The following is a 57,671-nucleotide window of genomic DNA, read 5'->3' as shown; positions in this document are numbered from 1 at the left end:
GCGGTGGCAGCAGCGATCTGGGGCAGGCGTTTTCGCGCAGCCAGGGGAACTGGCAGCAGCGGGCGCAGCAGCTGTGCAAACGCCTGAATAGCAGGGGAGGTGCGCCTGACAGCGATAAGATTGCCTTCCTGCTGGCACAGGCCTTCCCGGACAGGATTGCGCGTCGGCGCGGGCTGGACGGTCGCTACCAGCTGGCAAACGGCATGGGGGCGATGCTGGACAGCGATGATGCGCTGACGCGTCACGAATGGCTGATCGCCCCGCTGTTGCTGCAGGGCAGCCATTCTCCGGATGCGCGTATCCTGCAGGCGATTGCCGTAGAGATTGACGCCCTGACGCGTGCCTGTCCGCAGCTGCTTCAGCAATCTGATACCGTGGAATGGGATGACGCCCAGGGCACGCTGAAGGCCTTTCGTCGCAGCCAGATTGGCAAGTTGACGCTTGGGACGAAGCCGCTGGCGAAGCCGTCGGAAGACGAGCTTCACCAGGCGATGCTGAACGGAATTCGCGAAAAAGGGCTGAGCGCCCTGAACTGGACGCCGGAAGCGGAGCAGTACCGCATTCGTCTGCACTGCGCCGCGAAATGGCTACCGGAATATAGTTGGCCTGCGGTGGATGACGAGACGCTGCTCGCTACGCTTGAGCGCTGGCTACTGCCGCAAATGAGCGGCGTACACTCTCTGCGAGCCCTTAAGGCGCTTGATGTTAAGACCGCGTTACAGAATTTACTGGACTGGTCATTACGTCAACGTCTGGATAGTGAACTGCCAGGGCATTACACTGTGCCGACCGGAAGCCGGATTGTCATCCGTTATCATGAGGATAATCCGCCGGCGCTGGCGGTTCGGATGCAGGAGATGTTTGGTGAAGCCACCACTCCGTCCATTGCGGAAGGGCGTGTGCCGTTAGTGCTTGAGCTGCTGTCGCCTGCGCATCGTCCATTACAAATCACCCGAGATCTGGGGGCGTTCTGGGCGGGAAGCTACCGTGAAGTGCAGAAAGAGATGAAGGGGCGATATCCCAAACATGTCTGGCCGGACGATCCGGCGAATACGGCGCCGACGCGGCGAACGAAGAAATATTCGTAAAAGGGGAGTGCGGCCTGATGCCCTCACCCCGCCCCTCTCCCACGGGGAGAGGGAGAAAACAAATTTTGAGAGATTTCTTCTTTCACAGGCCTGTGAAAGAAAAGAAAATCTGGCCTTTGCGCCTGAAAGTTGCGGAGAAAAAGCATGGCGGGGAATGACCGCGAGCCAATAGGACGTAAGGGAAAACCAACGCGTCCGGCGAAAGAAAAGGTAAGCCGTCGTCGCCTCAGAGATGAGGACTATGACGATGACTATGAAGACGATTATGAGGATGAAGAACCGATGCCGCGTAATGGAAAAGGCAAAGGGCGTAAGCCTCGGGGCAAACGCGGCTGGTTCTGGCTGCTGCTGAAGCTGTTTATTGTTTTTGTCGTGCTGATGGCGATTTACGGCGTGTATCTGGATCAGAAGATCCGCAGCCGTATCGACGGTAAAGTGTGGCAGCTACCTGCGGCAGTGTATGGCCGTATGGTGAACCTTGAGCCAGATATGTCCATCACCAGGAACGAGATGGTCAAACTGCTGGAAGCCACCCAGTATCGTCAGGTGTCTAAAATGACCCGTCCTGGCGAATTTACCGTGCAGTCCAACAGCATTGAGATGATCCGTCGCCCGTTTGATTTCCCGGACAGCAAAGAAGGACAGGTGCGCGCGCGTCTGACCTTTGACGGCGATCGTCTGGACACCATCGAGAACATGGATAACAACCGTCAGTTCGGTTTCTTCCGCCTCGATCCGCGTCTGATCACCATGCTTTCGTCAGCAAACGGCGAGCAGCGCCTGTTCGTGGCGCGTAACGGCTTCCCGGATCTGCTGGTTGATACCCTGCTGGCAACCGAAGACCGTCACTTCTACGAGCACGATGGCATCAGCCTCTACTCGATTGGTCGTGCGGTACTGGCTAACCTGACTGCCGGTCGCACCGTGCAGGGGGCGAGTACGCTGACCCAGCAGCTGGTGAAGAACCTGTTCCTCTCCAGCGAACGCTCTTACTGGCGTAAAGCGAACGAAGCCTACATGGCCGTGCTGATGGATGCGCGCTACAGCAAGGATCGTATCCTTGAGCTGTACATGAACGAGGTGTACCTCGGTCAGAGCGGCGATAACGAAATCCGCGGCTTCCCTCTGGCGAGCCTGTACTACTTTGGCCGTCCGGTGGAAGAGCTGAGCCTGGACCAGCAGGCGCTGCTGGTGGGCATGGTGAAAGGGGCGTCCATCTATAACCCGTGGCGTAACCCGAAACTGGCGCTGGAGCGTCGTAACCTCGTTCTGCGTCTGCTGCAACAGCAGCAGGTGATTGACCAGGAGCTGTACGACATGCTGAGCGCGCGTCCCCTCGGCGTTCAGCCGCGCGGTGGCGTGATTTCGCCTCAGCCTGCATTTATGCAGCTGGTGCGTCAGGAGCTGCAAAGCAAGCTCGGTGATAAGGTCAAAGATCTCTCCGGCGTGAAGATCTTCACCACCTTTGACTCCGTGGCGCAGGATGCGGCCGAAAAAGCGGCCGTTGAGGGCATTCCGGCGCTGAAGAAACAGCGTAAGCTGAGCGATCTGGAAACCGCGATGGTGGTGGTTGACCGTAACTCCGGTGAAGTTCGCGCCATGGTGGGCGGTGCCGAGCCGCAGTTTGCAGGCTACAACCGCGCCATGCAGGCGCGTCGCTCAATCGGCTCTCTGGCAAAACCGGCAACCTACCTCACAGCCCTGAGCCAGCCAAATCAGTATCGCCTGAACACCTGGATTGCGGATGCGCCTATCTCCCTGCGCCAGCCTAACGGCCAGGTCTGGTCACCGCAGAACGATGATAAACAGTTCAGCGGCCAGGTCATGCTGGTGGATGCGTTGACCCGTTCCATGAACGTGCCGACGGTGAACCTGGGTATGTCGCTGGGCCTGCCAGCGATTGTCGATACCTGGCAAAAACTGGGCGTGGCGAAAGATCAGCTGCACCCGGTGCCGGCGATGATCCTCGGTGCGCTTAACCTGACGCCGATCGAAGTCGCCCAGGCGTTCCAGACCATTGCCAGCGGCGGTAACCGTGCGCCGCTTTCAGCCCTGCGTTCGGTGATTGCCGAAGATGGCTCCGTGCTGTATCAGAGCTTCCCGCAGGCGGAGCGTGCCGTTCCTGCTCAGGCCGCCTATATGACGCTGTGGACGATGCAGCAGGTCGTGCAGCGCGGCACCGGGCGCCAGCTGGGAGCGAAGTATCCGGGTCTCCATCTGGCGGGTAAAACCGGGACCACCAACAACAACGTTGATACCTGGTTTGCCGGTATTGATGGCCGTGAAGTGGTGATCACCTGGGTAGGCCGCGACAACAACCAGCCGACCAAGCTGTACGGCGCGAGCGGGGCGATGTCGATTTACCAGCGCTATCTGGCGAATCAGTCTCCTGTGCCGCTGAATCTGGTCGCGCCGGAAGATATCGTCGATATGGGCGTGGACAGCTCCGGTAACTTCGTCTGCGGCGGCGGGATGCGAACGCTGCCTGTCTGGACCGCTAACCCGGACTCGCTGTGCCAGCAAAGCCAGCCGGAACAGCCAACGGGTAACCCGTTCGACCAGTCTTCTCAGCCACAGCAGCCGCAGCAGCAACAGCCGCAGCAGCAGAATGAGAAGAAAGACAGCGACGGTGTCGCGGGCTGGATTAAAGACATGTTCGGCGGTAACTAACCTTTTAAAGCCCTCTTCCCGGGAAGGGGGCTTTTTTTTACCCGTAGACCTCATTTCGTTAACCCTCGCTTTAACTCTGATTAACCCTTCGTTTTCTCTTGATGATTTCTTAAACCCTTAATTCTCATAGGGCCGCTTACTGCTTGCTATGCAACCAGCGTTTCGCATATTATTCTGGCGCTCATAATAATAATTCTCGTTTACGTTATCATTCACTTTCACATCAGAGATTCAACATGGCGCTTTCCAATACTGCTCAGCCAATGAACACGTCGCTGCGTAAGCTCGCGGTCGTCGTCGCCACAGCGGTTGCCGGCATGTCTGCTTATGCTCACGCGGCCGAAACCCCGAAAAAAGAAGAAACCATTACGGTAACCGCAGCACCTGCGGCACAGGAAAGTGCCTGGGGGCCTGCTGCGACCATCGCCGCACGGCAATCCGCGACCGGAACCAAAACGGATACCCCTATTCAAAAGGTTCCGCAGTCTATTTCTGTGGTCACGGCCGAAGAGATGGCGCTGCATCAGCCGCGCTCGGTGAAAGAAGCCCTGAGCTATACGCCGGGCGTTGCGGTAGGCACGCGCGGCGCGTCTAACACCTATGACTATTTGATCATCCGCGGCTTCGCGGCCGATGGTCAGACGCAGAATAACTACCTCGACGGCATGAAAATGCAGGGGAACTTCTATAACGACGCGGTGATTGATCCTTATATGCTGGAGCGCGCCGAAATCATGCGCGGTCCGGTTTCCGTTCTGTACGGCAAAAGCAGCCCGGGCGGTTTGCTGAACATGGTCAGTAAGCGCCCAACAACCGAGCCGCTGAAAGAGATCCAGTTCAAAGTCGGCACGGATAGCCTGTTCCAGACCGGGTTTGACTTTAGCGATGCGATCGACGACGACGGCGTTTACTCTTATCGCTTAACGGGCGTTGCGCGTTCTAATAACGCTCAGCAGGAGCGGGCGGAAGAGCAGCGTTACGCGATCGCGCCATCGTTCTCCTGGCGTCCGGATGATAAAACCACCTTCACGTTCCTCTCCTACTTCCAGAACGAGCCTGAAACGGGTTACTACGGCTGGTTGCCAAAAGAGGGAACGGTTGAGCCGCTGCCGAACGGCGATCGTCTGCCGACGAACTTCAACGAAGGCGCGAAGAACAATACCTATTCCCGTAACCAGAAAATGGTGGGATACAGCTTCGACCACGAGTTCAACGATACCTTTACCGTGCGTCAGAACCTGCGGTTTGCCGAGAACAAAACCTCGCAAAACAGCGTATACGGTTATGGCGTCTGTACCGACCCGGCAAACAGCGGCAACAAACAGTGTGCCGCGCTAGCGCCATCGGACAAAGGCCATTATCTGGCGCGTAAATACGTTGTCGATAACGAAAAGCTGCAGAACTTTACCGTTGATACCCAGCTGCAGAGCAAATTCTCAACCGGCGAGGTGGACCACGTCCTGCTGACCGGCGTTGACTTTATGCGCATGCGAAATGACATCAACTCCTGGTTCGGTTACGACGACTCTGTTCCGCTGCTGGATCTCTACAATCCGGTAAACAGCGATTTTGATTTCGGTTCAAAAGATCCCGCGACCTCCGGTCCATATCAGATCCTCAACCGTCAGAAACAGACGGGGCTGTACGTTCAGGATCAGGCTCAGTGGGATAAAGTGCTGGTAACCCTGGGCGGCCGTTATGACTGGGCCGATCAGGAATCCTATAACCGCGTGACGAACACCACCTCCAAACGTGATGATACCCAGTTCACCTGGCGCGGTGGCGTTAACTATCTGTTTGATAACGGCGTAACTCCGTACTTTAGCTACAGCGAATCGTTTGAACCGGCTTCGCAGACCGATGCCCAGGGCAAACTGTTCTCGCCGTCTAAAGGCAAACAGTACGAAGCGGGCGTGAAATACGTGCCGAACGATCGTCCGATCGTCATCACCGGTGCGTTGTACCAGCTGACCAAAACCAACAACCTGATGGCGGACCCGGCGGGCTCCTTCTTCTCGGTTCAGGGCGGTGAAATCCGCGCGCGTGGCGTAGAACTGGAAGCGAAAGCGGCCCTCTCTGCGAGCGTCAACCTGGTGGGGTCTTATACCTACACCGATGCGGAATACACCACGGACACCACCTACAAAGGCAACACGCCTGCTCAGGTGCCAAAACACATGGCATCGTTGTGGGGCGATTACACCCTGTTTGACGGTGCGCTGTCTGGTCTGACGCTGGGTACCGGCGTGCGTTACACGGGCTCAAGCTATGGCGATCCGGCGAACTCCTTCAAGGTGGGCAGCTATACCGTTGTCGATGCGCTGGTCAGATACGATCTGGCACGCGTTGGCATGGCTGGCTCAAACGTGGCGCTGCACGTGAACAACCTGTTCGATCGTGAGTACGTTGCTAGCTGCTTCAATACCTACGGCTGCTTCTGGGGTGCTGAACGTCAGGTTGTTGCTACCGCGACCTTCCGCTTCTAATCTCTCTTCGGGCACGGTTCGCCGTGCCCTTTTTATTTAAGTTGGCTGATATGCAGGATATTCAAACGCAACCCGACACCACCTTTACGCTCAACCATCTCTCCTTCCGCGTACCCGGGCGCACGCTGCTGCATCCGCTCTCTCTGACGTTCCCTGCCGGTAAAGTGACGGGACTGATTGGTCACAACGGTTCCGGTAAATCCACGCTGCTCAAGATGCTGGGGCGCCATCAGCCGCCTTCAGAAGGCGATATTCTGCTGGATGACCAACCGCTGGAGAGCTGGAGCAGTAAAGCCTTTGCCCGTAAAGTGGCCTATCTGCCGCAGCAGCTGCCGCAGGCGGAAGGGATGACGGTGCGTGAGCTGGTGGCGATTGGGCGTTATCCGTGGCACGGTGCGCTTGGGCGCTTCGGCGTTGCCGACAGAGAGAAGGTGGAAGAGGCGATTGCGCTGGTCGGGCTAAAACCGCTGGCGCACCGTCTGGTGGATAGCCTGTCCGGCGGCGAACGTCAGCGCGCGTGGATTGCGATGCTGGTGGCGCAGGACAGCCGCTGTCTGCTGCTGGATGAACCGACCTCTGCGCTGGATATTGCACATCAGGTCGACGTCCTGGCGCTGGTGCATCGCCTGAGCCAGCAGCGTGACCTGACGGTCATTGCGGTCCTGCACGATATCAACATGGCCGCGCGCTATTGTGACTACCTCGTCGCGCTGCGCGGGGGCGAGATGATTGCCCAGGGGACACCGGCAGAGCTGATGCGCAGCGAAACGCTGGAACATATTTACGGTATTCCGATGGGTATTCTGCCTCACCCGGCCGGGGCTGCACCGGTGAGCTTTGTATACTGATGCTGAATAACACACGCATTAGCCGCCGTCGCCTGCTGACGGCGATGGCGCTCTCGCCGCTGCTGTTAAAAATGAATACGGCGCGTGCCGCCGCCGTCGATCCGCACCGTATTGTGGCCCTGGAGTGGCTGCCGGTCGAACTGATGATGGCACTCGGCGTCACGCCCTATGGCGTAGCGGACATTCCTAACTATAACCTCTGGGTGAACGAGCCGAAGCTGCCGGACTCGGTAATCGACGTCGGCCTGCGAACGGAGCCAAACCTTGAGCTGCTCACCCAGATGAAACCCTCGTTCCTGTTCTGGTCCGCGGGCTACGGCCCGTCAGAGGAGACCATGGCGCGCATTGCGCCAGGACGTGGATTTGCTTTCAGCGACGGTAAAAAACCGCTGGCCGTGGCGAAAAACTCGATTAACGAGATGGCGCATTTCCTCAACCGCGAAGCGGAGGCCAAAAAACATCTCGACGAATTTGATGCCCTGATAGACTCCCTGAAGCCGCGCTTTGCTCACCGGGGCGATCGTCCGCTGCTGATGGTGACGCTGCTGGATGCCCGCCATATGCTGGTCTTCGGTAAAAACTGTCTGTTCCAGGAGGTGCTGGACAGCTTCGGCATTCGCAATGCCTGGGAAGGGGAGATGACCTTCTGGGGCAGTACCGCCGTGGGTATCGATCGTCTGGCTGCGTTTCGCGATGTGGACGTGCTCTGTTTCGACCACGGCAACGAACGCGACATGCAAACCCTGATGGCGACCCCGCTCTGGCAGGCGATGCCGTTTGTACGCGAGAAACGCTTCCAGCGCGCCCCAGCGGTCTGGTTCTACGGTGCGACGCTGTCGGCCATGCATTTTGCCCGCGTGCTGGATAACGCCCTGGGAGGTAAAGCATGAGTACGCGTATCGCCCGCTTCCCGGCGCTGCTGTTATCCCTGCTTTTTCTGGTTGCGCTGGTATTAACCGGATTCAACCTCTCCGCGGCCTTACCACGCGCGCAGTGGGGGGCCGCTCTGGCCTCGCCGGATATCGACAATATTCAGCAGATGCTGTTCCACTACAGCCTGCTGCCGCGTCTGGCGATCTCCCTTTTGGTCGGGGCTGGCTTAGGGCTGGTGGGCGTGCTGTTCCAGCAGGTTTTACGTAACCCGCTGGCAGAGCCAACCACGCTCGGCGTCGCGACCGGCGCGCAGCTTGGGATCACCATCACTACGCTGTGGGCGCTGCCGGGAGCGTTAACCTCGCAGTTTGCGGCACTCGCGGGAGCGTGCGTGGTGGGCGCGCTGGTCTTTGGCGTGGCCTGGGGCAAGCGCCTTTCCCCGGTAACGCTTATTCTGGCCGGGCTGGTGGTGAGCCTGTACTGCGGGGCGATTAACCAGCTGCTGGTGCTGTTCCATCACGATCGGCTGCAAAGCATGTTCCTGTGGAGTACCGGCACGCTCACCCAGACCGACTGGAGCGTTGTAGAGCACCTGTGGCCGCAGCTGGCTGGCGGCGTCTTGCTGACGCTGCTGCTCCTGCGCCCCCTGACGCTCATGGGGCTGGATGATGGCGTGGCGCGTAACCTGGGGCTGGCGCTGTCGCTGGCTCGTCTGGCGGCGCTGACGCTGGCGATTGTATTGAGTGCCCTGCTGGTAAACGCGGTAGGCATCATCGGGTTTATCGGCCTGTTTGCGCCGCTGCTGGCGAAAATGCTCGGGGCGCGTCGCCTGCTGGCGCGTCTGATGCTGGCGCCGCTGATTGGGGCCCTGATCCTCTGGCTTTCCGATCAGCTTATTCTCTGGCTGGCGCAGGTCTGGAGGGAAGTGTCCACCGGCTCGGTGACCGCGCTTATCGGGGCGCCGCTGCTGCTGTGGCTGCTCCCGCGCCTGCGCAGCATGAGCGCACCGGCGATGGACGCCGGCGATAAAGTTTACGCTGAACGTCGGTCGGTGCTGTGGTTTAGCCTTGCCGGTCTGGCGGTGCTGATTATCGCTTCGTTTGCGGCGCTCTCATTCGGACGCGATGCGTCGGGCTGGCTCTGGGCGACGGGTGATTTACTCAATGAACTGGTGCAGTGGCGCTGGCCGCGTATTTTCGCTGCGCTGATCGCAGGGGTAATGCTGGCGGTGGCGGGGTGCATTATTCAGCGTCTGACCGGCAACCCGATGGCAAGCCCGGAAGTGCTCGGGATCAGCTCTGGCGCCACCTTTGGCGTGGTGCTGATGCTGTTCTTTGTGCCGGGGAATGCGTTTGGCTGGCTGATGCCTGCCGGCAGTATCGGCGCCGCAGTCACGCTGATGATTATCCTTATTGCCGCCGGTCGCGGCGGATTTTCGCCGCACCGCATGCTGCTGGCCGGGATGGCGCTCAGCACCGCATTTACCATGCTGCTGATGATGCTGCAGGCCAGCGGCGATCCGCGTATGGCGAAGATCCTGACCTGGATTTCCGGCTCAACCTACAACGCCACCGGCAGCCAGGTGGTCTGGTCCGGGATCGCGATGCTCGTGCTGCTGGCGATGGTGCCGCTGTGCCGCCGCTGGATGACCATTCTGCCGCTCGGCGGCGAAACCGCGCGCGCGGTGGGAATGGCGCTGACGCCAGCGCGCGTGGCCCTGCTGCTGCTGGCGGCGTGCCTGACGGCTGTGGCAACCCTGACGATTGGACCGCTGAGTTTTGTCGGATTAATGGCGCCGCACATTGCCAGAATGATGGGGTTCCGCCGGACGATGCCGCATATTGTGATGTCGGCACTGACGGGCGGGATGATGCTGGTGTTTGCGGACTGGTGCGGAAGAATGGTGCTGTTCCCGTATCAGATCCCGGCGGGTCTGCTGTCGACCTTTATCGGTGCGCCGTACTTTATTTATCTGTTGAGAAAGCAGAGCCGGTAATAAAAGTAAACGGCAATCCTTAGATTGCCGTTTTAGTGTTTGCGCCCTCTCCCCGTGGGAGAGGATTGGGGTGAGGGCATCAAGCCGTACATCTTACAGCTTCGCAAACACCTTGCGCGCCGCGTCGATGGTGTTGTTGATATCTTCTTCGCTGTGCGCCACGGACATAAAGCCCGCTTCGAACGCGGACGGCGCCAGGTACACGCCTTCTTCCAGCATCAGGTGGAAGAAGCGCTTGAAGCGTTCAACGTCGCACTTCACCACGTCCTGATAGCAGGTCACGGTTTTCGCATCGGTGAAGAAAATCCCGAACATGCCGCCCACGTGGTTGACCACCAGAGGGATACCGGCCTCTTCTGCGGCTTCCAGCAGACCGTTTGCCAGCTGCGTGGTACGGTCGGTCAGGGTTTCATGAATGCCCGGCTGAGCCACTTCGGTCAGGCACGCAAAGCCCGCCGCCATGGCGATGGGGTTACCGGAGAGCGTGCCCGCCTGGTAAACCGGACCGGTTGGCGCCAGGGCTTCCATCACGTCCTTACGACCACCGAATGCGCCGACCGGCATGCCGCCGCCGATGATTTTGCCGAGGCAGGTCAGGTCCGGCACGACGTCGTAGTAAGACTGGGCACCCGCCAGCGCCACGCGGAAGCCGGTCATGACTTCATCGATGATCAGCAGCGCGCCGAACTCGTCGCACAGGGTGCGCAGGCCCGGCAGGAACTCAGCCTGCGGTGGGATACAGTTCATGTTGCCGGCAACCGGCTCAACGATGATGCAGGCGATCTCCTGCGGATACTGCTCGAACGCCGCGCGAACGGTAGCAAGATCGTTGTAGGTGCAGGTCAGGGTGTGCTTCGCGAAATCTGCCGGTACGCCCGGGGAGTTCGGCTGGCCGAGCGTCAGCGCGCCGGAACCGGCTTTCACCAGCAGGCAGTCCGCATGACCGTGGTAACAGCCTTCAAACTTGATGATTTTATCGCGGCCGGTAAAACCGCGCGCCAGGCGGATGGCGCTCATGGTGGCTTCGGTACCGGAGTTCACCATACGCACCATGTCCATGGTCGGCACCAGCTCGGTCACCAGCTCCGCCATTTTCACTTCCATTTCGGTCGGCGCACCGAAGCTCAGGCCGCGCTGGGCGGCTTCAATTACCGCGTTACGAATGGCCGGGTGGTTGTGCCCCAGCACCATCGGCCCCCAGGAACCTACATAATCGATATAGGCTTTGCCATCGACATCATACAGATACGCGCCGTCAGCACGTTCGATAAACAGCGGCGTACCGCCCACGCCGGTGAAGGCGCGCACAGGTGAGTTCACGCCACCCGGAATAAGCTCGCGGGCTGCACTGTAGAGGTTTTCAGACTTGCTCATGGCGTCGTTCCTGGTTCGAATAAAATGGTTAAGCCCACTATTCTATGTGATTCGGGGAAGGTTATGAAATTTTTAGCCGGGCAATGCTTTAAGATTTGTTAAGTAATTTTCAGGAGACGGTGGGGCCGTCTCTGGTAAAATCCTCGCGGCTTTTTGTGTGACAAATAAGAACAGGACATGAAATCAGATTCTCCGTCTTTTGAAGAACAACAGTTTGCGCGCGCCCAGCACCGAATCAGCATTCGGCGGCTGCTCAATCGCGATAAAACGCCGCTGGCGATCCTGCTGGCCGCTGCCGTGGTGGGCACTCTCGCGGGCCTGGTTGGCGTAGCGTTTGAAAAAGCGGTTAATGCCGTACTCAACTGGCGAGTGGGCACCGTGGCCGGTTTCGCCGACAGCGAATGGCTGGTCTGGGTGTGGGCATTCGGGCTGTCCGCGCTGTTTGCCATGGTGGGGTATTTTCTGGTGCGTAAATTCGCGCCGGAAGCGGGGGGATCGGGCATCCCGGAAATTGAGGGCGCGCTCGAGGAGCTGCGTCAGGTGCGCTGGTGGCGGGTGATTCCGGTTAAGTTCATCGGCGGCATGGGGACTCTGGGCGCGGGAATGGTGCTTGGACGGGAAGGACCCACGGTACAGCTGGGGGGGAACGTCGGCCGCATGGTGGGCGATCTGTTTCGGATGCGAAGCGCCGAAGCGCGGCATACGCTGCTGGCAACCGGCGCCGCGGCGGGGCTTTCCGCCGCGTTTAACGCGCCGCTGGCGGGCATTTTGTTCATTATTGAAGAGATGCGCGCGCAGTTCCGCTACAACCTGATCTCGATTAAAGCGGTGTTTACCGGCGTCATTATGTCAAGCATCGTGTTTCGCATCTTTAATGGCGAGGGCGCGGTCATTGAGGTGGGTAAACTGACCAACGCGCCGGTCAACACCCTGTGGCTTTACCTGATCCTCGGCATGATTTTTGGCGTGGTGGGGCCGCTGTTTAACACCTTTATCCTGCGCGCTCAGGATATGTTCCAGCGCATTCACGGCGGGAATACCACGAAATGGGTGCTGATGGGCGGTCTGCTGGGCGGAATGTGCGGCGTGCTCGGGTTTATCGAGCCGAATGCCGCAGGCGGCGGGTTCGGACTTATTCCCATTGCGGCGGCGGGGAATTTCAGCGTGGGTCTGCTGCTGTTTATGTTTATTTCCCGGGTTATCACGACGGTACTGTGCTTCTCTTCCGGCGCGCCCGGGGGGATTTTTGCCCCGATGCTGGCGCTGGGTACGCTGCTCGGGACCGCATTTGGTATGGCGGCTGAAGTGGGCTTTCCCGCCTATCACCTTGAAGCCGGGACCTTTGCGGTGGCCGGAATGGGGGCGCTGCTGGCCGCGTCCCTGCGTGCACCCTTGACCGGGATCGTGCTGGTGCTGGAGATGACGGACAATTACCAGCTCATTTTGCCAATGATCATTACCTGCCTCGGCGCGACACTATTAGCCCAGTTCCTGGGTGGAAAACCGTTATACTCCACCATCCTCGCGCGTACCCTGGCGAAACAAGAGGCTGAACGGGCCGCCACGCAGAATACTTGAATGAATTACCAGGGTATTAGATAATGACACAAAGAATTGGGTGAATTTTACCCAATAGCAGTATTCATGGGAGCATAAGATGAGTGATGACGTAGTAGCTGTACCGCTCGAATTTACCGAAGCAGCAGCCAACAAAGTGAAAGTCCTGATTGCCGACGAAGACAATCCGGATCTGAAACTGCGTGTCTATATTACCGGTGGCGGCTGCAGCGGCTTCCAGTATGGTTTTACCTTTGACGATCAGGTTAACGATGGCGATATGACTATCGAGAAACAGGGCGTCGCGCTGGTGGTTGACCCGATGAGCCTGCAATATCTGGTGGGTGGTTCGGTGGATTACACCGAGGGTCTGGAAGGTTCGCGCTTTGTGGTCACTAACCCGAATGCGACAAGCACCTGCGGGTGTGGATCTTCGTTCAGCATTTAAGAGAGTGCGGGCTGATGCCGTTACTCCGTCCCTTTCTCACAGGGATAGGGCGTAAATACTCAAAACGGTAACCTTGCGGTTACCGTTTTGCTTTTACCTGCCATTATCATCCAGCGCAAACGTCGGCAGCTTCAGGTGCCAGCGTATCGCCGCTAAGCGTATCACCAGCGTCACGACCATCCCCAGCATCGCGGCATTTTCCAGCGGGAGGGCAAAGGTGTAGTACGCGGTAGCGTGAACAATCCCGCCCACAATGCAGGCCGTCGCGTAAATTTCAGTACGCAGGATCATCGGCACTTCACGCGCCAGAATGTCGCGAATGATCCCTCCGCCCACGCCGGTTAATACGCCCATGCAGATTGCCACCATCGGACCGGTACCCGCATTAAACGCCTTGTTGACGCCAATACCCACAAACACGGCCAGACCGACGGCATCCAGTACCGGCAATATCCACTTGGGTAAGCGGCGGGGCTGGCGAACCAGCACAATGGTTAACAGACAGGTGACCATCGCGACCACCAGATCGGTAGGATCTTTCACCCAAAACACCGGCCCATTCGCCAGCGCCATATCGCGGATAGTCCCGCCGCCGACGGCGGTCACGACGCCCAGCACCAGCACGCCAAACGGATCCATGCGTAGTTTTCCAGCGAGCAGAACGCCGGAGATAGCAAAAACGGCTGTGCCAAGAATATCCAGCCAATAAACGAGCATCGTTAAATCCTCGAAAAGGGTCTTATGTTAGTGACTCTCTGCCAGCGCGGCACAGAGCTGTTTTGCGGCGAGGATAATACGCGGGCTGGCGCGTTCAAACCAGTCGCTGTTGAGCGGGATCACCGGAATTTTTAGCTGCCTTTGCCAGAATTGTTCAATTTTAGGAATCTCGCTCGCATTTCCGACCACGACGATGGCCTGCGGCTGGCGCGCCAGGACCTGCTCGCGGCTCACCTGCGGCCACGGTACCCGGCTGGCAGCAAAGATGTTTTCACCGCCGCAGACTTCCAGTACCTGGTTCTGAATCGACCCTTTTCCAGTGGTGAACAGCGGCTGGCTGCCAAACTGCAGGAAGATGCGCTTTTTAACAGGGGTATCGTATCGGGATTTCAGCGCGGCATAGTCACTCAGCATCTGTTTCGCCGCAGCCTCGGCTTTTTTGGGCGTAGGGCTGTAGGGTGCCAGGGCGCGAAGCGCCTGAGCGACCTGCTCAATGCTGACGGCATCAATCCACATGACCTTTATGCCAAGCGAGGTGAGCTGGTTGACCTGCCGCTCGGCGTTGCCGCCGCGCCAGGCCAGCACGAGATCCGGTTTAAGCGCCACGATGCGCTCAAGGTTCATCCCCTGCCAGGTTGCCACCTGTTCAATACCCGCGGCTTGCGGTGGGTAATCCGAAAAGCTACTCACGCCAACGGGCGTGATCCCGGCGGCAAACGCCAGTTCAGTATTTGCGGGAGAGAGAGTAATCACGCGCGGTAACGCATAGAGCCACAGCGGTGCGAGAAGAAGCAGGGCGGCCAGCGCCCTGACGGTATGTTTAGCCACGTGCCAGATTCTGCACCAGGCGCTCCACCATCACGGTGGACTGTTTTGCCGCAACGGTCAGGAACTCGTCGAAGCTGATGTGGGACTGCTGGTCTGCCACGTCAGAGATGGCGCGAACCACCACGAACGGTACGCTGAAGTTATGGCAGACATGAGCGATCGCGGTCGCTTCCATCTCAACGGCAACCGCCTGAGGGAAGTTATGACGAATTTTCGCCAGCCCAACGGAGCCGTTGATAAAGGCATCACCGCTGACAATCAGACCGCGTACCGCGTTGAGGTTGAGTTCTGCGATGCAGGTCTCTGCCGCCGCAATCAGTTTGTCGTCAGCTTTAAAACCAGCAGGGCAGCCCGGGAGCTGGCCGTACTCGTAACCGAACGCGGTGACGTCGGCATCGTGGTAACGCGCTTCGTCGGAGACAACGATATCGCCCACTTTCAGCGTCGGCGCCAGGCCGCCCGCAGAGCCGGTATTCACGATCACGTCCGGCTTGCAGCGCTCAAGCAGCAGGGTTGCACCCAGCGCAGCAGCCACTTTACCGATGCCTGATTTCAGCAGAGCCACGTCAACACCGTTCAGCTGGCCGGTATAGATCTCACAACCTCCCAGAGAGAGGGTCTGACGGTTCTCAATTTTGTCACGCAGCAGCGTAACTTCTTCTTCCATTGCACCAATAATGCCGATTTTCATAGATTTACTCGCGATGTGCCTTGTTAAGATGCATAGTCTATCATGCGGTTAAGGGGAAACGCATTCTCACGCGGGGGAGCACATGTCACCAATCGATTTTCGTACCAAAATTAACTGGCACCGACGTTTCCGTTCGCCGCAGGGCGACAAGAGCGAACATGAGATCCTGCGTATCTTCGAGAGCGATCGCGGGCGGATCGTTAACTCGCCTGCCATCCGCCGTCTGCAGCAAAAAACTCAGGTGTTCCCGCTGGAGCGTAACGCCGCGGTGCGCACGCGCTTAACCCACTCGATGGAAGTGCAGCAGGTCGGGCGCTATATTGCCAAAGAGATTTTGAGCCGTCTCAAAGAGCAGCGATTACTGGAAACCTATGGTCTGGACGAGCTGACGGGGCCCTTCGAGAGCATCGTTGAGATGGCCTGCCTGATGCATGACATCGGCAACCCGCCTTTCGGCCACTTTGGTGAGGCGGCTATCAATGACTGGTTTAAGCAGCGGCTTTATCCTTCGGATGCGGTAAGCCAGCCCCTCAGCGATGACCGCTGCATCGTACGCGATTTACGCCTGCGTGAAGGTGACGAGCGGCTAAACGATCTGCGTCGCAAAGTGCGCCAGGATTTGTGTCACTTCGAGGGCAACGCGCAGGGGATCCGGCTGGTCCATTCCCTGATGCGCATGAACCTGACCTGGGCACAGGTTGGTTGCATTCTGAAATATACGCGTCCCGCGTGGTGGATGGGGGATACGCCCCCGTCCCACAGCTATTTAATGAAAAAACCGGGCTATTACCTTTCCGAAGAGGCCTATATTGAACGGTTACGTAAAGAACTTTCATTGACGCCAAACGGCCGCTTTCCATTGACCTGGATTATGGAAGCCGCGGATGATATTTCCTATTGCGTGGCCGATCTGGAAGATGCCGTGGAGAAAAGAATCTTCAGCGTCGAGGAGCTTTATCAGCATCTTTATGCGGCCTGGGGTACCCATGAAAAAGGCTCGCTGTTTGCGCAGGTTGTCGAAAATGCCTGGGAAAAATCGCGCTCAAATACATTAAGCCGCAGTACGGAAGACCAGTTCTTTATGTATTTGCGGGTCAATACATTAAATAAACTGGTGCCGTATGCGGCGTCGCGTTTTATTGATAATTTGCCGCTTATTTTCAGCGGGGAATTCAACCACGCGCTGCTGGAAGATGACAGCAGTTTCAGTCAACTCCTTGAGCTTTATAAACATGTGGCGATGCGGCATGTATTCAGCCATCCGGATGTCGAGCAGCTGGAACTACAGGGCTATCGGGTAATCAGTGGGTTACTGGAAATTTATTACCCGTTGCTTCAGCTGTCGGTCGATGAATTCAGCGAACTGGTGGAACACGAGCGCGTGCGCAGAATACCCATCGAATCGCGGCTTTATCAAAAACTCTCTACCCGGCATCGTCTGGCGTATGTCGAAGCGATTGGCAAGCTGGAACGCAACTCTCCCCAATGGCCGGTGATGGAATATTATTATCGCTGCCGTCTTATCCAGGACTATATCAGCGGCATGACGGATTTGTATGCCTGGGATGAATACCGCAAGCTCATGGCGGTGGAATAATCCCGGAGTTTTGTAAAGACGGCCAATAAATTTTTACCTTTTCCATAAACTTATCGCCGGAACTAAGCGGTATAAAACGAATCTGAGTTACACAGCAATTTTGCGTTACCTGTAAATCGAGATTGAGAAACATGAAAAAAACCACATTAGCAATGAGTGCACTGGCTTTGAGTTTAGGTTTAGCGCTGTCTCCTCTGACTGCTACTGCAGCCGAGACCGCGTCGTCGGCAGCAACCGCGCAGCAGATGCCAAGCCTGGCACCGATGCTCGAAAAAGTGATGCCATCGGTGGTGAGTATTAACGTTGAGGGCAGCACGACCGTCAATACGCCGCGTATGCCGCGTAACTTCCAGCAGTTCTTCGGCGACAACTCGCCATTCTGCCAGGACGGTTCGCCATTCCAGAGCTCTCCGTTCTGTCAGGGCGGCGGTGCCGGGGATGACAGCCAGGGCGGCGGCCAGCAGCAGAAATTCATGGCGCTTGGCTCGGGGGTAATTATTGATGCGGCGAAAGGCTACGTCGTCACTAACAACCACGTTGTCGATAACGCGAACAGCATTAAGGTTCAGCTGAGCGATGGCCGCAAGTTTGACGCCAAAGTGGTGGGTAAAGACCCGCGCTCCGACATCGCGTTGATCCAGATTCAGGATCCGAAAAACCTGACGGCGATTAAAATTGCCGACTCCGATGCGCTGCGCGTGGGCGACTATACCGTGGCGATCGGTAACCCGTTCGGTCTGGGTGAAACCGTGACCTCGGGTATCGTCTCTGCGCTGGGTCGTAGCGGCCTCAACGCGGAAAACTACGAAAACTTCATCCAGACGGATGCGGCGATCAACCGCGGTAACTCCGGCGGTGCGCTGGTGAACCTGAACGGTGAGCTGATCGGTATCAACACCGCTATCCTGGCACCGGACGGCGGCAACATCGGTATCGGTTTTGCTATCCCAAGTAACATGGTGAAAAACCTGACCGCGCAGATGGTGCAGTATGGCCAGGTGAAACGCGGCGAGCTGGGTATCCTCGGTACGGAGCTGAACTCCGAACTGGCTAAGGCGATGAAAGTTGATGCTCAGCGCGGGGCATTCGTCAGCCAGGTGATGCCGAATTCCTCTGCGGCGAAAGCGGGCATTAAAGCGGGGGATGTGATCACCTCCCTGAACGGTAAGCCGATCAGCAGTTTTGCTGCCCTGCGTGCCGAAGTGGGCTCAATGCCGATTGGCAGTAAAGTGACCCTCGGCCTGCTGCGCGACGGTAAGCCGGTTAACGTGAGCCTGGAGCTGCAGCAGAGCAGCCAGAATCAGGTGGATTCCAGCACCATCTTCAGCGGTATTGAAGGTGCCGAGATGAGCAATAAAGGCGCAGACAAAGGCGTGGTGGTGAACAACGTGAAAGCGAATTCACCGGCAGCCCGTATCGGCCTGAAAAAAGGCGATGTGATCATAGGCGCTAACCAGCAGCCGGTGAAAAACATCGCTGAACTGCGCAAAATTCTCGACAGCAAGCCTTCCGTGCTGGCGCTGAATATCCAGCGTGGTGATACCTCTCTTTATCTGCTGATGCAGTAATCCTCTGAAGCCCCTGCTCGCAGGGGCTTTCTCGTTTCTGTGATTCTTGCCACAACTCCATACTTCTCCCTCTCTCTTTGTGCATTCGCACAATGCAGCGGTCGCTGAACTTCCCTATGCTTGAGCTCTGCTCACGGGAGGATTCTATGGCTGGCTGGCATCTTGATACCAAAATGGCGCAGGATATCGTGGCGCGCACCATGCGCATCATTGATACCAATATCAACGTAATGGATGCCCGCGGGCGCATTATTGGCAGCGGCGATCGCGAGCGTATTGGGGAATTGCACGAAGGTGCGCTGCTGGTGCTCTCCCAGGGGCGGGTCGTGGATATCGACGATGCGGTAGCGAAACACCTGCACGGCGTACGTCAGGGCATCAATTTACCGCTGCGCCTTGAAGGCGAAATTGTGGGGGTAATCGGCCTGACCGGCGAGCCCGAGTCACTGCGAAAATACGGTGAGCTGGTCTGTATGACGGCAGAGATGATGCTGGAGCAGTCGCGCCTGATGCACCTGCTTGCCCAGGACAGCCGCCTGCGTGAAGAGCTGGTGATGAATCTTATTCAGGCGGAAGAGCATACGCCTGCGCTCAGCGAATGGGCGCAGCGTCTGGGGATCGATCTCAACCAGCCGCGCGTGGTGGCGGTCATTGAGGTCGATAGCGGCCAGCTTGGCGTAGACAGCGCGATGGCCGAACTGCAGCAGCTGCAAAATGCGCTGGCGACGCCGGAGCGCGATAACCTGGTGGCGATCGTTTCTTTGACGGAAATGGTGGTGCTCAAACCGGCGCTTAACGCGTTCGGCCGCTGGGATGCGGAAGATCATCGTCGTCGCGTTGAGCTGCTGATTTCCCGGATGAAGGAGAATGGTCAGCTTCGTTTTCGCGTTGCGCTGGGCAACTACTTTACCGGGCCCGGCAGTATCGCCCGCTCCTGGCGTACCGCGCGCACCACCATGATGGTAGGCAAGCAGCGGATGCCGGAGAGCCGCAGCTATTTCTATCAGGATCTGATGCTGCCGGTGCTGCTCGACAGCCTGCGCGGGGGCTGGCAGGCCAATGAGCTGGCGCGGCCATTGGCGCGTCTGAAAGCCATGGACAACAACGGCCTGCTGCGCCGGACGCTGCAGGCGTGGTTCCGCCATAACGTGCAGCCGCTGGCGACCTCAAAGGCGCTGTTTATTCACCGCAATACGCTTGAGTATCGGTTAAACCGGATTTCAGAGCTGACGGGGCTGGATCTGGGAAACTTTGACGACAGGCTGCTGCTGTATGTGGCGCTGCAGCTGGACGAACAGAGATGACTGAATGCGGTCTGGTGTCCTCACCCCATCCCTCTCCCACGGGGAGAGGGCGCAAACACTAAAAACGGCAATCAAGGATTGCCGTTTTGCTTTTATTTCCGCGTTAATTTCTCAAGATCCGCTTCAATCTCGCTGATCTTATTTGTTACAACGCTTTCAAGGTGACGCAGGTCGTCAAGGATCTTACGCTTAAGATCGACTTCGGTGCGGTCGCGCTGGCAGATCTGATCGAGTTCATCGATCACATAGCGCAGGTTAGGGCTGATTTCCTGTACTTCTTTGTAGCCCTGTCCTACACCGTCAGCCACAACGGTCTTACGCTGGCGTGGATATTTAAACTTCACGCTTTTGGCGAAAAACTCTCCTTTGTCCTTGTGAAAATAGATTTTCAGAATATCGTTATTGGCTTCCTGACGGAGGCTGTAACGATCAATTTCATCAGGATTGGTAATGCCCAGACTTTTCAGATTATCGTACATAGCGGTACCCTTGATCTCAACATAACCTTTGAATAATTAACGAAAAAATCTATTTTCGCCACCCTCAGATATAAAAAAAGCGGGGTTGCCCCCGCTTTTTGTTATACCCGATTAATCGATGGTGCGCAGCAATTCGTTGATGCCCACTTTACCGCGCGTTTTCGCATCCACTTTCTTCACGATAACCGCACAGTACAGGCTGTATTTGCCATCTTTAGACGGCAGGTTGCCGGAAACCACCACGGAGCCCGCCGGAACGCGACCGTAGTGAACTTCGCCGGTTTCACGGTCATAAATACGGGTGCTCTGACCGATGTAAACGCCCATGGAGATCACGGAACCTTCCTCAACGATCACGCCTTCAACCACTTCAGAGCGCGCGCCGATGAAGCAGTTGTCTTCGATGATGGTCGGGTTAGCCTGCAGTGGCTCCAGAACACCACCGATGCCCACGCCGCCGGACAGGTGAACGTTTTTACCGATCTGCGCGCATGAACCGACAGTCGCCCAGGTGTCAACCATGGTGCCTTCGTCAACGTAGGCACCGATGTTCACGTAGGATGGCATCAGCACGGTGTTGCGCGCGATGAATGCACCCTGACGAACCGCCGCAGGCGGTACCACGCGGAAGCCTTCTTTCTGAAAACGCGCTTCGTCGTAGTCAGCGAATTTCATTGGCACTTTATCGAAGTAGCGGCTTTCTGCTCCGTCGATAACCTGGTTATCGTTGATACGGAAAGAGAGCAGCACGGCTTTCTTCAGCCATTGATGAGTGACCCACTGACCGTCGATTTTTTCTGCCACGCGCAGCGCGCCGGAATCCAGAAGGGAAATCACCTGGTTCACCGCTTCACGGGTCACGGTATCCACATTTGCCGGGGTAATCTCGGCGCGACGCTCAAAAGCGGACTCAATAACGTTCTGTAACTGCTGCATTGTTTACTCTTTCCATTTCACTAAAAAACATATCACCCTTTATCGTTTGGATTGAGGGCTGCTGTCAACCGTTGTTGCACTTCAAGCTGCAGGTCATTATTAAGGGCACGCCGGTCCGCTGTCGCGATTATAAATAAATCTTCTACTCGCTCGCCAATCGTTGTAATTCGGGCCCCATGGAGCGAAATTCCCAGATCGGCAAAAACCTGGCCGACGCGGGCAAGCAGCCCCGGCTGGTCGAGCGCGATCAGCTCCAGGAACGATTTACGGTCGGTGTGGGTCGGCAGGAAATTGACCTCGGTATCGACGGTAAAGTGGCGCAATTTTGCCGGCTGGCGACGCGGCTGCGGGGGCTGCCAGCTGCGCTGGGTAATCGCCTGTTCCAGACCAAAACGTATCCCTTCATGCCTGTCAGACGAGAGCGGGCTGCCGTCCGGCTCAAGCACGATAAAGGTGTCCATCGCCATGCCGTCGCGGGTGGTGAAAATCTGCGCGTCGTGAACGCTCAGGTTACGCCTGTCCAGCTCGGCGCAGACCGCAGCAAACAGGTAAGGTCGGTCCGGGCTCCAGATGAAAATCTCCGTCCCGCCGCGGGTGGCCTGCGGGCTCAGCAGGATCATCGGCTGGGACAGATCGTGCTTGAGCAGATGCCGCGCGTGCCACGCAAGCTGGTTTGGGCTATGGCGGACAAAATAGTTGGCGCGGCAACGGGCCCAAATCTGATGCAGTGCCTCTTCATCAATATTATCCATCCGCAGCAGCGCCAGCGCCTGCAGCTGGTGATGGCGCACGCGTTCGCGCATGTCCGGGGTGTTTTGCATCCCGCGACGCAGCTGTTTTTCGGTGGCGAAGTACAGCTCGCGCAGCAGGCTCTGCTTCCAGCTGTTCCACAGGGTCTCGTTGGTGGCGCAGATATCGGCCACCGTCAGGCAGACCAGATAGCGCAGACGATTTTCCGTCTGAACCTCTTCCGCGAACTGCTTGATCACCTCCGGATCCTGAATGTCACGACGCTGCGCGGTGACCGACATCAGCAGGTGATGGCGTACCAGCCAGGCCACCAGCTGCGTTTCACGCGAGTTCAGGCCGTGCAGTTCGGCAAATTTCAGCACGTCCTGTGCGCCCAGCACCGAATGGTCACCGCCGCGACCTTTGGCGATATCGTGGAACAGGGCGGCAATCAGGATCAGCTCCGGATGGGTCAGGCGCGGCCACAGCTCCACGCAGAGCGGGTGGCGGGAGCGTGTCTCTTCTTTCGCAAAGCTTTCCAGCTTGAGCATCACGCGGATCGTGTGTTCATCCACCGTGTAGGCGTGGAACAGATCGAACTGCATTTGCCCGACAATGTGCGACCACTGCGGCATATAGGCCCACAGCACGCTGTGGCGGTGCATTGGCAGCAGGCCGCGGCTGACGGCGCCCGGGTGGCGGAGCATGCTCAGGAACAGCGAACGCGCTTCCGGGATATAGCACAGCGGCTGCGTCAGATGACGGCGCGCATGGCGCAGATGGCGCAGGGTGGTGGAGTAGATCCCGGTGATGGTGCTGTTGCGCACCATGGTATAGAACATCCGCAGAATCGCTTCCGGCTCGCGGATGAACAGCGTTTCGTCGCGCAGATCGATAAGCGTGCCGCGCAGCTGGAATTCGTCATCAATCGGGCGCGGTTTTTCGTCCGCCGTCAGGGCCAGAATGGCCTCGTCGAACAGCTGCAGCAGCATCTGGTTCAGCTCGGTCACCCGGCGGGTGACGCGGAAGAAATCCTTCATCATGTGCTCAACCGGCTCGTTGCCTTCGCCCTGATAATTCAGACGCTGAGCCACGCTGAGCTGGCGGTCAAACAGCAGGCGGTTATCGTAGCGGGTGACTTCCAGATGCAGAGCAAACCGGATACGCCACAGCAGGTGCAGGCACTCGTTCAGCTCGTTACGCTCGGCCTCGGTTAAAAAGCCGAAGCCGACCATCTCGTCCATCGAGGTGGCGCCAAAATGGCGGCGGGCGACCCACTGCAGGGTGTGGATGTCGCGCAGGCCGCCGGGGCTGCTTTTAATATCGGGTTCAAGATTATAGCTGGTGCCGTGGTAGCGCTGGTGGCGCTGATTTTGCTCCTCGACCTTCGCGGCGAAGAACTTTTCTGACGGCCAGAAGCCGTCGCTGAAGATGTGTTTTTGCAGCTCCAGGAACAGAGCGACGTCACCAATCAGCAGGCGGGTTTCAATCAGGTTGGTGGCGACGGTCAGGTCCGATAAACCTTCCAGCAGACACTCTTCCAGGGTGCGCACGCTGTGGCCGACTTCCAGCTTTACGTCCCAGAGCAGCGTCAGCAGTTCGCCAATTTTTTGCGCCTGTTCGTCCGGCAGCTTTTTGCGGCTTAAGATCAGCAGATCGATATCGGAAAGCGGATGCAGCTCACCGCGGCCATAGCCCCCGACGGCAACCAGCGCAACATCACTGATTTGCCCAAACCCGTAATCGATCCACAGGCGCTGCAGCAGCTGGTCGATAAATTCGGTGCGCGCTTCAATGAGCTGCTCGGCCGACACGCCTGCGTCGAACGCGCTGCCCAGCCAGCGATGGAAAACATCCATATGGGCTTTAATATGCGCGCAGGTCAGCTCGTGCGACGGCCAGACGCCAGGGTTATCGGGCTGGTCGGGGAGGGTGGGAAGTGCTGTGTTAGCATACTGTTCGGGTAAAAGATTACTCATCGTGCGCCACCCATAAGAAAAAGCTATAGCCATTAAAAAAGCCGGCATTTGCCGGCTTTTTTATCATTCATCGTGCGTCAGTATCGCCGGGATGGTGTCATCCTTGCGCAACGTCATAATTTCGCAGCCGTTGTCTGTTACCACAATAGTATGCTCGTACTGTGCAGACAAGCTTCTGTCTTTGGTTTTCACCGTCCAGCCGTCTTTCATGGTACGGATGCGGTAGTCACCCGCGTTGACCATCGGCTCAATGGTAAATGTCATGCCTTTTTGCAGCACCACGCCGCCGTCATCTGCATCATAGTGCAGGACCTGCGGTTCTTCATGGAAGACGCGACCAATGCCGTGACCGCAGTACTCGCGCACCACGGAGAAACCTTCTGCTTCCACAAACTTCTGAATTGCGGCGCCGATATTACGCAGGCGAATACCCGGTTTCACCATTTTCAGCGCCAGGTAGAGGCTGTCCTGGGTAACCTTGCAAAGACGCTCGCCAAGAATAGTCGGCTTGCCAACGATGAACATTTTTGAGGTGTCACCGTGGTACTCGTCTTTAATGACGGTCACGTCGATATTGACGATGTCGCCATCTTTCAGCAGTTTTTCATCGTCCGGGATGCCGTGGCAAACCACCTCATTAATAGAGATGCAGACGGATTTCGGGAAACCGTGGTAGCCGAGGCAGGCGGAAACCGCGTGCTGCTCGTTCACAATATAGTCGTTACAGATTCGGTCCAGTTCACCGGTGCTGACGCCCGGCTTCACGAACGGCTCGATCATTTCCAGCACTTCCGCGGCCAGACGACCGGCGACGCGCATCTTTTCAATTTCTTCAGGTGTCTTAATAGAGATAGCCATGTAATCTGTCCATCGGTGTCGATTTTTTCGACAATACTAGTCTAAGTGTCGTCAATGGTATCAGTCAGGCACGCTCCGTGCCAAATTGAGAATCATTAACAGCACACTCCGCCAACAACTGTTGGTTTCTGGTCGTGTTTTGTGGTATAAAGCGCGCCGGACTTCCGATCCATCTCAGATACACAGGCTGGACGGAAGCGACAAATCTCACTTTGTGTAACAACACACACGTATCGGCACATATTCCGGGGTGCCCTTCGGGGTCGGTAATATGGGATACGTGGAGGCATAACCCCAACTTTCAATATAGAGGTTTTAAACATGGCAACTGTTTCCATGCGCGACATGCTCAAGGCTGGTGTTCACTTTGGTCACCAGACCCGTTACTGGAACCCGAAAATGAAGCCTTTCATCTTCGGCGCGCGTAACAAAGTTCACATCATCAACCTTGAGAAAACTGTACCAATGTTCAACGAAGCCCTGGCTGAGCTGAACAAGATCTCTTCCCGTAAAGGTAAGATTCTGTTCGTTGGTACTAAGCGCGCTGCAAGCGAAGCTGTGAAAGATGCTGCTAACAGCTGCGACCAGTTCTTCGTGAACCATCGCTGGTTGGGCGGCATGCTGACCAACTGGAAAACTGTTCGTCAGTCCATCAAACGCCTGAAAGATCTGGAAACCCAGTCTCAGGACGGTACTTTCGACAAGCTGACTAAGAAAGAAGCGCTGATGCGCACTCGTGAACTGGACAAGCTGGAAAACAGCCTGGGCGGTATCAAAGATATGGGCGGCCTGCCAGACGCGCTGTTCGTAATCGATGCAGACCACGAGCACATCGCAATCAAAGAAGCTAACAACCTGGGTATCCCGGTATTCGCTATCGTTGATACCAACTCCGATCCGGACGGTGTTGACTTCGTTATCCCGGGTAACGACGACGCAATCCGTGCTGTTAGCCTGTACCTGAGCGCTGTAGCTGCTACCGTTCGTGAAGGCCGTTCCCAGGATCTGGCTTCTCAGGCGGAAGAAAGCTTCGTAGAAGCTGAATAATAAGGTTTTACCCCTTATTAGTACCGTGTATGAATAGGGGCCCATTACCGGCCCCTTTTTTCAATTTACACTGTTTGGCCCCCGGCCGGGCAGTTCACATCTCCCGAGGATTTAAGAATGGCTGAAATTACCGCATCCCTGGTAAAAGAGCTGCGCGAGCGTACTGGCGCAGGCATGATGGATTGCAAAAAAGCGCTGACTGAAGCGAACGGCGACATCGAGCTGGCAATCGAAAACATGCGTAAATCCGGTGCGATCAAAGCAGCTAAAAAAGCAGGCAACGTTGCTGCTGACGGCGTGATCATCACTAAGATCGACGGCAACTACGGCATCATTCTGGAAGTTAACTGCCAGACTGACTTCGTTGCTAAAGATGGCGGTTTCCAGGCATTTGCTAACAAAGTTCTGGACGCAGCTGTTGCGGGTAAAATCACTGACGTTGAAGTTCTGAAAGCACAGTTCGAAGAAGAACGTGTTGCGCTGGTTGCTAAAATCGGTGAGAACATCAACATTCGTCGCGTATCTTCTCTGGAAGGCGACGTTCTGGGCTCTTACCAGCACGGTGCACGTATCGGTGTTCTGGTTGCGGCTAAAGGCGCTGACGAAGAGCTGGTTAAACAGCTGGCAATGCACATCGCTGCAAGCAAACCAGAATTCGTTAAGCCAGAAGACGTGTCTGCTGAAGTGGTAGAGAAAGAGTACCAGGTTCAGCTGGACATCGCGATGCAGTCAGGTAAGCCAAAAGAAATCGCAGAGAAAATGGTTGAAGGCCGCATGAAGAAATTCACCGGCGAAGTTTCTCTGACTGGCCAGCCATTCGTAATGGACCCAAGCAAGTCTGTTGCTCAGCTGCTGAAAGAGCACAACGCTGACGTAACTGGCTTCATCCGCTTCGAAGTGGGCGAAGGCATCGAGAAAGTTGAGACTGACTTCGCAGCAGAAGTTGCTGCAATGTCCAAGCAGTCTTAATGATTGAAAAGGAGCCGCCTGAGGGCGGCTTCTTTTTGTCACCCGTCACAGGAAATCAGACAGGCTCCAGTATCGCTGTGCTGATTTGCGGCATATCATGTCGCCAGAATTAACCCCCATCTTAATCGTTGACAGTCTCAGGAAAGAAACATGGCTACCAATGCAAAACCCGTGTACAAACGCATTCTGCTTAAGCTGAGTGGCGAAGCGCTGCAGGGATCGGAAGGCTTCGGTATTGACGCAAGCATCCTTGATCGCATGGCACAGGAAATCAAAGAACTGGTCGAACTGGGTATCCAGGTTGGCGTGGTCATTGGCGGTGGCAACCTTTTCCGTGGTGCTGGTCTGGCGAAAGCGGGGATGAACCGCGTAGTGGGCGACCACATGGGTATGCTGGCAACCGTCATGAATGGCCTGGCAATGCGTGATGCGCTGCATCGCGCCTATGTGAATGCCCGCCTGATGTCCGCGATTCCGCTGAATGGCGTTTGCGATAATTACAGCTGGGCAGAAGCCATCAGCCTGCTGCGCAATAACCGCGTGGTGATCCTCTCCGCCGGTACGGGTAACCCGTTCTTTACAACCGATTCAGCCGCCTGCCTGCGCGGTATCGAGATCGAAGCCGATGTGGTACTGAAAGCGACCAAAGTAGACGGCGTGTTTACTGCCGACCCGGCAAAAGATCCTTCTGCCACCATGTACGATCAGCTGAGCTACAGCGAAGTGCTGGATAAAGAGCTGAAAGTGATGGATCTTGCCGCCTTCACGCTGGCTCGCGACCACAAACTGCCGATCCGTGTCTTCAACATGAACAAGCCTGGCGCACTGCGTCGCGTGGTCATGGGCGAAAAAGAAGGCACTTTGATCACGGAATAATTTCCGTTGACGATAAATACAGGTAAGATTCCGCTTTATTTTGTAGTGGTATCTTACCCGGGCGCGCCTTTGGCGTTGTCATGAATTAAACGCGACTATACTTAGCACACCTGTAGCGCTGTGCTGGCGGATAGTCTGCCTGAGACAAGTTTTCAAGGATTCGTAACGTGATTAACGACATCAGAAAAGATGCTGAAGTACGCATGGACAAATGCGTAGAAGCGTTCAAAAACCAAATCAGCAAAATCCGTACTGGCCGTGCTTCCCCGAGCCTGCTGGATGGCATCATCGTAGAATACTACGGTACGCCAACGCCTCTGCGCCAGCTTGCGAGCGTGACGGTTGAAGATACCCGTACGCTGAAAATCAACGTCTTCGACCGCTCTATGAGCCCGGCCGTTGAGAAAGCGATTATGGCCTCTGACCTCGGACTGAACCCAAGCTCTGCGGGCGCAGACATCCGTGTTCCACTGCCTCCGCTGACGGAAGAGCGTCGTAAAGATCTGATCAAAGTCGTTCGTGGCGAAGCTGAGCAGGGTCGTGTATCCGTGCGTAACGTCCGTCGCGACGCGAACGATAAAGTGAAAGCACTGCTGAAAGAAAAAGAGATCGGCGAAGATGACGATCGTCGTTCTCAGGACGACATTCAGAAAATGACCGACGCGGCCATCAAGAAAATTGATGCGGCGCTGGCAGAAAAAGAAGCGGAGCTGATGCAGTTCTGATTTCTGTCGTACACTGATAAACGCCGTTCAGAGGGACTTCGGGTCTTGCTGGCGGCGTTTTGCTTTTATCTGGTCTAACTTTTTTCGGGCATCCCATGAAGCATTTAACACTCCTCGGCTCAACCGGCTCTATCGGTTGCAGCACTCTCGACGTCGTTCGCCATAATCCTGAACTTTACACCGTGACAGCGCTGGTGGCCGGTAAGAATGTGCAGCGAATGGCCGAGCAGTGCCTGGAGTTTGCGCCCCGCTATGCGGTGATGGATGACGAAGAGAGCGCGCGTCTGCTGAAAGCACAGCTGCGTGAAAAGGGCTGCCGAACCGAAGTGCTGAGTGGCCAGCAGGCGGCCTGCGAGATGGCGGCGCTGGATGAGGTGGATCAGGTCATGGCGGCCATTGTCGGCGCGGCAGGATTATTGCCCACTCTTGCCGCGATTGATGCCGGTAAGGATGTTTTGCTGGCCAATAAAGAGTCGCTGGTCACCTGCGGACGCCTGTTTATGGATGCGGTGAAGCAGCGCGGCGCGCGTCTTTTGCCGGTCGACAGCGAGCACAACGCGATTTTTCAGAGTTTACCGCAACCTTTTCAACAGAACCTGGGGTACGCTGACCTGGAGCACAATGGCGTGGTGTCTATTCTGCTTACCGGGTCTGGTGGCCCGTTCCGTGAAACGCCACTGTCTGAACTGCGTGCGATGACACCGGATCAGGCGTGCCGTCATCCGAACTGGTCGATGGGGCGTAAAATCTCCGTTGATTCTGCCACCATGATGAACAAAGGTCTGGAATACATTGAAGCACGCTGGCTGTTTAATGCGTCAGCGAAACAGATGGAAGTACTGATTCACCCGCAATCGGTGATTCACTCGATGGTGCGTTATCAGGATGGCAGCGTGCTGGCACAGCTGGGCGAGCCGGATATGCGTACGCCGATTGCCCATTCAATGGCGTGGCCAAATCGAGTGAAATCCGGCGTGAAGCCGCTTGATTTCTGCAAGCTAAGTTCCCTGACGTTCAGTGAACCAGACTACGACCGCTATCCTTGTCTGAAGCTTGCGATGAATGCCTTTGACCAGGGGCAGGCGGCGACGACGGCACTTAATGCAGCCAATGAAATTACCGTTGAGGCATTTCTGAATCAGCAAATTCGTTTTACCGATATCGCGTCGTTAAATTTATCGGTACTGGAGATGATGGATTTGCGCGAACCACAAAGCGTGGAAGAGGTGCTGGCGGTGGATGCAGCTGCGCGTAATATTGCGCGCCAACAGGTGACACGTCTCGCAAGCTGGTGATAAAGCAAGCACTAGTCGTCGTGCTATTTGTTAGCGTTGGGCTTCAGTGATATAGTCTGCGCCACCTGATCGCAGGTATTTGACTTAATGTGGTCAGGTGAGCCGTGGTTTGACACGGCTTTTTTATGTATAGGCTTCAGTATTCCTGAGTACCGTTAAATCCTTTTCAGGGACAAAAAACGCGTTATGTTGTCTGCGAATCAACCAATAAGCGAAAATTTGCCAGCTCATGGCTGCCGTCATGTAGCAATCATTATGGATGGCAATGGCCGCTGGGCGAAAAGACAAGGGAAGATACGAGCCTTTGGGCATAAAGCGGGGGCGAAATCTGTTCGCCGCGCCGTTTCTTTTGCCGCCAACAACGGCATTGATGCGTTAACGCTCTATGCTTTTAGCAGTGAAAACTGGAACCGACCTCTGCAGGAAGTGACTGCGTTGATGGAATTGTTTGTGTGGGCGCTAGACAGCGAAGTAAAAAGCCTTCACCGCCACAACGTCCGCCTGCGTATCATTGGCGATACCAGTCGTTTCAACTCACGTTTGCAGGAACGGATTCGTAAAGCAGAAGCGCTGACGGAAAATAATACCGGTCTGACGCTGAATATTGCGGCGAATTACGGCGGACGCTGGGATATTATCCAGGGCGTTCGGCATCTGGCCGAACAGGTTCAGGAAGGGCTGTTGAGACCCGACCAAATTGATGAAGAGGCGCTGAGCAAGCAAATCTGCATGAATGAACAGGCACCTGTGGATTTGGTAATTAGGACAGGGGGAGAACATCGCATAAGTAACTTTTTGATATGGCAAATTGCCTATGCCGAACTTTACTTTACAGATGTTCTTTGGCCCGATTTTGATGAACAAGACTTTGAAGGTGCGCTGCATGCCTTTGCCAATCGAGAGCGTCGTTTCGGCGGCACCGAGCCTGGTGGCGACAAAGCCTGATGGGGGTAGCTTTTGCTGAAGTATCGCCTGATTTCCGCTTTTGTATTAATACCTATTGTCATTGCGGCGCTGTTTTTACTGCCCCCGGTGGGATTCGCTATTGTCACGCTGGTGGTGTGCATGCTCGCCGCGTGGGAATGGGGACAGTTTAGCGGCTTTACCTCGCGCACTCAGCGAGTATGGCTTGCGGTACTTTGTGGCTTTATCCTGGCCATAATGCTGTTTACGTTGCCTGAATATCACCATGATATTCATCAGCCCCTGGTTGCCGGTTCCTTGTGGATATCGTTGGCCTGGTGGGTTGCCGCGCTGTTGCTGGTTCTTTTTTATCCGGGTTCAGCGGCATTATGGCGTAATTCAAAAGTGCTGCGACTGATTTTTGGCTTGCTCACAATTATTCCTTTTTTCTGGGGTATGGTTGCCCTGCGAGCCTGGCACTACGACGAAAACCACTACAGCGGTGCGATCTGGCTGCTTTATGTGATGATTCTGGTCTGGGGGGCTGACTCCGGGGCCTATATGTTTGGTAAACTGTTTGGCAAACATAAGCTGGCACCGAAGGTGTCTCCGGGCAAAACCTGGCAAGGATTCATCGGCGGCCTGTTTACGGCAGCGATCATCTCCTGGGGCTACGGCGTCTGGGCGAATCTTGAAGTAGCACCGTCAATACTGCTGGTGTGCTCGATTTTTGCTGCGCTTGCCTCCGTGCTCGGTGATTTAACCGAAAGTATGTTTAAGCGTGAAGCAGGGATTAAGGACAGCGGACACCTGATTCCAGGGCATGGCGGTATACTGGATCGCATTGATAGCCTGACAGCGGCTGTTCCAGTGTTTGCGTGTTTGCTTTTACTGGTATTCGGGACGATTTAACGGAAGGTTTTATGCTGAGCATTCTCTGGAATCTGGCGGCGTTCATTGTTGCACTGGGTGTACTGATTACCGTGCATGAATTTGGCCATTTCTGGGTTGCTCGCCGCTGTGGCGTGCGCGTAGAGCGATTTTCCATCGGCTTTGGAAAATCACTCTGGACGCGCACCGACCGCCACGGCACGGAATTTGTCATCGCACTTATCCCGCTGGGCGGCTACGTCAAAATGCTCGACGAACGCGTCGAGCCTGTCGCTCCTGAACTGCGACACAGCGCATTCAACAATAAAACCGTTGGACAACGCGCCGCCATCATTGCTGCCGGACCGGTAGCCAACTTCATCTTTGCGATTTTCGCTTACTGGCTGGTGTTTATCATCGGCGTCCCTGGCGTACGTCCGGTGGTGGGTGAAATTGCCCCCAATTCCATCGCGGCGAGTGCGCAAATTACATCCGGGATGGAACTTAAAGCGATTGATGGCATCGAAACCCCTGATTGGGATGCCGTGCGACTGCAGCTGGTAGCTAAAATTGGCGATCCGCAGACCACCATCAGCGTATCGCCGTTTGGTTCAGATACGCGTCAGGACAAAGTACTCGACTTACGTCACTGGCGTTTCGAGCCAGACAAAGAGGATCCCGTCGCTGCGCTGGGCATTCGTCCACGCGGCGCGCAGATCGAGCCGGTATTAGCCGAAGTACAGGCAAATTCGGCGGCGAGCAAAGCGGGTTTGCAAGCGGGCGACAGGATCGTTAAAGTCGATGGTCAACCATTAACAGAGTGGATGACCTTTGTTACTCTGGTGCGCGATAATCCGGGAACGTCTCTCGCGCTGGAAGTTGAAAGGCAGGGCAGTCCGCTTTCGCTGACGCTGATCCCGGATACGAAGTCGGTCGGCAAAAAGGCAGAAGGGTTCGCAGGCGTTGTGCCGAAAGTGATCCCGCTGCCAGATGAGTACAAGACAATACGCCAGTATGGGCCGTTCAGCGCCATCCTTGAAGCCACGGATAAAACATGGCAACTGATGAAGCTGACGGTCAACATGTTGGGGAAATTGATAACCGGTGATGTGAAACTGAACAACCTCAGTGGGCCAATTTCGATTGCTCAGGGGGCTGGGATGTCAGCGGAATTCGGGGTGATTTACTATCTCATGTTCCTCGCGCTCATTAGCGTGAACCTTGGGATAATCAACCTGTTCCCGCTTCCCGTTTTAGACGGGGGTCATCTGCTGTTTTTGGCGATTGAAAAGCTAAAAGGCGGACCGGTATCCGAGCGAGTTCAAGACTTTAGTTATCGCATTGGCTCGATTTTGCTGGTGCTGTTAATGGGGCTTGCACTTTTCAATGATTTCTCTCGGTTGTAAGAGAGTGTTAGGAAGAACGCATAATAACGATGGCGATGAAAAAGTTGCTCATAGCGTCGCTGCTGTTTAGCAGCGCCACCGTATACGGTGCTGACGGGTTCGTAGTGAAAGACATTCATTTCGAAGGCCTCCAGCGTGTTGCCGTTGGTGCGGCCCTCCTCAGTATGCCTGTACGCCCCGGCGATACGGTTAATGATGATGATATCAGTAACACCATCCGTGCTCTGTTTGCCACCGGCAACTTTGAGGACGTCCGCGTCCTGCGCGATGGTGATACGCTGCTGGTACAGGTAAAAGAACGTCCGACGATCGCCAGTATCACTTTCTCCGGTAACAAGTCGGTGAAAGATGACATGCTCAAGCAGAACCTTGAAGCATCCGGTGTTCGTGTGGGTGAATCCCTGGACCGCACAACCCTTTCAGACATTGAAAAAGGTCTGGAAGACTTCTACTACAGCGTCGGTAAATACAGTGCCAGCGTGAAAGCGGTTGTCACTCCGCTGCCGCGCAACCGTGTTGACCTGAAGCTGGTCTTCCAGGAAGGTGTTTCTGCGAAGATCCAGCAGATCAACATTGTCGGCAACCACGCGTTCAGCACCGACGAACTGATCTCCACCTTCCAGCTGCGCGATGAAGTGCCATGGTGGAACGTGGTAGGCGATCGCAAATACCAGAAACAGAAACTGGCGGGCGACCTTGAAACCCTGCGCAGCTACTATCTCGATCGTGGCTATGCACGTTTCAACATCGACTCGACTCAGGTCAGTCTGACTCCGGACAAGAAAGGCATCTACATTACGGTTAACATCACTGAAGGCGAACAGTACAAGCTTTCTGGTGTTGAAGTGAGTGGTAACCTTGCGGGACATTCTGCTGAAATCGAATCGCTGACCAAAATTCAGCCGGGCGACCTGTACAGCGGTTCCAAGGTAACCAAAATGGAAGACAGCATTAAGAAGCTGCTCGGCCGCTACGGTTATGCCTATCCGCGCGTACAGACTCAGCCGGAAATCAATGACGCGGATAAAACCGTTAAGCTGCACGTGAATGTTGATGCGGGCAACCGTTTCTACGTGCGTAAGATCCGCTTCGTTGGTAACGACACCTCCAAAGATTCCGTTCTGCGTCGCGAAATGCGTCAGATGGAAGGCGCATGGTTGGGAAGCGACCTCGTTGATCAGGGTAAAGAGCGTCTGAACCGTCTGGGCTATTTTGAAACGGTGGATACCGATACCCAGCGCGTACCGGGCAGCCCGGATCAGGTTGATGTCGTATATAAAGTGAAAGAGCGCAACACCGGTAGCTTCAACTTCGGTGTGGGCTACGGTACTGAAAGCGGCGTCAGCTTCCAGGTCGGCGTACAGCAGGATAACTGGCTGGGTACGGGTTACTCTGTCGGTATTAACGGCACCAAAAACGACTACCAGACCTACTCTGAGTTCTCTGTGACTAACCCATACTTCACCGTAGACGGTGTGAGCCTGGGCGGTCGTATCTTCTATAACGACTTTAAAGCAGATGACGCGGACCTGTCTTCATACACCAACAAGAGTTACGGTGTAGACGGTACGCTTGGCTTCCCGGTTAACGAATACAACACCCTGCGTGCAGGCTTGGGTTACGTGCATAACGACCTGTCCAACATGCAACCGCAGGTGGCGATGTGGCGTTATCTGGACTCTATCGGCCAGTCAACCAGTAAAAATGGTAATGACAATGGCTTCGCGGCGGATGACTTCACCTTTAACTACGGCTGGACCTATAACCGTCTCGACCGTGGTTACTTCCCAACGGAAGGTTCTCGCGTCAACCTGAACGGTAAAGTTACCGTGCCGGGTTCCGATAACGAGTTCTATAAGGTCACGCTGGATACCGCGTCCTACTTCCCGATTGATGACGATCACAAGTGGGTGGTTCTGGGTCGTACCCGTTGGGGCTATGGTGATGGTCTGGGTGGTAAAGAACTGCCGTTCTATGAAAACTTCTATGCGGGTGGCTCCAGCACCGTTCGTGGTTTCCAGTCCAACAACATTGGTCCTAAAGCGGTTTACTACGGCGGAAACGACAAAGATAACTGTTATAAGTCTTCCTCGTCCGAAGTCTGTAGCTCCAATGACGCGGTGGGCGGTAACGCCATGGCCGTTGCCAGCCTGGAGTTCATCACGCCAACGCCGTTTATCAGTGATAAATACGCTAACTCGGTCCGTACGTCCTTCTTCTGGGATGCCGGTACCGTATGGGATACCAACTGGCAGAATACTGCCCAGATGCGCGCAGAAGGCATTCCTGACTACAGCGATCCGAGCAATATTCGCATGTCTGCCGGTATCGCATTACAATGGATGTCACCGCTGGGGCCGTTGGTCTTCTCCTACGCCCAGCCGTTTAAGAAATATGATGGAGATAAGTCGGAGCAATTCCAGTTTAACATTGGTAAAACCTGGTAATAATCCGCTGCAAAGGAATGCGTTGGCAGTGTAGCGATGACAACTGGCGATCGGTAACTCGGTCGCCTTGCCACGCAAAGAACGGTACCTTCTGGTGCCAATGGGATGGTAAGGAGTTAATTGTGAAAAAGTGGTTATTAGCTGCAGGTCTCGGTTTAGCGATGGCAACTTCTGCTCAGGCAGCAGACAAAATTGCAATCGTCAACATGGGTAATTTGTTCCAGCAGGTTGCACAGAAAACGGGTGTTTCTGCGACTCTGGAAAACGAATTCAAAGGCCGTGCAAGCGAACTGCAGGGTATGGAAAACGATCTTCAGTCCAAAATGCAGCGTCTGCAGCGTGATGGTTCTACCATGAAAGCAAGCGACCGCAGCAAGCTGGAAAAAGACGTAATGGCTCAGCGCCAGGCGTTCTCTCAGAAAGCGCAGGCTTTCGAGCAGGATCGTCAGCGTCGTTCTAACGAAGAACGCGGCAAGCTGGTGACTCGCATTCAGACCGCTGTTAAATCAGTGGCTGCCGATCAGAACATCGATCTGGTTGTTGATGCGAACGCTGTAGCTTTCAACGGCAGCGATGTTAAAGACATCACCGCTGATGTTCTGAAACAGGTTAAATAAGTAATGCCTTCAATTCGACTGGCTGATTTAGCTCAGCAGTTGGATGCAGAATTACACGGTGATGGCGATATCGTCATCACCGCTGTTGCGTCCATGCAATCTGCTAAAGCTGGCACGATTACCTTCATGGTAAGCCCTAAGTACCGTGAGCAACTGGCTCAATGCCAGGCGTCAGCTGTTGTTCTGACGCAGGACGATCTTCCATTTGCCACTGTAAGCGCGCTGGTAGTGAAAAACCCCTACCTGACGTATGCACGCATGGCTCAAATTCTTGATACTACGCCGCAGCCGGCTCAGGACATTGCTGCCAGTGCAGCTATTGACGCGACGGCCAGGCTTGGTAGCAACGTCGCCGTTGGCGCAAATGCGGTTATCGAATCCGGCGTTGTGCTGGGCGATAACGTCGTCATTGGCCCGGGCTGCTTCGTTGGGAAAAATACGAAAATCGGCGCCGGGACCCGTTTATGGGCCAATGTGTCCGTTTATCATGATGTTGAAATTGGCGAAAATTGCCTTGTCCAGTCCAGCACCGTAATTGGTTCTGATGGCTTTGGTTACGCTAACGATCGCGGTAACTGGGTTAAGATTCCGCAGCTTGGTCGCGTTATTATTGGCGATCGCGTAGAGATCGGCGCCTGTACCACCATTGACCGTGGCGCGCTTGACGATACGATCATTGGCAATGGTGTTATCATCGATAACCAGTGCCAGATTGCGCATAACGTTGTGATTGGCGACAATACCGCGGTTGCGGGTGGCGTCATCATGGCAGGCAGCCTGAAAATTGGCCGTTATTGCATGATTGGCGGTGCGAGCGTGATTAATGGCCATATGGAAATATGCGACAAGGTCACTGTGACGGGAATGGGCATGGTAATGCGTCCTATCACTGAACCTGGCGTCTATTCCTCAGGCATTCCGCTACAACCCAACAAGGTATGGCGTAAAACAGCAGCTCTGGTGATGAACATTGATGATATGAGCAAGCGCCTCAAGTCTCTTGAGCGTAAGATCGATCAACAAGATTAAGCGTCATCCGTTGAACGCTATTTTTCCCGGCCTGTCGGCTTTCTAATAAACCGGCAGGCCGTGTTATTATTGTTATCAGTACATTTTGACAGGAAGAGTATTTTGACTACTGACACTCATACTCTGCATATTGAAGAGATTTTAGAACTTCTGCCGCACCGCTACCCGTTTCTGCTGGTAGACCGTGTGCTGGATTTTGAAGAAGGTCGTTTTCTGCGCGCAGTGAAAAATGTTTCCGTGAACGAGCCGTTCTTCCAGGGGCATTTCCCTGGTAAGCCTATCTTCCCGGGTGTGTTGATTCTGGAAGCGATGGCTCAGGCTACCGGTATTCTGGCGTTTAAAAGCGTCGGCAAACTGGAGCCAGGTGAGCTGTATTACTTCGCGGGTATTGATGAAGCGCGCTTTAAGCGCCCTGTCGTGCCTGGTGATCAGATGATCATGGAAGTCACTTTTGAAAAAACGCGTCGTGGCCTGACTCGCTTCAAAGGCGTAGCGCTGGTTGACGGCAAAGTTGTTTGCGAAGCGACGATGATGTGTGCTCGTAGCCGGGAGTCCTGATACGTGATTGATAAATCCGCCTTTATTCATCCTACCGCTATTGTGGAAACCGGTGCCATCATTGGCGCTAACGTCCACATTGGCCCGTTTTGTATTGTTGGACCCCATGTCGAAATTGGTGAGGGTACAGTACTGAAATCTCACGTTGTCGTTAATGGTCACACGACCATTGGCTGCAATAACGAGATCTATCAGTTCGCTTCCATCGGCGAAGTTAACCAGGATCTGAAATATGCTGGTGAGTCGACCCGTCTGGAAATTGGCGATCGTAACCGTATTCGCGAAAGCGTCACTATTCATCGTGGAACAGTACAGGGTGGTGGGTTGACGAAGGTGGGCAGCGATAACCTGTTTATGGTTAATGCGCATATCGCGCACGACTGTACCGTGGGTGACCGCTGTATTCTTGCCAACAACGCAACGCTGGCAGGACACGTATCGGTTGATGACTTCGCAATTATTGGCGGCATGACCGCAGTCCATCAGTTCTGCATCATTGGTGCGCACGTGATGGTAGGCGGATGCTCCGGTGTGGCGCAGGACGTTCCACCGTATGTGATTGCGCAGGGCAACCATGCCACGCCGTTTGGCGTGAACATCGAAGGCCTCAAGCGTCGTGGTTTTAGCCGCGAAGCGATTACTGCTATCCGCAACGCGTACAAACTGCTGTACCGTAGCGGTAAAACGCTGGAAGAGGCGAAGCCGGAAATTGCCGAGCTGGCGAATAAGCACCCGGAAGTGAACGCGTTCATGGAATTCTTTGACCGTTCAACAAGGGGTCTGATTCGTTAATGGTCGACAGTCGTCCGCTTACGATAGCCCTGGTCGCCGGAGAAACCTCCGGCGATATTCTTGGTGCCGGTCTCATCCGCGCGCTTAAGGCGCGTGTACCCAATGCTCGCTTTGTCGGCGTTGCTGGTCCGCTAATGCAGGCCGAAGGCTGTGAAGCCTGGTATGAAATGGAAGAACTCGCCGTGATGGGCATCGTCGAGGTGCTGGGACGGCTACGCCGTTTGCTGCACATCCGCGCCGATCTCACCCGCCGCTTTACCGAACTCAAACCCGATGTGTTTGTCGGTATCGATGCGCCTGATTTCAACATTACCCTCGAAGGGAATCTGAAAAAGCAGGGTATCAAAACGATTCATTACGTCAGTCCGTCCGTCTGGGCGTGGCGACAGAAACGCGTTTTCAAAATCGGACGGTCCACCAACCTGGTGCTGGCTTTCCTGCCTTTCGAAAAAGCGTTTTACGACAGATTTAATGTTCCGTGCCGCTTTATCGGTCATACCATGGCGGATGCGATGCCATTGGATCCGGATAAAAACGCGGCGCGCGACGCGCTGGGCATCCCGCATGATGTGCACTGTCTGGCACTGCTGCCAGGTAGCCGTGGTGCAGAAGTTGAGATGCTTAGCGCTGATTTCCTCAAAACAGCGCAAATTCTTCGCCAGACCTATCCGGATCTTGAAGTGGTTGTTCCGCTGGTGAATGCCAAGCGCCGCGAGCAGTTTGAGCGCATCAAAGCGGAAGTTGCCCCGGATCTTCACGTCCGTCTTCTGGACGGGCAAGGGCGGGAAGCGATGTATGCGAGCGATGCCGCGCTGCTGGCCTCCGGCACGGCGGCTCTGGAATGCATGCTGGCGAAATGCCCTATGGTGGTCGGTTATCGCATGAAGCCGTTCACCTTCTGGCTGGCAAAACGTCTGGTGAAAACGGATTATGTCTCCCTGCCAAACCTGCTTGCCGGGCGCGAGCTGGTGAAAGAGCTGCTGCAGGATGAGTGCCAGCCGCAGGCGCTTGCCGATGCGCTACTGCCGCTGCTCGCCAACGGCAAGACCAGCCACCAGATGCACGATACCTTCCGCGAACTGCATCAACTGATCCGCTGTAATGCTGATGAGCAAGCGGCTGATGCGGTGCTGGAGCTAGCAAAATGATGGAATTTGTTTATCCTCACACTCGCCTTGTGGCGGGCGTGGACGAAGTGGGTCGCGGCCCATTGGTCGGGGCCGTGGTGACCGCCGCGGTGATCCTCGATCCGGATCGCCCGATTATCGGGCTGAACGACTCTAAAAAATTGTCTGAAAAGCGCCGTCTGGCGCTGTTTAGTGAGATCCAGGAGAAGGCGCTGGCCTGGAGCCTGGGGCGCGCTGAGCCGCATGAAATAGACGAACTGAATATTTTGCATGCCACGATGCTGGCGATGCAGCGTGCGGTAGCGGGCCTGAAAATTTCCCCGGAATATGTCCTGATTGACGGCAACCGCTGTCCGGCATTGCCCATGCCATCAATGGCGGTCGTTAAAGGCGATAGCCGGGTCGCAGAAATTAGCGCAGCTTCTATTATTGCCAAAGTGACGCGCGACGCCGAAATGGCCGCGCTGGACCTCACTTACCCTCAGTATGGTTTCGCCCAGCATAAGGGGTATCCCACACCTTTCCATCTGGAAAGGCTGGCTGAACATGGCGCAACCGAACATCACCGGCGCAGTTTTGGCCCGGTGAAGCGCGCGCTGGGACGGGTGTCCTGAATCAATACGCAAGCAATTAAGTAACGCGGAATCTGAAGATGGCTGAACCACGTTTCGTACACCTGCGGGTGCATAGCGACTACTCCATGATCGATGGGCTGGCGAAGACCGGGCCGCTGGTAAAAAAGGCGGCCTCCCTTGGCATGCCTGCGCTGGCGATCACCGATTTTACCAACCTGTGTGGCCTGGTGAAGTTCTACGGAACGGCGCACGGCGCGGGGATAAAGCCCATCGTCGGGGCGGATTTTCATGTGCAGAGCGATCTCATCGGCGATGAAATGACGCAAATCTCCGTGCTGGCGATGAACAATACGGGCTATCAAAACCTTACTCTGCTTATCTCAAAAGCCTATCAGCGCGGATATGGTGTGCTGGGCCCGTGGATTGACAGGGACTGGCTGGCTGAGCTGAACGAAGGGCTGCTGCTGATCTCCGGTGGCCGTATGGGCGATGTCGGTAAATGCCTGCTGCGCGGCAATAGCGCGCTGGTGGATCAATGCGTTTCGTTCTATGAAGAGTATTTCCCGGATCGTTATTATCTGGAGTTGATCCGCACCGGTCGTCAGGACGAAGAGAACTATCTGCATGCGGCGGTCGCACTTGCGGAAGCACGCGGTCTGCCTGTTGTCGCGACAAACGATGTGCGGTTCCTCGAGCCGGGAGATTTTGACGCTCACGAAATTCGCGTGGCGATCCACGATGGCTTCACGCTCGACGATCCGAAACGACCGCGTAATTACTCCGCTCAACAGTACATGCGCAGCGAGGAGGAGATGTGTGAACTCTTCTCCGATATCCCTGAAGCGCTGGAAAACAGCGTAGAAATCGCCAAGCGCTGTAACGTTACCGTCCGCCTCGGCGAATACTTCCTGCCGCAGTTCCCGACGGGTGATATGACCACGGAAGATTTCCTGGTTGTGAAATCAAAAGAAGGTCTGGAAGAGCGCCTGGAATTCCTGTTCCCGGATGAGGCCGTTCGCAAAGAGAAGCGGCCGCCGTACGATGAGCGCCTGGATATTGAACTCCAGGTAATCAACCAGATGGGCTTCCCGGGCTACTTCCTGATCGTAATGGAGTTTATCCAGTGGTCGAAGGATAACGGCGTACCGGTCGGACCGGGACGAGGCTCCGGCGCAGGCTCGCTTGTGGCCTATGCGCTGAAAATTACCGACCTCGATCCGCTGGAGTTCGACCTGCTGTTCGAACGTTTCCTTAACCCGGAACGTGTTTCCATGCCCGACTTTGACGTCGACTTCTGCATGGAGAAACGCGACCAGGTGATCGAGCACGTCGCCGATATGTACGGCCGTGATGCGGTATCGCAGATTATTACGTTTGGTACGATGGCGGCGAAGGCGGTTATCCGCGACGTTGGCCGCGTGCTGGGCCACCCGTACGGGTTTGTCGATCGTATTTCTAAGCTGGTGCCGCCCGATCCGGGCATGACGCTGGCAAAAGCGTTTGAAGCCGAACCTCAGCTGCCGGAAATCTACGAAGCTGACGAAGAAGTTAAAGCGCTGATCGACATGGCGCGCAAGCTGGAAGGCGTCACGCGTAACGCCGGTAAGCATGCGGGGGGCGTGGTTATCGCCCCGACCAAAATTACCGACTTCGCGCCGCTCTACTGCGATGAAGCGGGTGAGCACCCGGTTACTCAGTTTGATAAGAACGACGTGGAATACGCCGGGCTGGTGAAGTTTGACTTCCTCGGCCTGCGTACGCTGACGATCATCGACTGGGCGCTGAAGATGATCAACCCGCGCCGGGAAAAGCAGGGCCTTGAGCCAATAGACATCGCTGCCATCCCGCTGGATGACAAAAAAAGTTTCGACATGCTGCAGCGCTCGGAGACTACCGCCGTCTTCCAGCTTGAATCCCGCGGCATGAAAGATCTGATTAAGCGTCTGCAGCCCGACTGCTTCGAAGATATGATCGCACTGGTCGCCCTGTTCCGTCCGGGCCCGCTGCAGTCAGGGATGGTAGATAACTTTATCGACCGTAAGCACGGCCGCGAAGAGATTTCTTACCCGGACGTTCAGTGGCAGCATGAAAGCCTGAAGCCGGTGCTTGAGCCAACCTACGGCATTATCCTGTATCAGGAACAGGTCATGCAGATTGCTCAGGTGCTTTCCGGCTATACGCTCGGCGGCGCGGACATGTTGCGTCGTGCGATGGGTAAGAAAAAGCCGGAAGAGATGGCTAAGCAGCGTTCCATCTTTGAAGACGGGGCGAAGAAAAACGGCGTTGACGGCGAGCTGGCGATGAAAATCTTCGACCTGGTGGAGAAATTCGCCGGGTACGGATTTAACAAATCCCACTCCGCCGCCTATGCTTTGGTGTCGTATCAAACGCTGTGGCTGAAAGCGCACTATCCTGCTGAATTTATGGCGGCGGTAATGACGGCCGATATGGACAACACCGAGAAGGTGGTTGGCCTGGTGGACGAGTGCTGGCGCATGGGCCTTAAGATCCTGCCGCCAGATATTAACTCAGGGCTTTACCACTTCCACGTCAACGACGACGGAGAGATCGTTTACGGGATCGGCGCGATCAAAGGTGTGGGCGAAGGTCCGATCGAGGCGATCATCGAAGCGCGTAACAACGGCGGGTATTTCCGCGAGCTGTTCGATCTTTGCGCTCGTACCGACACCAAAAAACTGAACCGTCGCGTGCTGGAAAAACTGATCATGTCCGGCGCGTTTGACAGACTCGGGCCGCACCGCGCCGCGCTGATGAATTCCCTCGGCGACGCGCTGAAAGCGGCGGATCAGCATGCAAAAGCGGAAGCCATTGGTCAGGCGGACATGTTCGGGGTGCTGGCGGAAGAGCCAGAGCAGATCGAGCAATCTTATTCCAACTGCCAGCCGTGGCCAGAACAGGTAGTGCTGGATGGGGAGCGTGAGACGTTAGGCTTGTACCTGACGGGGCACCCGATCAACCAGTACATCAAAGAAATTGAGCGCTATGTCGGCGGCCACAGGCTTAAAGACATGCATCCGACAGAACGTGGTAAAATCACCACGGCTGCGGGGCTCGTGATTGCCGCAAGGGTTATGGTCACCAAGCGCGGCAATCGTATCGGCATCTGTACGCTGGATGACCGTTCCGGGCGTCTGGAGGTGATGTTATTCACCGATGCGCTGGATAAATACCAGCAATTGCTGGAAAAAGACCGCATACTTATCGTCAGCGGACAGGTCAGCTTTGATGACTTCAGTGGGGGGCTTAAAATGACCGCCCGCGAAGTAATGGACATTGACGAAGCCCGGGAAAAATATGCTCGCGGGCTTGCTATCTCGCTGACGGACAGGCAAATTGATGACCAGCTTTTAAACCGACTCCGTCAGTCTCTGGAACCCCACCGCTCGGGGACAATTCCAGTACATCTCTACTATCAGAGGGCGGATGCACGCGCGCGGTTGCGCTTTGGTGCAACGTGGCGTGTCTCTCCGAGCGATCGTTTACTGAACGATCTCCGTGGCCTCATTGGTTCGGAGCAGGTGGAACTGGAGTTTGACTAATACAGGAATACTATGAGTCTGAATTTCCTTGATTTCGAACAGCCGATTGCTGAGCTGGAAGCGAAAATCGATTCTCTGACAGCGGTAAGCCGTCAGGATGAAAAACTGGATATTAACATCGACGAAGAAGTGCATCGTCTGCGCGAGAAAAGCGTAGAGCTGACGCGCAAAATCTTTGCCGATCTCGGCGCATGGCAGGTGGCCCAGCTGGCCCGCCATCCACAGCGTCCGTACACCCTGGATTATGTCCGCCTGGCGTTTGACGAATTTGACGAACTGGCAGGCGATCGCGCATACGCTGACGATAAAGCTATCGTTGGCGGTATCGCGCGTCTGGACGGACGCCCGGTGATGATCATTGGTCATCAGAAAGGTCGTGAAACCAAAGAGAAAATCCGTCGTAATTTCGGTATGCCAGCACCAGAAGGCTACCGTAAAGCCCTGCGTCTGATGGAGATGGCTGAGCGTTTCAACATGCCAATCATCACCTTCATCGACACCCCAGGTGCATACCCTGGCGTGGGCGCGGAAGAGCGCGGTCAGTCTGAAGCTATCGCGCGCAACCTGCGCGAGATGTCTCGCCTGAAGGTGCCGGTCATCTGTACCGTTATCGGTGAGGGTGGTTCCGGTGGTGCGCTGGCAATTGGCGTGGGCGATAAAGTGAATATGCTGCAGTACAGCACCTATTCCGTTATCTCTCCGGAAGGCTGCGCGTCCATTCTGTGGAAAAGCGCCGACAAAGCGCCGCTGGCTGCAGAAGCCATGGGCATCATTGCGCCGCGCCTGAAAGAGCTTAAGCTGATCGACTCCATCATCCCGGAACCGCTGGGTGGTGCGCATCGTAAGCCGGAAGTAATGGCGGCTTCTCTGAAAGCGCAGCTGCTGGCTGACCTGGCAGATCTGGACGTGCTGAGCAAAGAAGATCTGCTCAACCGTCGTTACCAGCGTCTGATGACCTACGGTTACGCGTAAGCTTCACAATTATCTGAAAAGCCGCACACTGTTGCGGCTTTTTTTATACCTGCGGTTTAGCCGGACTATGCTTAGCTAATGTTTTTTAAGGAGGAAGCCCATGAATATCATTGCCATTATGGGGCCGCACGGCGTCTTTTATAAAGATGAGCCGATTAAGGAGCTCGAGCAAGCTTTGCAGTCGCGCGGGTATCAGCTAATCTGGCCGCACAACAGCGCCGACCTGCTGAAGTTCATCGAGCATAACCCGCGTATCTGCGGCGTGATCTTCGACTGGGACGAATACGATCTCGAACTGTGCAGCGATATCAACAAGCTGAACGAATACCTCCCTCTGTACGCGTTTATTAATACCCACTCCACCATGGACGTCAGCGCCAATGATATGCGCATGGCGCTGTGGTTCTTTGAATATTCGCTCGGCGTGGCGGAAGATATTGCGAGCCGCATTCAGCAATACACCGGCGAGTATCTCGATAACATTACGCCGCCGTTTACCCGCGCGCTCTTCACCTACGTTAAGGAAGGCAAATACACCTTCTGTACGCCTGGTCATATGGCGGGAACGGCTTATCAAAAAAGCCCGGTGGGCTGCCTGTTCTATGATTTTTTCGGTGGCAACACGCTGAAAGCAGACGTGTCGATTTCAGTCACCGAACTAGGCTCTCTGCTGGATCACACCGGCCCGCATCTGGAAGCCGAAGAGTATATCGCCCGTACCTTTGGCGCCGAACAGAGCTATATGGTGACCAACGGCACTTCGACCTCTAACAAAATCGTCGGGATGTACGCTGCGCCTGCCGGCAGTACCTTGCTGATTGACCGTAACTGCCATAAATCGCTGGCACACCTGCTGATGATGAGTGACGTCGTACCGCTCTGGCTGTCGCCCACGCGTAACGCGCTCGGTATTCTTGGCGGTATTCCGCGCCGGGAGTTTACCCATGAAGCCATTGAAAGTAAGGTCGCGGCAGTCTCCGGCGCAAGCTGGCCTGTCCATGCGGTGATCACCAACTCCACTTACGACGGTTTGCTGTACAACACGAACTGGATCAAAAAGACGCTGGACGTGCCGTCGATCCACTTCGATTCCGCATGGGTGCCATACACTAATTTCCACCCGATTTACGCAGGTAAAAGCGGGATGAGCGGTGAACGTGTGCCGGGTAAAGTATTCTTCGAAACGCAGTCGACGCATAAAATGCTGGCGGCGTTTTCCCAGGCTTCGCTTATTCACATCAAAGGCGAGTACGACGAAGAGACCTTTAACGAAGCCTTTATGATGCACACCACCACATCGCCAAGCTATCCGCTGGTGGCCTCCATTGAAACGGCCGCGGCGATGCTGCGCGGCAATCCGGGCAAACGTCTCATCAATCGTTCGGTAGAACGCGCTCTGCACTTCCGCAAAGAGGTTCAGCGGCTGAAAGATGAAGCCGACGGCTGGTTCTTTGATATCTGGCAGCCGGAAGAGATTGATGAAGCAGAATGCTGGCCCGTCTCACCCGGCGAAGACTGGCATGGCTTCCGGGATGCTGATAGCGACCATATGTTCCTCGACCCGGTAAAAGTGACGATCCTGACGCCGGGCATGGATGAGCAGGGCAAGATGAGCGATGAAGGTATTCCGGCCGCGCTGGTCGCGAAATTCCTTGATGAACGTGGCGTGGTGGTGGAGAAAACCGGTCCCTATAACCTGCTTTTCCTGTTCAGTATTGGTATTGATAAAACCCGGGCGATGGGGCTGTTGCGCGGCCTGATGGAGTTTAAGCGCGCCTACGATCTCAACCTGCGGGTGAAGAACATGCTGCCGGATCTCTACGCGGAGGATCCTGACTTCTATCGAAATATGCGCATTCAGGATCTGGCCCAGGGGATCCACAGGCTGATCCGTCAGCACGATCTGCCGCGTCTGATGCTTCAGGCGTTCGATGTCTTGCCGGAGATGAAGTTTACCCCTCACAAAGCATGGCAGCGCCAGGTGAGAGGGGAGGTCGAAACCGTCGAGCTGGAAAACCTGGTCGGGCGCGTATCGGCTAACATGATCCTGCCTTACCCACCGGGCGTACCGCTCCTGATGCCGGGAGAGATGATTACCGAAGAGAGTCGGGCCGTGCTCGATTTCCTGCTGATGCTCTGTTCGGTAGGACGTCACTATCCCGGTTTTGAGACGGATATCCACGGTGCGAAGCGCGACGAGAACGGCGTTTACTGGGTGCGAGTCTTAAAATAAAGGTGACCGCTTGCCAGGCGCGGGTTCTCGGTTGTAACGTTCAGGCATCATAAAAAGGAGAAGCTATGCTGGGTTTAAAAGCTGTTCATCATATTGCGATCATTGCGACCGATTACGCGAAAAGTAAGGCCTTCTACTGCGACATCCTGGGCTTTACGCTCATGAGCGAGGCCTACCGCGAGGAGCGAGACTCCTGGAAGGGCGACCTGGCGTTAAACGGGCAATATGTGATTGAGCTGTTCTCTTTTCCTTTTCCGCCTGCGCGTCCGTCCCGCCCGGAAGCCTGTGGCCTGCGTCATCTTGCCTTTAGCGTCGATGACCTGGATAGCGCAGTAAAACATCTGGAAGCGCACGGCGTGGCGTGCGAAGCGATTCGCGTCGATCCGTTCACCGACAAGCGTTTTACCTTTTTCAACGACCCTGACGGCTTGCCGCTTGAGCTTTATCAGCAGTAATGGTTGTCCTGTGTGATAATGCCCGCTCAGTTCGGGCATTTTTTATGTGTAATCTCCTATGACCTTACCCGCTATCGCACAAGCCGTTTCACCGTACCGCCAGCTGCTGGTGGGGTTTAGCGGTGGCCTGGATTCTACCGTGTTGCTGCATCGCCTTAAGCGCTGGCGCGATCGGGAACCTGACGTCCGGCTTCGGGCGATTCATATTCACCACGGATTAAGTCCTCACGCAGAGGCGTGGGTGGAGCACTGTGAGGCTTTGTGTGCGGCCTGGGCGATCCCGCTCATCGTGGAGCGCGTCACGCTTGCGGAGGAAGGGCTGGGCATCGAGGCGCAGGCGCGTAAAGCCCGCTATGCCGCGTTTGCCGGGGCATTACGTACTGGAGAAGCGCTGGTCACGGCCCAGCATCTGGACGATCAGTGTGAAACCTTTCTGCTGGCGCTTAAGAGGGGCAGCGGCCCGGCGGGGCTTTCTGCTATGCCGGCGCGTTCTGAATTTGCCGGCACAATGTTACTCCGTCCGCTGCTTGGCGAGACGCGTGCCTCGCTGGAAGCCTGGGCGCGAGAACATCAGCTGAACTGGATCGAAGATGAGAGTAACCAGGATGACGGCTATGACCGTAACTTCCTGCGCCTGCGCATCCTCCCGCTTTTGGGCGAGCGCTGGCCGCATTTCGCCGACGCGACGGCAAGAAGCGCCATGCTGTGCGCTGAACAGGAGTCGTTGCTGGATGAACTGTTGAGCGACGAGCTGGCTGGACTCATTTCTGCCGACGGGGCGTTGGCGATCGCACCGATGAAAGCGATGAGCCCGGTACGTCGCGCCGCGCTGCTACGACGCTGGCTGGCCTTTCATCGCGCCGCGATGCCGTCGAGGACAATGCTGAGCCGTATCTGGGAAGAAGTCGCTCTGGCGCGGGATGATGCCTCCCCGTGCGTCCACCTGAACGGTTTTGAGGTTAGACGCTATAAGGGGGAGCTCTGGTGGATAAAATCCATGCCCTCACTGACCGATGTGGTGCTCGACTGGCTTTCTCCTGATGCACCGCTGATATTGCCCTGTGAGGCAGGACGCGTTTCTCTCCTGTCGTCTGGTCATGTGCGACTGCCGAAGCCCGGTGAACCGGTCACCGTGCGCTTTAAGGCTGGCGGCATGCTGCATATCGTCGGGCGCAACGGGGGACGGAAGCTGAAGAAAATATGGCAGGAGTGTAACGTGCCGCCGTGGCTGCGCGACACCACGCCGCTACTGTTCTACGGTGAAACGCTTATCGCTGCGGCAGGGATTTTCATCACGGAAGAGGGGTGGTCAGAAGAGGGTGTCCGTTTTGAGTGGCAAAAAGCGTAACGGGCAGCCAGGCTGCCCGTTAGTGTCATCAGGATTCGCTCACCACGACGGTGCCGATTTGCGGGTGGCTGAAGCTGGCTATTTTGTCCAGACGCAGCTCACGCGTCGCACCGGCGTCTTCCACTATCAGGTATTCCACATTCTTTCGTGAAACCAGATCGCTGGCTTTCGCCTTCAACACTTCGCCATCTTTTAGCTCCAGCGTCAGTAATAAATGATGCTGGCAGGCGAGTTCGAGGTTGTCATAGTCATCACAATTGATGGGTTGATAAGTATCATTCATCGACATAATCGCTCACCAGTAAATTCGCCGCAGCATACGCTGCTTTTTCCCTGACCGACTCTGAAAGGCTCTCATCAGAGGCCACTTCATTAAGCACCTTCAATACACAGCCCAACGCGTCCGGGACATACCCCAGATCTCCGCTGGCGATTTCCGCATACCGTTTGCGAATTAACTCACAATAATTATTCACATCCCCTCCCGCCAGCGCACTGACTTACTGTGAGATATCATTAAGCCTACGAAGATAAACTCGGTTTAGCAAGGTGACTATACCATACTCATTTAAGCAATATCAGAGCCTTCATAGCGGTGTATTTAACACCCTGTAACAGCCTTTTGCCGCGGTTTTCGCTACAATGTGCGCCTGATTCGAATGGAGTTCTCTCATGGCGCTGAAAGCGACAATTTATAAAGCAGTGGTCAATGTGGCCGATCTGGATCGCAACCAGTTCCTCGACGCGTCGCTTACGCTGGCACGCCACCCCTCCGAAACCCAGGAGCGCATGATGCTGCGCCTGCTGGCGTGGATTAAGTATGCCGACGAGCGTCTGCAGTTTACCCGTGGGTTAAGCGCAGAAGACGAGCCTGAAGCCTGGCTGCGTAACGATCATCTGGGTATCGATTTGTGGATCGAACTCGGCCTGCCGGACGAGCGCAGAATTAAGAAGGCCTGCACCCAGTCCGCTGAAGTGGCCTTATTCGCGTATAATCAGCGCGCTGCGGAGATCTGGTGGCAGCAAAACAAGAGCAAGTGCGGACAGTTTAAAAATCTCACGGTCTGGTATCTGGATGATGAGCAGCTGGCGCAGTTGAGCGAATTTGCCAGCCGGACCATGGTTTTGCAGGCGACGATTCAGGATGGCGCCATCTGGCTCTCTGATTCTCAGAATAATCTGGAAATTCATTTGACGGCGTGGCAACCCGCGTCATGATCGTCTTGTCCCGAAACGTCAGCATCCCTGACAACGAGCTGGAGATCACCGCCATCCGTGCGCAGGGTGCTGGCGGGCAGCACGTCAACAAGGCGTCGACGGCTATCCATTTGCGTTTTGACATTCGGGCCTCAAGCCTGCCAGAGTATTATAAAGAAAGCCTGCTTGCCGCCAGCCATCACCTGATCACCAGCGATGGCGTGATTGTGATCAAAGCCCAGGAATACCGCAGCCAGGAGCTCAACCGGGAAGCGGCGCTAGCCAGGCTGGTGGCTGTCATCAAAGAGTTAACGACAGTACAAAAAAGCCGCCGGGCAACGCGGCCAACCCGCGCATCGAAAGAGCGTCGGTTGTCCTCGAAGGCCCAAAAATCCACAGTGAAAGCACTACGCGGTAAAGTTCGTCGCCCGACAGAGTGACGAAAGGGAACACACTTTTCATAAGGAATTCATTGTGAAAAAAGCATTATGGTCAGCGCTGGCAGCGAGTACGCTGTTTGCGCTTTTTGGGTGTAACAACCGCTCCGAAACGCAGGTTTTACAACCCACGCAAACGGAAGAATTAAAACCGATGCAGCAAAGCTGGCGCGGAGTATTGCCTTGCGCGGACTGCGAAGGTATTGAAACGTCTCTGTTCCTGCAAAAAGATGGCACCTGGGTGATGAATCAGCGCTATCAGGGCGCTAAAGAGCCTTCTTCTTTTGCGACTTATGGAACATGGGCGCGTACGGCGGAGAAGCTGGTCCTGACGGATACCTCCGGTGAGAAAACCTTTTTCCGCGCCAAAGGCGAGGGGATGGAGATGCTTGACCGCGAAGGTAATCCAATTGAATCCCAGTTCAACTACACGCTGGCCCCGGTGAAAGCGGCCCTGCCCGCAACGCCGATGGCAATGCGGGGGATGTACTTCTATATGGCGGATGCGGCGATCTTTACCGACTGCGCTACCGGCAGGAAGGTCAGCGTGGCAAACAATGCGCAGCTTGAACGCGATTACGCAGTGGCACGCGGTAATGACAGCAAGCCGGTATTGCTGACGGTTGACGGTCACTTTACGCTGGAGCCAAACCCGGATAGCGGGGAGATGGTGAAAACGCTGGTGGCAGATAAAGACGCGAAGTTTGTTGCGGGTAAAGACTGTAACAGTAAATAAGCTGACGCTGAGCCATTAAAAAACCCCGCCTGAGCGGGGTTTTTTGTTTAGCCTTTGATGGCTTTCACCAGGTAATCAAGAATGTCGCCGGTCTTGATCATCTGTTTTTCGCCGCTGCGACGGTATTTGTATTCAATCTCATCGCTGTCGAGGTTACGGTCGCCGATGACTACGGTGTGCGGGATACCGATCAGTTCCATATCGGCGAACATTACGCCTGGACGCTCTTTACGGTCATCCATCAGCACTTCGATACCCTGAGCGCGCAGCTCGGCATACAGCTTCTCGGCCAGCTCCTGCACGCGGTAAGACTTGTGCATGTTCATTGGCAGAATGGCCACCTGGAACGGCGCAATATTGTCCGGCCAGACGATGCCGCGCTCGTCGTAGTTCTGCTCAATCGCCGCAGCCACCACGCGCGTCACCCCGATACCGTAGCAACCCATGGTCAGGATCTGGTTACGGCCATCCTCACCCTGAACAGCGGCGTTCAGCGCGCGAGAGTATTTATCACCCAGCTGGAAGATATGACCGACTTCGATGCCGCGCTTAATCATCAGGGTACCCTGACCGTCCGGGCTTGGATCGCCTGCAACCACGTTACGGATGTCTGCCACTTCCGGCGTCGCCACGTCGCGATCCCAGTTGATGCCGAAGTAATGTTTGCCGTCGATGTTAGCACCTGCAGAGAAGTCGCTCATTGCAGCAACCGTGCGGTCAATAACAACTGGCACCGGCAGATTGACTGGACCCAGTGAACCTGGACCCGCATTGACCACGGCGCGGATTTCCGCTTCCGTTGCAAACGTCAGCGGGCTGGCTACCTGAGGCAGCTTCTCGGCTTTCACTTCGTTCAGCTCATGATCGCCACGCACCAGCAGGGCAACCAGCGGGTATTCACTGCCTTCGGTGGATTTCACCAGCAGCGTTTTTACGGTTTTCTCAACAGGCAGATTGAACTGCTCAACCAGCTCGGCGATGGTTTTCGCGTTTGGCGTATCAACCATCTTCATCTCTTCGGTTGCCGCGCCGCGTGGTTCTTTTGGTGCCAGGGCTTCTGCAAACTCGATATTCGCCGCGTAGTCTGAAGAGTCAGAGAAGATCACATCGTCTTCACCACTCTGTGCCAGTACCTGGAACTCATGGGATGCGCTACCGCCGATGGAGCCGGTATCAGCCTGTACCGCGCGGAAATCCAGACCCATGCGGGAGAAGATTTTGCTGTACGCCGCGTACATGGCGTCGTAAGTCTCTTGCAGCGATTCCTGAGAAGTATGGAACGAGTAGGCGTCTTTCATCAGGAATTCGCGAGAACGCATGACGCCAAAGCGTGGACGTACTTCGTCACGGAATTTGGTCTGGATCTGGAAGAAGTTCAGCGGCAGCTGTTTGTATGAGCTCAGCTCATTACGGATCAGATCGGTAATGACTTCTTCATGCGTTGGGCCAAGGACAAACGGACGATCGCCGCGATCGGCAATGCGCAGCAGTTCTGGACCATACTGCTCCCAGCGACCGCTCTCCTGCCACAGTTCAGAAGGTTGAACGACCGGCATTAACACCTCGATAGCACCGGCGTTGTTCATCTCTTCACGCACGATGTTTTCGACTTTTTTCAGGACGCGCACGCCGGTCGGCAGCCAGGTGTATAACCCGGAGGCCAGCTTGCGGATCATCCCGGCGCGCAGCATCAGCTGATGGCTGATCACTTCGGCGTCGGCAGGTGTCTCCTTTAAAGTGGAGAGCAGATATTGGCTAGTACGCATGTTGTTACGGTTCCGTTTCGACGAGTAGGGCTGGCTGAAAGGCCAACCTGACACAAAAAAAGTGGTTTAGTTTACCAGTGTGGCAAAGATGCCAAAAGAGAGGAGGTTAAAATTACCTGGGTTCAAGGGCAAACACTTCAAAACCTGCCCCGGTGACGCGCCAGCGAACGTTAAAATCGATCAGCCAGACGGCGTACATTTTTCCTGCTTCCTCTTCTTTACGGTAGGCCGGACGAGGGTCCTGTGCCAGAACTTCAGTGATGAAATCCCGTAAGCGAGGATAGCGTTTCTCCAGCTGACCGAGCTGCGCGGTTATCTCAGGCGTAAAATAAACAGGCATGTCCGCCTGCGGTGCGTCCTGAGCATAGCTTGCACGCGCGTCCGGCAGGGCTTCGGCGAAGGGCAAATAGGGTTTGATGTCGATTACCGGCGTACCGTCTACCAGATCCAGGCTACCTAACTCCAGTATCACCCGATCTTTCTGGCAACGTATGCCTTTCAGTTCAACTAGCGACATTCCAACCGGGTTTGGGCGGAAGGTCGAGCGCGTCGCAAACACGCCCATTCTCGCATTTCCGCCAAGACGAGGAGGGCGCACGGTCGGACGCCAGCCGCCTTCCATCGTCTGGTGAAACACGAACACCACCCATAAATGGCTGAAAGCCTCGAGTCCGCGTACCGCATCGGCCTGATTGTAAGGCGCAACCAGGTGAAGCTCACCGCTTCCGCTGGTGACAAGACCGGGCTGGCGGGGGACGGCGAACTTCTCTTTATAAGGAGAGTGGATAACGCCTATCTGCTCGAACTGAAATGCACTCATTTCGCCGTGATGTTCAGAGCCGAACCGATGCAAACCGCCTGACGGTAGCAGCCCGGCGTGCCGCTGGTGACTTCGCAACTGTGCAGCAGGACCGCGTTGGCTTTCATTTTTGCGGCATTAATCTGCATACGTTTACGCGCTGTCGGAATATTTGGTGGTGAGTCCTGATTGGTCGCCTGACAGGATTCGCCACTCACTTCGCCCAGTTCACGGAACGGTTTACCGACGAGTTCGTCTGCTTTCGTGATAATGCGAACCGGTGCAGGGCGAACCACTTTCGGTTTCGCAGGCTCGGTTTTTGGCGGGGTTGCCGTGCTTTGAACAGGTTCAACGGGAGATCTGCTTAGCATAGAACAGCCGCTCAGCATGAGTGCTAAAAGACAGATCGGTAAAGCACGCATAATATTTCCTCAATGGATAATCAAAACGTCAGATATTGAATCAGTAGACTGCACAAATGACAAGACGGGCATAAGCCCGTCCTGATGATATTACACTGAGGTCAGATTACCAGCCTTTAACAGCGCCGCCGTTAAACACTTTGTTGGCTTCCTGGTAAACTTCATCAGACTGATAAGCCTGAACGAATTTCTTCACGTTTTCCGCGTCTTTGTTGTCTTCGCGAGTCACGATCAGGTTAACGTACGGAGAGTCTTTATCTTCAACGAAGATACCGTCTTTGGCTGGCGTCAGGCCAATCTGGCTGGCGTAAGTGGTGTTGATAACGGCCAGGGCAATCTGCGCATCGTCCAGAGAACGCGGCAGCTGCGGTGCTTCCAGTTCAACAATTTTCAGATTTTTCGGGTTCTCGGTGACATCCAGAACGGTTGGCAGCAGGCCTACACCATCTTTCAGTTTGATCAGGCCCACTTTCTGCAGCAGCAGCAGGGAACGACCAAGGTTGGTTGGGTCGTTAGGCACGGCAACCTGAGAGCCCGGCTGCAGTTCGTCCAGCGATTTAATTTTCTTAGAGTAACCGGCAATTGGATAAACGAAGGTGTTACCAACACCCACCAGTTTATAGCCACGATCTTTGATCTGCTGATCCAGGTAAGGCTTATGCTGGAAGGCGTTAGCGTCGATATCGCCTTTGCTCAGCGCTTCGTTCGGCAGAACGTAATCGTTGAAGGTCACCAGCTCAACGTCCAGGCCATACTTCTCTTTCGCCACTTTCTGAGCAACTTCAGCAACCTGTTGTTCTGCACCCACGATAACGCCCACTTTAATGTGGTTTGGATCTTTTTCGTCCTGACCGCAACCCACCAGTGCCAGAGAGCCGATCAGCGCGCCTACTGCTGCAAAGGTCTTTAATTTAAACGCCATGTTTTATCCTTAACTCGTAGAGTTTGTGTTGTGTGTAACGTTATTTGTGAGTAACGGTCCGGACGATGCGATCGCCGGAGAACTGGATTAAATAAACCAGAACAACCAGCAATACCAGAACGGTATTCATAACGGTAGCGTTATATCCAATATAGCCGTACTGGTAACCAATCTGGCCTAAACCGCCGGCGCCAACTGCGCCACCCATTGCGGAATAACCGACCAGCGTGATGAGCGTGATGGTTGCCGCGTTCACCAGGCCTGGCAGTGCTTCCGGGAGCAGAACTTTGCGGACGATCTGCATCGGCGTTGCGCCCATCGCGCGTGAGGCTTCGATCAAACCGGTTGGGATCTCCAGCAGGGCGTTTTCCACCATACGGGCGATAAACGGCGCAGCCCCCACGGTCAGCGGAACAATGGCAGCCTGCAGTCCGATAGACGTTCCGACGATTACGCGGGTAAACGGAATCATCCACACCAGCAAGATAATGAAGGGGATAGAACGGAAGATGTTCACCAGCGCAGAGAGCGTACGGTACAGTTTCGCGTTCTCAATGATTTGACCCGGACGCGTCACGTACAGCAATACGCCGACCGGCAGGCCAATCACAAAGCCAAAGAAGCCAGACACAAAGGTCATTGCCAGCGTTTCCCAAACGCCGCGAACCAGCAGCCACATCATCGGCTCAGACATAACCCAGTACCTCTACTTTTACATGGTGTTCCTGCAGCCAGGCAATTGCGGCCTGGGTTTCTTCTTGTGTGCCGTGCATTTCTGTCAGCATGATGCCGAACTTCACGCCACCGGCGTAATCCATCTGCGCGCTGATGATGTTGTTGTTCACGTTAAAGCGACGCGCGGTTTCGGAAAGCAGGGGAGCGTCAACGGACTGACCGGTGAACTCCATACGCAGCATCGGGACGCTGTCTGCTGCGGGTTCGGTTTTCAAACGCTCCAGATAATCTTCCGGAATATCCAGATGGAGCGTGGACTGGATGAACTGCTGTGCCAGCGGCGTCTTCGGATGCGAGAACACTTCACTTACCGTGTCCTGCTCGATCAGTTCACCGTTGCTGATGACCGCCACGCAGTCGCAGATGCGTTTCACCACGTCCATCTCGTGCGTAATAAGGAGGATCGTCAGGCCCAGGCGACGGTTAATGTCTTTCAGCAGTTCCAGAATTGAACGCGTGGTTGCCGGATCCAGTGCGCTGGTGGCTTCATCACACAGAAGTACCTTAGGGTTGCTTGCCAGCGCGCGGGCAATGGCCACACGCTGCTTTTGCCCACCGGACAGATTTGCCGGGTAGCTATCATGCTTGTCGCCCAGACCCACGAGGTCAAGCAGCTCGGTAACGCGACGCTTCACTTCTTCTTTCGGCGTGTTATCCAGCTCAAGCGGCAGGGCAACGTTGCCGAACACGGTGCGGGAAGCCAGCAGGTTAAAGTGCTGGAAGATCATGCCAATCTGACGACGCGCTTTGGTGAGTTCTTTCTCTGAGAGGGCGGTAAGTTCCTGGCCGCCAACTTCTACGCTGCCCTGGGTTGGGCGCTCAAGCAGGTTAACACAACGAATCAGCGTGCTTTTACCTGCACCCGATGCGCCAATGACGCCATAAATTTGACCAGCAGGAACATGCAGGCTGACGTTGTTCAGCGCCTGAATGGTTCGGTTCCCCTGCTGGAACACTTTGGTGATATTGGAAAGTTTAATCATTAGATTATTTTTATCGTATGTAAGTTAGCCGTGGCATTTTCTTCTGCCAGATACGGGTGATGACCGTAAACAAAACGGATGTTAAGGCATCCAGACGTCTAAATCAATCCAACTCTGTACGATGAGCACTTTATTGCGCTGCGATTCATGAGATACTAGTCGAACATGCCTTTTTCAGGAGCAAACCGGTGGCAAAATCAGTACCCGCAATTTTTCTCGATCGTGACGGCACTATTAATGTGGATCACGGTTATGTCCATGAGATTGATGAGTTCGAGTTTATCGAGGGCGTAATAGATGCCATGCGCCAGCTGAAAGAGATGGGTTATGCACTGGTGGTTGTGACGAACCAGTCCGGTATTGCACGCGGTAAATTCACCGAAGCGCAGTTCGAGACGCTGACGGAATGGATGGACTGGTCGTTGGCCGACCGCGGTGTGGATCTCGACGGCATCTACTATTGTCCGCACCACCCGCAGGGAACGGTAGAAGCGTATCGCCAGACCTGTGACTGCCGTAAGCCGCATCCGGGGATGTTCATCTCTGCACAGGAGTTCCTGCACATTGATATGTCTGCTTCTTATATGGTGGGCGATAAACTGGAAGATATGCAGGCAGCAGCGGCAGCGGGTGTAGGAACCAAAATATTAGTTCGCACCGGTAAGCCAGTGACGCCAGAAGCAGAAAATGCAGCGGATTGGGTGATTAATAGCCTGGCCGACCTGCCAAAAGAGATTAAAAAGCACCAAAAATAGCCTTTTTGGTGAAAAGGTGAGCGGTTGAAATAAAAATGCATTTTTCCGCTTGTCATTCCTCGGCGGCCCCCTATAATGCGCCTCCATCG

51 protein-coding genes (1 of these 51 running past the window's edge) are annotated in these 57,671 nt (G+C 55.4%); 35 read left to right on the top strand and 16 right to left on the bottom strand.

All coding sequences use genetic code 11. From position 1 onward, the window contains the following. The 6 genes from hrpB to fhuB form a co-directional block, all read left to right on the top strand. Window positions 1–1,088, top strand: the 3' portion of a protein-coding gene (gene hrpB / locus UTM25_RS19845) for an ATP-dependent helicase HrpB (RefSeq protein WP_194400708.1). Its footprint begins 1,342 nt before the window's first position; the window shows 1,088 of its 2,430 coding nt (coding positions 1,343–2,430); the start codon falls outside the window, past its left edge; its stop codon occupies window positions 1,086–1,088. 144 nt (window positions 1,089–1,232) lie between these two features. Further along, window positions 1,233–3,758, top strand: coding sequence for a bifunctional glycosyl transferase/transpeptidase (gene mrcB / locus UTM25_RS19840; RefSeq protein ID WP_194400706.1), 2,526 nt, complete (start codon window positions 1,233–1,235; stop codon window positions 3,756–3,758). Window positions 3,759–3,994: 236 nt separating this feature from the next. Beyond that, window positions 3,995–6,244: a ferrichrome porin FhuA gene (gene fhuA, locus UTM25_RS19835; RefSeq protein WP_194400704.1), complete on the top strand. Its 2,250-nt coding sequence runs from the start codon at window positions 3,995–3,997 to the stop codon at window positions 6,242–6,244. Window positions 6,245–6,294: 50 nt separating this feature from the next. Next, the gene (gene fhuC / locus UTM25_RS19830) at window positions 6,295–7,092 is read left to right on the top strand and encodes a Fe3+-hydroxamate ABC transporter ATP-binding protein FhuC (protein ID WP_194400702.1); all 798 of its coding nucleotides are present in this window, start codon (window positions 6,295–6,297) and stop codon (window positions 7,090–7,092) included. Then, window positions 7,092–7,982 (top strand): Fe(3+)-hydroxamate ABC transporter substrate-binding protein FhuD, encoded by an 891-nt coding sequence (fhuD, locus tag UTM25_RS19825; protein WP_033144664.1) that lies wholly within the window; start codon window positions 7,092–7,094, stop codon window positions 7,980–7,982. Before fhuC ends, fhuD begins: the two co-directional genes overlap by 1 nt. After that, entirely contained in the window at window positions 7,979–9,961 is a 1,983-nt protein-coding gene (gene fhuB / locus UTM25_RS19820; protein ID WP_194400700.1) for a Fe(3+)-hydroxamate ABC transporter permease FhuB, read from the top strand. Before fhuD ends, fhuB begins: the two co-directional genes overlap by 4 nt. A gap of 93 nt (window positions 9,962–10,054) precedes the next feature. On the opposite strand, the gene hemL is transcribed toward fhuB, so the two are convergent. Then, window positions 10,055–11,335 carry a glutamate-1-semialdehyde 2,1-aminomutase gene (gene hemL / locus UTM25_RS19815; RefSeq protein ID WP_194400699.1) on the bottom strand — a complete coding sequence of 427 codons (1,281 nt, stop codon included), beginning with the start codon at window positions 11,333–11,335 and terminating at the stop codon, window positions 10,055–10,057. A gap of 177 nt (window positions 11,336–11,512) precedes the next feature. On the opposite strand from hemL, the gene clcA reads away from it, so the two are divergent. Next, the gene (gene clcA / locus UTM25_RS19810; protein WP_194400697.1) at window positions 11,513–12,913 is read left to right on the top strand and encodes a H(+)/Cl(-) exchange transporter ClcA; all 1,401 of its coding nucleotides are present in this window, start codon (window positions 11,513–11,515) and stop codon (window positions 12,911–12,913) included. Between the two features lie 79 nt (window positions 12,914–12,992). Then, on the top strand, window positions 12,993–13,340 hold the full coding sequence (gene erpA, locus UTM25_RS19805; RefSeq protein ID WP_023310446.1) for an iron-sulfur cluster insertion protein ErpA: 348 nt from the start codon (window positions 12,993–12,995) through the stop codon (window positions 13,338–13,340). Window positions 13,341–13,433: 93 nt separating this feature from the next. On the opposite strand, the gene UTM25_RS19800 is transcribed toward erpA, so the two are convergent. The 3 genes from UTM25_RS19800 to mtnN are packed head-to-tail and all read right to left on the bottom strand — an operon-like array spanning window position 13,434 to window position 15,576. Next, entirely contained in the window at window positions 13,434–14,057 is a 624-nt protein-coding gene (locus UTM25_RS19800) for a TRIC cation channel family protein (RefSeq protein ID WP_023310447.1), read from the bottom strand. 27 nt (window positions 14,058–14,084) lie between these two features. Continuing rightward, complete coding sequence (gene btuF, locus UTM25_RS19795) at window positions 14,085–14,885, bottom strand: vitamin B12 ABC transporter substrate-binding protein BtuF (RefSeq protein ID WP_045355180.1); 801 nt, start codon at window positions 14,883–14,885, stop codon at window positions 14,085–14,087. Then, a complete protein-coding gene (mtnN, locus tag UTM25_RS19790; protein ID WP_014882620.1) occupies window positions 14,878–15,576 on the bottom strand; it encodes a 5'-methylthioadenosine/S-adenosylhomocysteine nucleosidase in 699 nt (232 codons plus the stop codon). The genes btuF and mtnN overlap by 8 nt, the downstream gene beginning before the upstream one ends. Before the next feature lie 82 nt (window positions 15,577–15,658). On the opposite strand from mtnN, the gene dgt reads away from it, so the two are divergent. From dgt to cdaR, 3 genes are all read left to right on the top strand, one after another. Beyond that, entirely contained in the window at window positions 15,659–17,173 is a 1,515-nt protein-coding gene (gene dgt / locus UTM25_RS19785; RefSeq protein WP_194400695.1) for a dGTPase, read from the top strand. A gap of 131 nt (window positions 17,174–17,304) precedes the next feature. Continuing rightward, window positions 17,305–18,741, top strand: coding sequence for a serine endoprotease DegP (degP, locus tag UTM25_RS19780; RefSeq protein ID WP_194400693.1), 1,437 nt, complete (start codon window positions 17,305–17,307; stop codon window positions 18,739–18,741). A 146-nt stretch (window positions 18,742–18,887) separates the two neighbouring features. Beyond that, a complete protein-coding gene (gene cdaR, locus UTM25_RS19775) occupies window positions 18,888–20,045 on the top strand; it encodes a DNA-binding transcriptional regulator CdaR (protein ID WP_023334570.1) in 1,158 nt (385 codons plus the stop codon). Between the two features lie 92 nt (window positions 20,046–20,137). On the opposite strand, the gene UTM25_RS19770 is transcribed toward cdaR, so the two are convergent. The 4 genes from UTM25_RS19770 to map form a co-directional block, all read right to left on the bottom strand. Beyond that, window positions 20,138–20,524 (bottom strand): DUF3461 family protein, encoded by a 387-nt coding sequence (locus UTM25_RS19770; protein ID WP_014168696.1) that lies wholly within the window; start codon window positions 20,522–20,524, stop codon window positions 20,138–20,140. A gap of 111 nt (window positions 20,525–20,635) precedes the next feature. Then, window positions 20,636–21,460: a 2,3,4,5-tetrahydropyridine-2,6-dicarboxylate N-succinyltransferase gene (gene dapD / locus UTM25_RS19765; protein WP_008501915.1), complete on the bottom strand. Its 825-nt coding sequence runs from the start codon at window positions 21,458–21,460 to the stop codon at window positions 20,636–20,638. Between the two features lie 32 nt (window positions 21,461–21,492). Beyond that, window positions 21,493–24,168 (bottom strand): bifunctional uridylyltransferase/uridylyl-removing protein GlnD, encoded by a 2,676-nt coding sequence (glnD, locus tag UTM25_RS19760; protein WP_029741204.1) that lies wholly within the window; start codon window positions 24,166–24,168, stop codon window positions 21,493–21,495. Window positions 24,169–24,231: 63 nt separating this feature from the next. After that, window positions 24,232–25,026 carry a type I methionyl aminopeptidase gene (gene map / locus UTM25_RS19755; protein ID WP_194400691.1) on the bottom strand — a complete coding sequence of 265 codons (795 nt, stop codon included), beginning with the start codon at window positions 25,024–25,026 and terminating at the stop codon, window positions 24,232–24,234. Between the two features lie 321 nt (window positions 25,027–25,347). Here map and rpsB point away from each other — a divergent pair, with 321 nt between their 5' ends. The 20 genes from rpsB (at window position 25,348) to tilS (ending at window position 48,830) form a co-directional block, all read left to right on the top strand. After that, window positions 25,348–26,073, top strand: a complete 726-nt coding sequence (gene rpsB / locus UTM25_RS19750; RefSeq protein WP_003856207.1) for a 30S ribosomal protein S2 — start codon at window positions 25,348–25,350, stop codon at window positions 26,071–26,073. 117 nt (window positions 26,074–26,190) lie between these two features. Further along, window positions 26,191–27,042 (top strand): translation elongation factor Ts, encoded by an 852-nt coding sequence (gene tsf, locus UTM25_RS19745; protein WP_014882627.1) that lies wholly within the window; start codon window positions 26,191–26,193, stop codon window positions 27,040–27,042. A gap of 150 nt (window positions 27,043–27,192) precedes the next feature. Next, entirely contained in the window at window positions 27,193–27,918 is a 726-nt protein-coding gene (gene pyrH / locus UTM25_RS19740; RefSeq protein WP_008501910.1) for a UMP kinase, read from the top strand. A gap of 167 nt (window positions 27,919–28,085) precedes the next feature. After that, entirely contained in the window at window positions 28,086–28,643 is a 558-nt protein-coding gene (gene frr / locus UTM25_RS19735) for a ribosome recycling factor (RefSeq protein WP_194400689.1), read from the top strand. A gap of 95 nt (window positions 28,644–28,738) precedes the next feature. Continuing rightward, window positions 28,739–29,938 (top strand): 1-deoxy-D-xylulose-5-phosphate reductoisomerase, encoded by a 1,200-nt coding sequence (gene ispC / locus UTM25_RS19730; protein ID WP_194400687.1) that lies wholly within the window; start codon window positions 28,739–28,741, stop codon window positions 29,936–29,938. Between the two features lie 186 nt (window positions 29,939–30,124). Next, window positions 30,125–30,883, top strand: a complete 759-nt coding sequence (gene ispU / locus UTM25_RS19725; RefSeq protein WP_024907522.1) for a (2E,6E)-farnesyl-diphosphate-specific ditrans,polycis-undecaprenyl-diphosphate synthase — start codon at window positions 30,125–30,127, stop codon at window positions 30,881–30,883. A 12-nt stretch (window positions 30,884–30,895) separates the two neighbouring features. Then, entirely contained in the window at window positions 30,896–31,753 is an 858-nt protein-coding gene (gene cdsA, locus UTM25_RS19720; protein WP_023310457.1) for a phosphatidate cytidylyltransferase, read from the top strand. A gap of 11 nt (window positions 31,754–31,764) precedes the next feature. Continuing rightward, the gene (gene rseP, locus UTM25_RS19715) at window positions 31,765–33,117 is read left to right on the top strand and encodes a sigma E protease regulator RseP (protein WP_023310458.1); all 1,353 of its coding nucleotides are present in this window, start codon (window positions 31,765–31,767) and stop codon (window positions 33,115–33,117) included. 29 nt (window positions 33,118–33,146) lie between these two features. Beyond that, entirely contained in the window at window positions 33,147–35,564 is a 2,418-nt protein-coding gene (gene bamA, locus UTM25_RS19710) for an outer membrane protein assembly factor BamA (RefSeq protein ID WP_126796880.1), read from the top strand. 122 nt (window positions 35,565–35,686) lie between these two features. Then, entirely contained in the window at window positions 35,687–36,181 is a 495-nt protein-coding gene (gene skp / locus UTM25_RS19705; RefSeq protein ID WP_029741200.1) for a molecular chaperone Skp, read from the top strand. Between the two features lie 3 nt (window positions 36,182–36,184). Next, window positions 36,185–37,210 carry a UDP-3-O-(3-hydroxymyristoyl)glucosamine N-acyltransferase gene (gene lpxD, locus UTM25_RS19700; RefSeq protein WP_029741199.1) on the top strand — a complete coding sequence of 342 codons (1,026 nt, stop codon included), beginning with the start codon at window positions 36,185–36,187 and terminating at the stop codon, window positions 37,208–37,210. Between the two features lie 102 nt (window positions 37,211–37,312). Further along, complete coding sequence (gene fabZ, locus UTM25_RS19695; protein WP_010426706.1) at window positions 37,313–37,768, top strand: 3-hydroxyacyl-ACP dehydratase FabZ; 456 nt, start codon at window positions 37,313–37,315, stop codon at window positions 37,766–37,768. A 3-nt stretch (window positions 37,769–37,771) separates the two neighbouring features. Next, the gene (gene lpxA, locus UTM25_RS19690) at window positions 37,772–38,560 is read left to right on the top strand and encodes an acyl-ACP--UDP-N-acetylglucosamine O-acyltransferase (protein WP_023310462.1); all 789 of its coding nucleotides are present in this window, start codon (window positions 37,772–37,774) and stop codon (window positions 38,558–38,560) included. Continuing rightward, window positions 38,560–39,708 (top strand): lipid-A-disaccharide synthase, encoded by a 1,149-nt coding sequence (gene lpxB, locus UTM25_RS19685; protein WP_194400685.1) that lies wholly within the window; start codon window positions 38,560–38,562, stop codon window positions 39,706–39,708. The genes lpxA and lpxB overlap by 1 nt, the downstream gene beginning before the upstream one ends. After that, window positions 39,705–40,301, top strand: a complete 597-nt coding sequence (gene rnhB, locus UTM25_RS19680; protein ID WP_023310464.1) for a ribonuclease HII — start codon at window positions 39,705–39,707, stop codon at window positions 40,299–40,301. Before lpxB ends, rnhB begins: the two co-directional genes overlap by 4 nt. A gap of 38 nt (window positions 40,302–40,339) precedes the next feature. Then, window positions 40,340–43,822: a DNA polymerase III subunit alpha gene (gene dnaE / locus UTM25_RS19675; RefSeq protein WP_194400683.1), complete on the top strand. Its 3,483-nt coding sequence runs from the start codon at window positions 40,340–40,342 to the stop codon at window positions 43,820–43,822. Window positions 43,823–43,834: 12 nt separating this feature from the next. Next, a complete protein-coding gene (gene accA / locus UTM25_RS19670; RefSeq protein WP_008501895.1) occupies window positions 43,835–44,794 on the top strand; it encodes an acetyl-CoA carboxylase carboxyl transferase subunit alpha in 960 nt (319 codons plus the stop codon). A gap of 100 nt (window positions 44,795–44,894) precedes the next feature. After that, window positions 44,895–47,027, top strand: a complete 2,133-nt coding sequence (locus UTM25_RS19665) for a lysine decarboxylase LdcC (RefSeq protein ID WP_194400681.1) — start codon at window positions 44,895–44,897, stop codon at window positions 47,025–47,027. A 65-nt stretch (window positions 47,028–47,092) separates the two neighbouring features. Next, entirely contained in the window at window positions 47,093–47,482 is a 390-nt protein-coding gene (locus UTM25_RS19660; RefSeq protein ID WP_194400679.1) for a VOC family protein, read from the top strand. 58 nt (window positions 47,483–47,540) lie between these two features. Then, window positions 47,541–48,830: a tRNA lysidine(34) synthetase TilS gene (gene tilS, locus UTM25_RS19655; RefSeq protein WP_194400677.1), complete on the top strand. Its 1,290-nt coding sequence runs from the start codon at window positions 47,541–47,543 to the stop codon at window positions 48,828–48,830. Window positions 48,831–48,858: 28 nt separating this feature from the next. Here the strand turns inward: tilS and rof are convergent, their stop codons facing one another. Both rof and UTM25_RS19645 read right to left on the bottom strand, forming a co-directional pair. Continuing rightward, the gene (rof, locus tag UTM25_RS19650) at window positions 48,859–49,119 is read right to left on the bottom strand and encodes a Rho-binding antiterminator (protein ID WP_008501890.1); all 261 of its coding nucleotides are present in this window, start codon (window positions 49,117–49,119) and stop codon (window positions 48,859–48,861) included. Continuing rightward, complete coding sequence (locus UTM25_RS19645) at window positions 49,106–49,306, bottom strand: YaeP family protein (RefSeq protein WP_008501889.1); 201 nt, start codon at window positions 49,304–49,306, stop codon at window positions 49,106–49,108. Before UTM25_RS19645 ends, rof begins: the two co-directional genes overlap by 14 nt. A 196-nt stretch (window positions 49,307–49,502) precedes the next feature. On the opposite strand from UTM25_RS19645, the gene UTM25_RS19640 reads away from it, so the two are divergent. The 3 genes from UTM25_RS19640 to nlpE are packed head-to-tail and all read left to right on the top strand — an operon-like array spanning window position 49,503 to window position 51,200. After that, a complete protein-coding gene (locus tag UTM25_RS19640; RefSeq protein ID WP_023310470.1) occupies window positions 49,503–50,048 on the top strand; it encodes a YaeQ family protein in 546 nt (181 codons plus the stop codon). Next, window positions 50,045–50,467: an alternative ribosome rescue aminoacyl-tRNA hydrolase ArfB gene (gene arfB, locus UTM25_RS19635; protein WP_121932527.1), complete on the top strand. Its 423-nt coding sequence runs from the start codon at window positions 50,045–50,047 to the stop codon at window positions 50,465–50,467. The genes UTM25_RS19640 and arfB overlap by 4 nt, the downstream gene beginning before the upstream one ends. 34 nt (window positions 50,468–50,501) lie before the next feature. Beyond that, on the top strand, window positions 50,502–51,200 hold the full coding sequence (gene nlpE / locus UTM25_RS19630) for an envelope stress response activation lipoprotein NlpE (protein ID WP_194400675.1): 699 nt from the start codon (window positions 50,502–50,504) through the stop codon (window positions 51,198–51,200). 47 nt (window positions 51,201–51,247) lie between these two features. Here the strand turns inward: nlpE and proS are convergent, their stop codons facing one another. The 6 genes from proS to metN form a co-directional block, all read right to left on the bottom strand. Beyond that, window positions 51,248–52,966, bottom strand: coding sequence for a proline--tRNA ligase (gene proS / locus UTM25_RS19625; RefSeq protein ID WP_194400673.1), 1,719 nt, complete (start codon window positions 52,964–52,966; stop codon window positions 51,248–51,250). Between the two features lie 112 nt (window positions 52,967–53,078). After that, complete coding sequence (gene tsaA / locus UTM25_RS19620) at window positions 53,079–53,786, bottom strand: tRNA (N6-threonylcarbamoyladenosine(37)-N6)-methyltransferase TrmO (RefSeq protein WP_194400671.1); 708 nt, start codon at window positions 53,784–53,786, stop codon at window positions 53,079–53,081. After that, entirely contained in the window at window positions 53,783–54,187 is a 405-nt protein-coding gene (gene rcsF / locus UTM25_RS19615) for an Rcs stress response system protein RcsF (RefSeq protein WP_008501883.1), read from the bottom strand. The genes tsaA and rcsF overlap by 4 nt, the downstream gene beginning before the upstream one ends. Window positions 54,188–54,293: 106 nt before the next feature. After that, window positions 54,294–55,109, bottom strand: coding sequence for a methionine ABC transporter substrate-binding lipoprotein MetQ (metQ, locus tag UTM25_RS19610; RefSeq protein ID WP_014168729.1), 816 nt, complete (start codon window positions 55,107–55,109; stop codon window positions 54,294–54,296). Window positions 55,110–55,149: 40 nt separating this feature from the next. Beyond that, window positions 55,150–55,803: a methionine ABC transporter permease MetI gene (locus UTM25_RS19605; RefSeq protein ID WP_014168730.1), complete on the bottom strand. Its 654-nt coding sequence runs from the start codon at window positions 55,801–55,803 to the stop codon at window positions 55,150–55,152. Beyond that, on the bottom strand, window positions 55,796–56,827 hold the full coding sequence (metN, locus tag UTM25_RS19600) for a methionine ABC transporter ATP-binding protein MetN (protein WP_023310475.1): 1,032 nt from the start codon (window positions 56,825–56,827) through the stop codon (window positions 55,796–55,798). Before metN ends, UTM25_RS19605 begins: the two co-directional genes overlap by 8 nt. A gap of 188 nt (window positions 56,828–57,015) precedes the next feature. Here metN and gmhB point away from each other — a divergent pair, with 188 nt between their 5' ends. After that, a complete protein-coding gene (gene gmhB / locus UTM25_RS19595; protein ID WP_029741186.1) occupies window positions 57,016–57,582 on the top strand; it encodes a D-glycero-beta-D-manno-heptose 1,7-bisphosphate 7-phosphatase in 567 nt (188 codons plus the stop codon). Window positions 57,583–57,671: the final 89 nt, after the last annotated feature.

It is taken from the genome of Enterobacter sp. 61D5 (genome assembly GCF_034107965.1).
Classification (GTDB): domain Bacteria; phylum Pseudomonadota; class Gammaproteobacteria; order Enterobacterales; family Enterobacteriaceae; genus Enterobacter; species Enterobacter cloacae_M.
Note: the sequence above shows the minus strand (reverse complement) of the source record. Positions and strands in the feature narration are given on the sequence as shown.

What these genes read in the sequence shown, in the direction of transcription:
- mrcB (WP_194400706.1), top strand. Translation starts at nt 1,233, where the DNA reads ATGGCGGGGAATGACCGCGAGCCAATAGGACGTAAGGGAAAACCAACG.
- fhuA (WP_194400704.1), top strand. Translation starts at nt 3,995, where the DNA reads ATGGCGCTTTCCAATACTGCTCAGCCAATGAACACGTCGCTGCGTAAG.
- fhuC (WP_194400702.1), top strand. Translation starts at nt 6,295, where the DNA reads ATGCAGGATATTCAAACGCAACCCGACACCACCTTTACGCTCAACCAT.
- fhuD (WP_033144664.1), top strand. Translation starts at nt 7,092, where the DNA reads ATGCTGAATAACACACGCATTAGCCGCCGTCGCCTGCTGACGGCGATG.
- fhuB (WP_194400700.1), top strand. Translation starts at nt 7,979, where the DNA reads ATGAGTACGCGTATCGCCCGCTTCCCGGCGCTGCTGTTATCCCTGCTT.
- hemL (WP_194400699.1), bottom strand. Translation starts at nt 11,335, where the DNA reads ATGAGCAAGTCTGAAAACCTCTACAGTGCAGCCCGCGAGCTTATTCCG.
- clcA (WP_194400697.1), top strand. Translation starts at nt 11,513, where the DNA reads ATGAAATCAGATTCTCCGTCTTTTGAAGAACAACAGTTTGCGCGCGCC.
- erpA (WP_023310446.1), top strand. Translation starts at nt 12,993, where the DNA reads ATGAGTGATGACGTAGTAGCTGTACCGCTCGAATTTACCGAAGCAGCA.
- UTM25_RS19800 (WP_023310447.1), bottom strand. Translation starts at nt 14,057, where the DNA reads ATGCTCGTTTATTGGCTGGATATTCTTGGCACAGCCGTTTTTGCTATC.
- mtnN (WP_014882620.1), bottom strand. Translation starts at nt 15,576, where the DNA reads ATGAAAATCGGCATTATTGGTGCAATGGAAGAAGAAGTTACGCTGCTG.
- dgt (WP_194400695.1), top strand. Translation starts at nt 15,659, where the DNA reads ATGTCACCAATCGATTTTCGTACCAAAATTAACTGGCACCGACGTTTC.
- degP (WP_194400693.1), top strand. Translation starts at nt 17,305, where the DNA reads ATGAAAAAAACCACATTAGCAATGAGTGCACTGGCTTTGAGTTTAGGT.
- cdaR (WP_023334570.1), top strand. Translation starts at nt 18,888, where the DNA reads ATGGCTGGCTGGCATCTTGATACCAAAATGGCGCAGGATATCGTGGCG.
- UTM25_RS19770 (WP_014168696.1), bottom strand. Translation starts at nt 20,524, where the DNA reads ATGTACGATAATCTGAAAAGTCTGGGCATTACCAATCCTGATGAAATT.
- dapD (WP_008501915.1), bottom strand. Translation starts at nt 21,460, where the DNA reads ATGCAGCAGTTACAGAACGTTATTGAGTCCGCTTTTGAGCGTCGCGCC.
- glnD (WP_029741204.1), bottom strand. Translation starts at nt 24,168, where the DNA reads ATGAGTAATCTTTTACCCGAACAGTATGCTAACACAGCACTTCCCACC.
- map (WP_194400691.1), bottom strand. Translation starts at nt 25,026, where the DNA reads ATGGCTATCTCTATTAAGACACCTGAAGAAATTGAAAAGATGCGCGTC.
- rpsB (WP_003856207.1), top strand. Translation starts at nt 25,348, where the DNA reads ATGGCAACTGTTTCCATGCGCGACATGCTCAAGGCTGGTGTTCACTTT.
- tsf (WP_014882627.1), top strand. Translation starts at nt 26,191, where the DNA reads ATGGCTGAAATTACCGCATCCCTGGTAAAAGAGCTGCGCGAGCGTACT.
- pyrH (WP_008501910.1), top strand. Translation starts at nt 27,193, where the DNA reads ATGGCTACCAATGCAAAACCCGTGTACAAACGCATTCTGCTTAAGCTG.
- ispC (WP_194400687.1), top strand. Translation starts at nt 28,739, where the DNA reads ATGAAGCATTTAACACTCCTCGGCTCAACCGGCTCTATCGGTTGCAGC.
- ispU (WP_024907522.1), top strand. Translation starts at nt 30,125, where the DNA reads ATGTTGTCTGCGAATCAACCAATAAGCGAAAATTTGCCAGCTCATGGC.
- rseP (WP_023310458.1), top strand. Translation starts at nt 31,765, where the DNA reads ATGCTGAGCATTCTCTGGAATCTGGCGGCGTTCATTGTTGCACTGGGT.
- bamA (WP_126796880.1), top strand. Translation starts at nt 33,147, where the DNA reads ATGGCGATGAAAAAGTTGCTCATAGCGTCGCTGCTGTTTAGCAGCGCC.
- lpxD (WP_029741199.1), top strand. Translation starts at nt 36,185, where the DNA reads ATGCCTTCAATTCGACTGGCTGATTTAGCTCAGCAGTTGGATGCAGAA.
- lpxB (WP_194400685.1), top strand. Translation starts at nt 38,560, where the DNA reads ATGGTCGACAGTCGTCCGCTTACGATAGCCCTGGTCGCCGGAGAAACC.
- rnhB (WP_023310464.1), top strand. Translation starts at nt 39,705, where the DNA reads ATGATGGAATTTGTTTATCCTCACACTCGCCTTGTGGCGGGCGTGGAC.
- dnaE (WP_194400683.1), top strand. Translation starts at nt 40,340, where the DNA reads ATGGCTGAACCACGTTTCGTACACCTGCGGGTGCATAGCGACTACTCC.
- accA (WP_008501895.1), top strand. Translation starts at nt 43,835, where the DNA reads ATGAGTCTGAATTTCCTTGATTTCGAACAGCCGATTGCTGAGCTGGAA.
- UTM25_RS19665 (WP_194400681.1), top strand. Translation starts at nt 44,895, where the DNA reads ATGAATATCATTGCCATTATGGGGCCGCACGGCGTCTTTTATAAAGAT.
- UTM25_RS19660 (WP_194400679.1), top strand. Translation starts at nt 47,093, where the DNA reads ATGCTGGGTTTAAAAGCTGTTCATCATATTGCGATCATTGCGACCGAT.
- tilS (WP_194400677.1), top strand. Translation starts at nt 47,541, where the DNA reads ATGACCTTACCCGCTATCGCACAAGCCGTTTCACCGTACCGCCAGCTG.
- rof (WP_008501890.1), bottom strand. Translation starts at nt 49,119, where the DNA reads ATGTCGATGAATGATACTTATCAACCCATCAATTGTGATGACTATGAC.
- UTM25_RS19640 (WP_023310470.1), top strand. Translation starts at nt 49,503, where the DNA reads ATGGCGCTGAAAGCGACAATTTATAAAGCAGTGGTCAATGTGGCCGAT.
- arfB (WP_121932527.1), top strand. Translation starts at nt 50,045, where the DNA reads ATGATCGTCTTGTCCCGAAACGTCAGCATCCCTGACAACGAGCTGGAG.
- proS (WP_194400673.1), bottom strand. Translation starts at nt 52,966, where the DNA reads ATGCGTACTAGCCAATATCTGCTCTCCACTTTAAAGGAGACACCTGCC.
- tsaA (WP_194400671.1), bottom strand. Translation starts at nt 53,786, where the DNA reads ATGAGTGCATTTCAGTTCGAGCAGATAGGCGTTATCCACTCTCCTTAT.
- rcsF (WP_008501883.1), bottom strand. Translation starts at nt 54,187, where the DNA reads ATGCGTGCTTTACCGATCTGTCTTTTAGCACTCATGCTGAGCGGCTGT.
- metQ (WP_014168729.1), bottom strand. Translation starts at nt 55,109, where the DNA reads ATGGCGTTTAAATTAAAGACCTTTGCAGCAGTAGGCGCGCTGATCGGC.
- UTM25_RS19605 (WP_014168730.1), bottom strand. Translation starts at nt 55,803, where the DNA reads ATGTCTGAGCCGATGATGTGGCTGCTGGTTCGCGGCGTTTGGGAAACG.
- metN (WP_023310475.1), bottom strand. Translation starts at nt 56,827, where the DNA reads ATGATTAAACTTTCCAATATCACCAAAGTGTTCCAGCAGGGGAACCGA.